Origin of the sequence: Succinatimonas hippei YIT 12066 (assembly GCF_000188195.1) — a bacterium.
GTDB classification, from domain to species: domain Bacteria; phylum Pseudomonadota; class Gammaproteobacteria; order Enterobacterales; family Succinivibrionaceae; genus Succinatimonas; species Succinatimonas hippei.
Genome location: NZ_GL830944.1, coordinates 1 through 49,129, shown reverse-complemented (window position 1 = coordinate 49,129; position 49,129 = coordinate 1). Strand labels below are relative to the sequence as shown.

Annotated in this window: 42 protein-coding genes and 3 tRNA genes; 27 read left to right on the top strand and 18 right to left on the bottom strand. The window is 42.6% G+C overall.

The genetic code is table 11. The features are described from left to right. Positions 1-86 precede the first annotated feature (86 nt). Together HMPREF9444_RS00610 and HMPREF9444_RS00605 are read right to left on the bottom strand one after the other, a co-directional pair. A tRNA-Leu gene (locus tag HMPREF9444_RS00610) sits at positions 87-171 on the bottom strand. A 16-nt stretch (positions 172-187) separates the two neighbouring features. Then, positions 188-264 (bottom strand) — tRNA-Arg (locus HMPREF9444_RS00605). 123 nt (positions 265-387) lie between these two features. Between HMPREF9444_RS00605 and HMPREF9444_RS00600 the strand changes: the two genes are divergently transcribed. From HMPREF9444_RS00600 to HMPREF9444_RS00590, 3 genes are read left to right on the top strand one after another with little or no spacing between them, the layout of a single operon-like run. After that, complete coding sequence (locus HMPREF9444_RS00600) at positions 388-1,119, top strand: tRNA threonylcarbamoyladenosine dehydratase (RefSeq protein WP_009142357.1); 732 nt, start codon at positions 388-390, stop codon at positions 1,117-1,119. Between the two features lie 2 nt (positions 1,120-1,121). Beyond that, the gene (locus HMPREF9444_RS10390; protein ID WP_009142356.1) at positions 1,122-3,053 is read left to right on the top strand and encodes a toprim domain-containing protein; all 1,932 of its coding nucleotides are present in this window, start codon (positions 1,122-1,124) and stop codon (positions 3,051-3,053) included. Between the two features lies 1 nt (position 3,054). Next, positions 3,055-5,070 (top strand): UvrD-helicase domain-containing protein, encoded by a 2,016-nt coding sequence (locus HMPREF9444_RS00590; RefSeq protein ID WP_009142355.1) that lies wholly within the window; start codon positions 3,055-3,057, stop codon positions 5,068-5,070. A gap of 264 nt (positions 5,071-5,334) precedes the next feature. On the opposite strand, the gene ilvC is transcribed toward HMPREF9444_RS00590, so the two are convergent. Then, positions 5,335-6,816, bottom strand: coding sequence for a ketol-acid reductoisomerase (gene ilvC, locus HMPREF9444_RS00585; RefSeq protein ID WP_009142354.1), 1,482 nt, complete (start codon positions 6,814-6,816; stop codon positions 5,335-5,337). 156 nt (positions 6,817-6,972) lie between these two features. Here ilvC and ilvY point away from each other — a divergent pair, with 156 nt between their 5' ends. From ilvY to dnaE, 5 genes are all read left to right on the top strand, one after another. Beyond that, entirely contained in the window at positions 6,973-7,902 is a 930-nt protein-coding gene (ilvY, locus tag HMPREF9444_RS00580) for an HTH-type transcriptional activator IlvY (protein ID WP_009142353.1), read from the top strand. A gap of 106 nt (positions 7,903-8,008) precedes the next feature. Beyond that, positions 8,009-8,773, top strand: a complete 765-nt coding sequence (locus HMPREF9444_RS00575) for an IclR family transcriptional regulator (protein ID WP_009142352.1) — start codon at positions 8,009-8,011, stop codon at positions 8,771-8,773. 135 nt (positions 8,774-8,908) lie between these two features. Further along, positions 8,909-9,820: a dihydrodipicolinate synthase family protein gene (locus HMPREF9444_RS00570; protein ID WP_009142351.1), complete on the top strand. Its 912-nt coding sequence runs from the start codon at positions 8,909-8,911 to the stop codon at positions 9,818-9,820. A 145-nt stretch (positions 9,821-9,965) separates the two neighbouring features. Next, positions 9,966-11,342, top strand: coding sequence for an MFS transporter (locus HMPREF9444_RS00565; protein WP_040908993.1), 1,377 nt, complete (start codon positions 9,966-9,968; stop codon positions 11,340-11,342). A 75-nt stretch (positions 11,343-11,417) separates the two neighbouring features. Next, positions 11,418-15,089 (top strand): DNA polymerase III subunit alpha, encoded by a 3,672-nt coding sequence (dnaE, locus tag HMPREF9444_RS00560; protein ID WP_040908992.1) that lies wholly within the window; start codon positions 11,418-11,420, stop codon positions 15,087-15,089. A 220-nt stretch (positions 15,090-15,309) separates the two neighbouring features. On the opposite strand, the gene HMPREF9444_RS10385 is transcribed toward dnaE, so the two are convergent. Next, positions 15,310-16,011, bottom strand: a complete 702-nt coding sequence (locus tag HMPREF9444_RS10385) for a 4'-phosphopantetheinyl transferase family protein (protein WP_009142348.1) — start codon at positions 16,009-16,011, stop codon at positions 15,310-15,312. 7 nt (positions 16,012-16,018) lie between these two features. After that, positions 16,019-16,432 carry a hypothetical protein gene (locus HMPREF9444_RS00550; RefSeq protein WP_040908991.1) on the bottom strand — a complete coding sequence of 138 codons (414 nt, stop codon included), beginning with the start codon at positions 16,430-16,432 and terminating at the stop codon, positions 16,019-16,021. 73 nt (positions 16,433-16,505) lie between these two features. Here HMPREF9444_RS00550 and lgt point away from each other — a divergent pair, with 73 nt between their 5' ends. The 5 genes from lgt (at position 16,506) to modA (ending at position 23,275) form a co-directional block, all read left to right on the top strand. Next, positions 16,506-17,282, top strand: a complete 777-nt coding sequence (gene lgt, locus HMPREF9444_RS00545; RefSeq protein ID WP_009142346.1) for a prolipoprotein diacylglyceryl transferase — start codon at positions 16,506-16,508, stop codon at positions 17,280-17,282. Between the two features lie 12 nt (positions 17,283-17,294). After that, complete coding sequence (gene glmU, locus HMPREF9444_RS00540) at positions 17,295-18,680, top strand: bifunctional UDP-N-acetylglucosamine diphosphorylase/glucosamine-1-phosphate N-acetyltransferase GlmU (protein WP_009142345.1); 1,386 nt, start codon at positions 17,295-17,297, stop codon at positions 18,678-18,680. Between the two features lie 18 nt (positions 18,681-18,698). Further along, on the top strand, positions 18,699-20,528 hold the full coding sequence (gene glmS, locus HMPREF9444_RS00535; protein WP_009142344.1) for a glutamine--fructose-6-phosphate transaminase (isomerizing): 1,830 nt from the start codon (positions 18,699-18,701) through the stop codon (positions 20,526-20,528). An 85-nt stretch (positions 20,529-20,613) separates the two neighbouring features. Beyond that, complete coding sequence (locus HMPREF9444_RS00530) at positions 20,614-22,458, top strand: glycoside-pentoside-hexuronide (GPH):cation symporter (protein ID WP_009142343.1); 1,845 nt, start codon at positions 20,614-20,616, stop codon at positions 22,456-22,458. Between the two features lie 7 nt (positions 22,459-22,465). Beyond that, on the top strand, positions 22,466-23,275 hold the full coding sequence (gene modA / locus HMPREF9444_RS00525) for a molybdate ABC transporter substrate-binding protein (RefSeq protein WP_187363635.1): 810 nt from the start codon (positions 22,466-22,468) through the stop codon (positions 23,273-23,275). A gap of 159 nt (positions 23,276-23,434) precedes the next feature. Here modA and HMPREF9444_RS10710 read toward each other — a convergent pair whose 3' ends face one another. Further along, on the bottom strand, positions 23,435-23,545 hold the full coding sequence (locus tag HMPREF9444_RS10710; RefSeq protein WP_407083897.1) for an IS3 family transposase: 111 nt from the start codon (positions 23,543-23,545) through the stop codon (positions 23,435-23,437). A gap of 84 nt (positions 23,546-23,629) precedes the next feature. Here HMPREF9444_RS10710 and HMPREF9444_RS10885 point away from each other — a divergent pair, with 84 nt between their 5' ends. Together HMPREF9444_RS10885 and HMPREF9444_RS11380 are read left to right on the top strand one after the other, a co-directional pair. Beyond that, positions 23,630-23,806, top strand: a complete 177-nt coding sequence (locus HMPREF9444_RS10885) for a helix-turn-helix domain-containing protein (protein WP_009142340.1) — start codon at positions 23,630-23,632, stop codon at positions 23,804-23,806. Continuing rightward, positions 23,757-23,930: a helix-turn-helix domain-containing transcriptional regulator gene (locus tag HMPREF9444_RS11380; protein ID WP_407083896.1), complete on the top strand. Its 174-nt coding sequence runs from the start codon at positions 23,757-23,759 to the stop codon at positions 23,928-23,930. Before HMPREF9444_RS10885 ends, HMPREF9444_RS11380 begins: the two co-directional genes overlap by 50 nt. A 226-nt stretch (positions 23,931-24,156) precedes the next feature. Here the strand turns inward: HMPREF9444_RS11380 and HMPREF9444_RS00515 are convergent, their stop codons facing one another. From HMPREF9444_RS00515 to HMPREF9444_RS00465, 11 genes are all read right to left on the bottom strand, one after another. Continuing rightward, positions 24,157-25,437, bottom strand: a complete 1,281-nt coding sequence (locus HMPREF9444_RS00515) for a TRAP transporter large permease (RefSeq protein ID WP_009142338.1) — start codon at positions 25,435-25,437, stop codon at positions 24,157-24,159. Between the two features lie 11 nt (positions 25,438-25,448). Further along, positions 25,449-25,958 carry a TRAP transporter small permease gene (locus HMPREF9444_RS00510; RefSeq protein WP_198002740.1) on the bottom strand — a complete coding sequence of 170 codons (510 nt, stop codon included), beginning with the start codon at positions 25,956-25,958 and terminating at the stop codon, positions 25,449-25,451. Between the two features lie 77 nt (positions 25,959-26,035). Next, entirely contained in the window at positions 26,036-27,031 is a 996-nt protein-coding gene (locus tag HMPREF9444_RS00505; RefSeq protein ID WP_050778963.1) for a TRAP transporter substrate-binding protein, read from the bottom strand. Positions 27,032-27,066: 35 nt separating this feature from the next. Next, a complete protein-coding gene (locus HMPREF9444_RS00500; protein WP_009142335.1) occupies positions 27,067-27,981 on the bottom strand; it encodes a transketolase family protein in 915 nt (304 codons plus the stop codon). 6 nt (positions 27,982-27,987) lie between these two features. Beyond that, entirely contained in the window at positions 27,988-28,797 is an 810-nt protein-coding gene (locus HMPREF9444_RS00495; protein ID WP_009142334.1) for a transketolase, read from the bottom strand. A 129-nt stretch (positions 28,798-28,926) separates the two neighbouring features. After that, positions 28,927-29,919, bottom strand: coding sequence for a LacI family DNA-binding transcriptional regulator (locus HMPREF9444_RS00490; protein WP_009142333.1), 993 nt, complete (start codon positions 29,917-29,919; stop codon positions 28,927-28,929). A gap of 141 nt (positions 29,920-30,060) precedes the next feature. After that, entirely contained in the window at positions 30,061-30,804 is a 744-nt protein-coding gene (locus HMPREF9444_RS00485; protein ID WP_009142332.1) for a class I SAM-dependent methyltransferase, read from the bottom strand. Beyond that, positions 30,805-31,626 carry a shikimate dehydrogenase gene (gene aroE / locus HMPREF9444_RS00480; RefSeq protein WP_009142331.1) on the bottom strand — a complete coding sequence of 274 codons (822 nt, stop codon included), beginning with the start codon at positions 31,624-31,626 and terminating at the stop codon, positions 30,805-30,807. It lies immediately after the preceding gene. Positions 31,627-31,638: 12 nt separating this feature from the next. Further along, positions 31,639-32,208, bottom strand: a complete 570-nt coding sequence (locus HMPREF9444_RS00475; RefSeq protein WP_009142330.1) for an L-threonylcarbamoyladenylate synthase — start codon at positions 32,206-32,208, stop codon at positions 31,639-31,641. After that, the gene (gene purE / locus HMPREF9444_RS00470; protein ID WP_040908990.1) at positions 32,209-32,709 is read right to left on the bottom strand and encodes a 5-(carboxyamino)imidazole ribonucleotide mutase; all 501 of its coding nucleotides are present in this window, start codon (positions 32,707-32,709) and stop codon (positions 32,209-32,211) included. Between the two features lie 359 nt (positions 32,710-33,068). After that, positions 33,069-33,662: a DNA topoisomerase family protein gene (locus tag HMPREF9444_RS00465; protein WP_009142327.1), complete on the bottom strand. Its 594-nt coding sequence runs from the start codon at positions 33,660-33,662 to the stop codon at positions 33,069-33,071. A 215-nt stretch (positions 33,663-33,877) separates the two neighbouring features. On the opposite strand from HMPREF9444_RS00465, the gene def reads away from it, so the two are divergent. From def to HMPREF9444_RS00440, 5 genes are read left to right on the top strand one after another with little or no spacing between them, the layout of a single operon-like run. Next, on the top strand, positions 33,878-34,405 hold the full coding sequence (gene def / locus HMPREF9444_RS00460; protein ID WP_009142326.1) for a peptide deformylase: 528 nt from the start codon (positions 33,878-33,880) through the stop codon (positions 34,403-34,405). Further along, positions 34,398-35,336: a methionyl-tRNA formyltransferase gene (fmt, locus tag HMPREF9444_RS00455; protein WP_009142325.1), complete on the top strand. Its 939-nt coding sequence runs from the start codon at positions 34,398-34,400 to the stop codon at positions 35,334-35,336. The genes def and fmt overlap by 8 nt, the downstream gene beginning before the upstream one ends. Continuing rightward, entirely contained in the window at positions 35,329-36,660 is a 1,332-nt protein-coding gene (rsmB, locus tag HMPREF9444_RS00450; protein ID WP_009142324.1) for a 16S rRNA (cytosine(967)-C(5))-methyltransferase RsmB, read from the top strand. The genes fmt and rsmB overlap by 8 nt, the downstream gene beginning before the upstream one ends. Further along, on the top strand, positions 36,657-38,042 hold the full coding sequence (trkA, locus tag HMPREF9444_RS00445) for a Trk system potassium transporter TrkA (RefSeq protein ID WP_009142323.1): 1,386 nt from the start codon (positions 36,657-36,659) through the stop codon (positions 38,040-38,042). Before rsmB ends, trkA begins: the two co-directional genes overlap by 4 nt. Next, positions 38,036-39,487: a TrkH family potassium uptake protein gene (locus HMPREF9444_RS00440; RefSeq protein ID WP_009142322.1), complete on the top strand. Its 1,452-nt coding sequence runs from the start codon at positions 38,036-38,038 to the stop codon at positions 39,485-39,487. The genes trkA and HMPREF9444_RS00440 overlap by 7 nt, the downstream gene beginning before the upstream one ends. A gap of 362 nt (positions 39,488-39,849) precedes the next feature. Here HMPREF9444_RS00440 and menA read toward each other — a convergent pair whose 3' ends face one another. Continuing rightward, positions 39,850-40,788: a 1,4-dihydroxy-2-naphthoate octaprenyltransferase gene (menA, locus tag HMPREF9444_RS00435; RefSeq protein ID WP_009142321.1), complete on the bottom strand. Its 939-nt coding sequence runs from the start codon at positions 40,786-40,788 to the stop codon at positions 39,850-39,852. Between the two features lie 160 nt (positions 40,789-40,948). Here menA and HMPREF9444_RS00430 point away from each other — a divergent pair, with 160 nt between their 5' ends. The 7 genes from HMPREF9444_RS00430 to HMPREF9444_RS00400 all read left to right on the top strand — a co-directional run bounded on the left by HMPREF9444_RS00430 (position 40,949) and on the right by HMPREF9444_RS00400 (position 48,925). Next, complete coding sequence (locus tag HMPREF9444_RS00430) at positions 40,949-42,949, top strand: exoribonuclease II (protein WP_009142320.1); 2,001 nt, start codon at positions 40,949-40,951, stop codon at positions 42,947-42,949. Positions 42,950-42,952: 3 nt separating this feature from the next. Next, entirely contained in the window at positions 42,953-44,149 is a 1,197-nt protein-coding gene (locus HMPREF9444_RS00425; RefSeq protein ID WP_009142319.1) for an MFS transporter, read from the top strand. A gap of 203 nt (positions 44,150-44,352) precedes the next feature. Beyond that, on the top strand, positions 44,353-45,426 hold the full coding sequence (gene recA / locus HMPREF9444_RS00420) for a recombinase RecA (RefSeq protein WP_232196206.1): 1,074 nt from the start codon (positions 44,353-44,355) through the stop codon (positions 45,424-45,426). Continuing rightward, entirely contained in the window at positions 45,426-45,914 is a 489-nt protein-coding gene (locus tag HMPREF9444_RS00415) for a regulatory protein RecX (RefSeq protein WP_009142317.1), read from the top strand. Before recA ends, HMPREF9444_RS00415 begins: the two co-directional genes overlap by 1 nt. A 44-nt stretch (positions 45,915-45,958) precedes the next feature. Continuing rightward, positions 45,959-48,583, top strand: coding sequence for an alanine--tRNA ligase (alaS, locus tag HMPREF9444_RS00410; protein WP_009142316.1), 2,625 nt, complete (start codon positions 45,959-45,961; stop codon positions 48,581-48,583). A gap of 2 nt (positions 48,584-48,585) precedes the next feature. Next, complete coding sequence (locus HMPREF9444_RS00405) at positions 48,586-48,792, top strand: carbon storage regulator (RefSeq protein ID WP_009142315.1); 207 nt, start codon at positions 48,586-48,588, stop codon at positions 48,790-48,792. Positions 48,793-48,831: 39 nt separating this feature from the next. After that, positions 48,832-48,925, top strand: a tRNA-Ser gene (locus tag HMPREF9444_RS00400). Positions 48,926-49,129: the final 204 nt, after the last annotated feature.

The window sequence follows — 49,129 nt, the reverse complement described above, 5'->3', positions numbered from 1 at the left end:
TAAAGATGATTTTACCTAGACTGTAAATTTAGGATTGAAAAAGTCTTAAGACGATTTTACCTAGACTGTAAATTTTGGGGTTAAGATGGTGCGAAAGGAGGGACTCGAACCCTCACGCCTTGCGGTACTAGCACCTGAAGCTAGCGCGTCTACCAATTTCGCCACTTTCGCATTAGAGAAGCATGACTGGCGATCCCGATGAGATTCGAACTCATGACCCTCGGCTTCGGAAACCGATACTCTATCCAACTGAGCTACGGGACCGTTCGATACATTCGGTAGTCAAGTGCGCACATTATATCAGGATATTTAGTTTTGTGAAGCTAAGTTTTCAAAAATCTTTTGTTAAAATGCTCACAATTAAATAGAACAACAAGGATACTCATTTTGCACGAATTATCTGTACGCTTTCGGGGGATCCGCGCCCTTTACGGTGAAGAAGGTTTTAAAAAATTACAAAATGCCCATGTCATGGTCATTGGATGCGGTGGGGTCGGTTCTTGGATTACGGAAGCTTTATGCCGTTCAGGAGTCGGAACCTTGACCTTGATAGATCCTGATACAGTGGAGATAGGAAACACTAACCGTCAATTGCATACAACAGATTTGACCATAAACCAGTATAAAGTCAGAGCATTAAAAAACAGACTAATTACTATTAATCCTGAGATTAAAATCCATACGCTTGAAATAACACTTACAAAAGAAAATATTCCGGAAATTTTAAAAGACTGTCCGCAATTTATCGCCGATGCCATTGACGATTTGCAAGCAAAAGCTTTTTTAGTTGACTATCTTTATAAAAAGAATAAAACTTTTATTGTCTCAGGCGGTGCAGGCGGACGAGTCGATCCCAGAAAATTAAAAATCGATGATATTGCAAACGCTCACGGAGATGCGTTAATCTCAAGACTTAGAACTGAATTAAGGCGACACTATAATTTTCCTAAAGGCGGAGAAAAAATGGGAATATTCTGCACATATTCATGTGAAGATCCCATTTATTCAGACAATGATGATGCTGACCTGCCTAAATTCGGTGCCGCAATGGCGGTAACTGCTTCTGCAGGGCTTTTGATGGCTTCTTGGCTTTTAAATAAAATAGTTAAACAGGCTTAAAAATGTTATACAACGATTTTGCCAAAACCAAAGAATATCTTAAAGCACAGCTTCCGGAATACCTGCGCAACAAAGGAATTAATATTAATGCTCCTTTTCATTGCTTAAACCCGAATCACCACGATATCCATCCCAGCATGAGCTATAACCACCAAAACCAAACCGTACATTGCTTTAGCTGCAATGCAACCTACGATATTTTCGGAATTATCGGCTTGGATTTTGGGCTCTCCGATTTTAAAGATCAATTCAACAAGGCCTGTGAACTATTCTTAAGTACCGGAGATAACGAGTTTATCGAAGCAAACGACGATTTTAGCGGACAAGAAAAACAAAATGATTTCAGACTTCAGGATAATAACAAAGAAGATCATCTTGATTTTGCTTCAGAGAAAAGCCCCGGACCGGTAAGCTTCGGTATTGCCGACAGTAATTTTCGTGACGATGGTGGCAAGGCAAATAATATTTCTTTTAATAACTTTTCCATCCTTAAAAAAGATGAAGAAGACCCTTTATTCCATAAATTTGATCCGCTAAACGAAGATTCTCAAAATCTTAATAATCTACCTCGCAGTCCTTTTCATCCGACCCAAGGAGCAGTTTTCGGCATAAGAAATGATTTTAACGATATAGGATCTGGAAGTAAAAATTCATTTAGTCAAAACGATAACCACTTTTCCGATTTTAGAGTGGAAATAAGACACAATTACAGCGAATATCTCAAACAATGCGCAAATAGGCGCTTACAAACCGACTATTTCAGGTTAAGAGGAATTTCAGAAACGGTAGCTGAGAAATTCCGTCTTGGCTTTGACAGCGACTTCACTGCAGGAATCGATCCTCGAACCGGAGATAAAATTGTTTGGCAAGCGGTAATCATTCCTTACAGCGAATCTGCCTATATGGCCAGAAATACTGATTCACGCAGTAAAGATCGCATAAGAAAACAGGGGTCTGCCGGAATTTTCAATCAAAATGCTCTGGATAAGCCAGGATTAATTTTTATTACCGAAGGCGAATTTGACGCTTTAAGCATCGAAACTTTAGGCTACAGTGCAGTAAGCTTAGGCGGAGTTTCAAATACCCGTAAACTTCTTGACTATATTCAAGAACATCCTGTCTATGAAAGAATGTTCTATATCGCACTTGATGACGACAAATCCGGCACAGAAGCAGCCGCCTCGCTGGCACAAGGTCTTGAATATCTGCATATTCCGTTTAAGCGGATTAATCTTGCTTTTCCGTATAAAGATCCGAATGAAGCACTATGTAAAGATAGAGAAACATTACTTACAAGACTTAACAATCTTGAAAGACTGTTATCTTTCTCTTTGCAAACCGTACCGCTGCAGCCTAAAACATACTCCCCTATATTATCTGCAGTTTCTTTGTACTCCCTGCAATTATCTCCATGTCTTTACTCTTTGTCAGGACGAAGCGTAATCTTAAAACGCCTTGTCGCTGAAATAATCAGTGCCAAAGTACAAACCGATATGCGCATCATTTATGTCGGGACCAAAGAACAATGGAATATGGTTTGTTCTTTGTTAAAACGCCGTGAGCATTATGATGACGGAGCGGTTTTTGCTCCATGGAACAGAGCCAAACTCCTTGAAATACAAAACACGGATAATCTGCCCCAAGCTATTGAAGAAGCTGTCGGCGCTTTATATCTTCAGGGAGAAAAAAACTTCTGTCCGATAATAGACTTAACCGGTTTAACTTCATCAGAACTAAGAAATTGCTTAATGAATCTTTCTTCACTAAGTGCAAAATTAAAAACACCGTTTATAAGTCTTTGCAATGAAAATGAAACACTTACAGCTGAGGCTTATGCACTGCAGAATATAGAAGTTTCAATGAATGATAAAAACGATCTTAGTTTCTTTACCTATGATCTTTTAGGACGAGATCAGAAATTCTCTATTTACTAATATGCGACTTAACGATGCTCAACAACAGGCCGTCACTTATATTGACGGGCCTTGTCTGGTTCTGGCCGGAGCGGGATCCGGAAAGACCAGAGTAATTACCGCCAAAATTGTTAACCTGATAACAGGTCATAAGCTTCCTGCAAAAACCGTCTGTGCCGTCACTTTCACTAATAAAGCAGCTGCAGAAATGCGAGAGCGTGTAGCTCAGGAGTTAGGACAGGACTGTGCAAAAGAGATTTGGATCTCTACCTTTCATTCCTTAGGTCTTGGCATCTTGCGCATTGAACATAATAAAGTCGGACTTAAGCGTAATTTCACTTTATTTGATGAGTCGGATCAATTTAAAATTGTGCGTGATCTTATTCGTGAAAAATATCCGTTAATGCTTGACGGTAAAGCAGAACGTGACTGCATTTTTGACGCTTTGCAGCAAATATCTTTATGGAAAGGAGAATTGAGAGCTCCTCAAGATATTACCCCAAAGACAACACTTTCTTCCCTTTATGAAGAATATCAGACTTACCTTAAAGCATGCAATGCCGCTGACTTTGATGATTTGATTTTTTTAACCACTAAACTTCTGAAAAGCGATCCGGAAACAGCCAGCAAATGGGAAAACTATTTTCGCTATGTTCTTGTCGATGAGTATCAAGATACCAACACTACTCAATATGAGCTGCTAAAAGTGTTGGTAAGCAAAAGACGCCGCTTCACCGTCGTAGGAGATGACGATCAGTCAATCTATTCATGGCGCGGAGCACGTCCTGAAAACATCAATATATTAGCGCATGATTTTCCTGATCTTAAAGTTATTAAACTTGAACAAAACTATCGTTCATCAGGAAGGATCCTGCATTGTGCAAACAAAATCATTGAAAACAACGAACACCTATTTAAAAAATCATTATTTTCAAACCTGGATGAAGGCAAAAAAATCGCCGTCATTGAAGTACAGGATGAAAACGCCGAAAGTGAGCGCGTCGCTTCCGAAATATTAAAGCACCGCTATTTATATCGTAAACCGTGGCGTGATTATGCCGTACTCTATCGCAGCAATACTCAATCACGCAGTATTGAAAAAGCGTTCCGCTCCGCCAGAATTCCGTGCGTTATAACCGGGGGAAACAGCTTTTTTGACATGATGGAAGTAAAAGATATCCTTGCCTGGTGCCGCTTACTGTCAAATGAAGGAGATAATGCTGCGTTACTTAGAATTATCAATATTCCCCGCCGCGGTATAGGAGCTGAAACTTTAAGTACTATAGCTTCTGTTGCCTCTGAGTATTCTGTAAATCTATACACCGCTTTACGTTCAAAGCAGCTTTACGCAAAACTTTCATCCGGTCAAAATAAATCTATTACTTCCTTTTTAGAGCTGTATAACAGTCTAAAAAATCTGCTGAAAGCTCATCAGGATTTACAGCTTGCACAAAAACTTATTGATATTATCGGCTACGAAGGCTATCTGAGAGGTACCGGAGCTAACGATAAAAGCGTAGAAGTCAAAATCAAAAATGTCCGTACTCTTATGAGTTGGATTGAAGATTTAGTAAAAGGGCGCCGCGGAGAGCCTCCTTTATTATTCTCACAAGCCGTAGATAAGCTTGGGCTTCGCGAAATGATGGATAAAAATGAAGACGGATCTGAAAATGACGCTGTCCAGCTTATGACTTTACATTCAGCCAAAGGTCTTGAATTTCCGTACGTATTTTTAATCGGCATGGAAGAAGGGATTCTGCCGCACCGCAACAGTCTTGATATGCCAAACGGCATTGAAGAAGAAAGACGTCTTGCTTACGTCGGTGTTACCCGCGCTAAAGTAGAACTTACCATTACCTATTGTCGCGAAAGAAAAAAGGGGCGTGAAGCAACTGCAAATGAACCTAGCCGTTTTATAGCCGAAATGCCGCAAGAAGATCTTGCCCGCGAATTCTTAGGTGCCCCTAAAAAAATTGATAAAGAAGAAAGCGCCATGATGCTTGATAGAGGTCTTGATATGTTAAAAGGTTTACTGTAACGAAACTACCCGTAAACATTACGTATACGTTAAAAATTTTGATTCAAATAATAAATATTGGAAATTCTAGATGGTTTACGAGGTTAGGTAAATTTATTAGGCAAATTAACCAAAACGGAAAACTTATATGTTTTTATCCGTATTTAAAGATAAATTTGAAAACTATACAGAAAAATAATTTTTTCAGAAGGCATATCCTAATTAAGATCTAAAAACCTCTCATTGAAGTGAGAGGTTTTTCTTTATTTATTTCTTTACAAAATATTAGTTATTGCCTACGGCAATTTCCTTCATGTCTGACATGTAGGCACGAAGCTTGCGTCCAACGATTTCAATCGGATGATTTCTGATCTTGTCATTGATACGTATAAGCTCAATGTTATCGACGGCATTATCCCCCTCAAGACCTTTGCCCATAACATCCAGATTAATCTTGGACATAAAGTCCTTTAAAAGAGGAATTGCAGCATTGGCAAAGAGGTAATCACCATACTCGGCGGTATCGGAAATAACCACATTCATCTCATAAAGACGACGGCGAGCAATCAAGTTGGCAATCAAAGGAAGCTCATGTAATGACTCGTAGTAAGCAGACTCAGGGTAAATGCCTGAATGAGTCATGGTTTCAAAGGACAACTCAATACCTGCCTTGACGAAAGCAACCAATAAAATGCACTTATCAAAGTATTCCTGCTCGGTGATCTTGGTGTCACACTGCGGAGCATTTTCAAAGCCGCACTTTGCAAAATTCTCACGCCAGGTCAAAAGTTTGACGTCACCGTTAGCCCAGTCTTCCATCAAGACGCGAGAGAACTCTCCGCTCTCAATATCATCCATGTGCTTTAAGTACAAATCTTTTAAGATGCACTTAAGTTCATCAGCAAGCTCACAAGCACGGATCTTTGCAGGATTTGACAAACGATCCATCATATTGGTGATGCCGCCTTGCTTTAAAGCCTCACAAACGGTTTCCCAACCGTACTGAATCAGTTTGCAGGCATAAGCTTTGTCCATACCGAGCTCAACCATACGGTCAAAGCAGAGAATTGATGCAGCCTGCAAAACACCGCACAAAATGGTCTGCTCACCCATAAGATCAGACTTAACTTCAGCAACGAAAGATGAACGCAAAACACCTGCGCGATCACCGCCTGTTGCGCTGGCCCAAGCTTTGGCAATTGCCCAACCTTCGCCGTTAGGATCGTTTTCAGGATGAACAGCAATCAAGGTCGGGACGCCGAAACCGCGGCGATACTCTTCACGTACTTCAGTACCGGGAGCTTTAGGTGCCATCATGACAACGGTAATGTCTTTACGGATCTGCTGTCCTACTTCAACGATATTAAAGCCATGGGAATAACCTAAAGCTGCACCCGGCTTCATAAGCGGCATAACAGACTCAACAACATTAGAGTGCTGTTTATCGGGGGTCAAGTTGATAACCAAATCGGCAGTCGGAATTAATTCTTCATAAGTTCCGACCTTAAAACCGTTTTCGGTAGCGCGCTTAAAAGAAGCACGCTTTTCAGCGATTGCTGCAGGACGGAGTGCATAGCTTACATCAAGGCCTGAATCACGCATATTGAGTCCCTGGTTTAAGCCCTGAGCACCGCAGCCGATAATTACGCACTTTTTGCCTTTAAGGAAATTGCAGCCGTCTGCAAATTCGCTTCTGTCCATTAATTCGCAGCAGCCGAGCTGTGCAAGTTTCTGTCTTAAATTTAAAGTATTAAAGTAATTTGCCATTTTCAATCTTCCACGATTTCTATATCTTTTAAAGGAATTCTTTTTGGCCGTTATCACAGCGTGAAAACATAATAACAGATATTTTAGAAAATGACACACAAAATGTTGTATATTGCAAAATATGCAACACACTTCTAATTTTTTGTATAAAAAACCATGATTGATTTAAAAGATGCAGCTTTTTTCCTGCGCTTGTGCGAAACGGAAAACGTTACGCGTGCCGCAGCCTTATCTTCAGTAAGCCCTTCGACACTAAGCCGCACTGTATCAAAGCTTGAAGAAGACTTAGGAACCACCTTATGCGTCAGGGACCAAAAAGGGATCTCCATTACTAAAGCCGGCAAGCGTTTTGCAGACTATGCAAGAAAGGCTATTGCCGACTTCAAAGCCCTAGAGGCAGAATTGAAACAGGAAAGCTCAACAATAGGCGGAAGCATCAAAATTTATTGCTCAGTTACTGCAAGCTATATTTTTATTCCGCGTCTTTTAAGCGAACTCAGGCTTTCTTATCCTAAACTTGAGCTGCGTCTTGAAACCGGCGATGCTGCCGAAGCTTTGGATCATTTACAAGATCCTGATACCGATTTCGTGATTTCCGCTCTTCCCGACAACATCCCGGATAACGTAAATTACGTACATCTAGTATCTTTTCCTCTGGTGTTAATCACCCCTAAAACTCCGGCCTACCGACCGCTTGATCTTAATAACGAAAACCCGAATTTAAGTAAAGTACCTTTTATTATGCCTGAAAAAGGACAGCTTAAAACCGAGGTCGACAGGTTCTTTAAAAAACAAAAAATTAAACCCATTACTTATGCGGAAATTGCAGGACATGAATCAATTGTAAGCATGACTGCTTTAGGCTTCGGGGTTTCTATTGTTCCTAAACTCGTACTTGACCTGTCACCGTTTAAAAATGACGTTAACATTTTAAAAACTTTACCCGACACCGGATTTAACGTGGCACTATGTTATTTAAAAGAAAAAGAACATAATCGCACTATAAGTGCGGTAAAAGAGCTTGCTCTGAAATTGTCTCCGACTTTCGCCCCTGATTTAACCAGCAGAAAGGTAGGTGAAAATTAAAGTCAAATACCAAAAGGCGCTTAACAGAATCAATTCACTCCTTTGATTCTCTTAGGTCAAGTGAGTAAGATATATTCTATAAGTGTCTTAAATCAGGTTGAAATATATGAGTACTACGACGGTTAAAACTGCCACTCCAGCTCTTGATAAAATCATGCTTATCATAGATTTTATCGCCCATAACGGTCCGCAGACGTTCAGTACCATCTACCAAAGTCTGGCTTTACCCAAAAGCTCGACCTCGACACTTTTAAACAGCATGCTTGCGCATAAGTTGCTGCGGCAGGATCATGATAAATTCGATCTTGGCCTTAGGCTTTATGAAATCGGCAGTTATGCCTTTGCCCATTTTGATATAAAGGAATTTGCCCTGCCGGTTCTAAAGAAGCTTAGAGATGATACGGATCTGACATGTCATCTTGGTATCCTTGAAGGAACCAATCCTGTCTACTTACTTAAAATAGAAAGTTCTTATCCCGTAATCATCAACAGTTGGATCGGAAAAAGACTCTCATTTAACAGTTCTGCTTTAGGAAAAATATTCTTATCTTTTTCTCCCGAGCAAAAAACCCGGGAACTGCTTGCCCTGCAGCAGCCTTTACCTAAATTTACTCCGAATACCATAACCGACGATAAGCTTTTGTTTGAACAGATAAAAGAAATAAAAGACCGCGGTTATGCCATAGACGATGAAGAAGATGCCAAAGGGATATTTTGTCTTGCTGCCCCGATATTAAATCGCAAAGGTGAATTGCTTGCAGCAATCAGCATGTCAGGCGTATTAGCGCAGTATGACAAAATGCCTATGGAAAAATTTGTCGAACGTCTTAAAGAAGCAGCCGCAGCTATTAGTCTTAAAGCATCAGACTAAAACCCAACACACAAATCAAATTCTGATTTAAAGCGTGATCGTCACGTAACTTTTTTTATCTTTTATTTGACTATTTCAATATATAGAATTATTGTTCCATATATTGAAATAAAATCTTACATAAGGGGAGTTACTATGGAACGCGCTTTTGAAGGCATCATTCCACCGATTTCTTCTTTCTTTACTCCTGATTTTAAAATCGATAAAGAAAGCTATAAAAAGCAAATCGACTTTTTAATTGAGAACGGAGTAAACGGCATATTCTTTTTGGGCACGGGCGGGGAGTTTTCACAAATGTCCGCCGCGGAAAGAAAGGAAGTTGCCGAATTTGTCGTGCCGTACGTCAACAAACGCGTAAAAGTACTTATCGGTGTCGGATCAACCAACATGCGTGAAGCTGTCGACCTTGCAGTTCATGCCAAAGAATACGGTGCCGACGGAGTAGTTGCAATTAACCCTTATTATTGGAAAGTAAGTCGCGAAAAGCTTTTAAACTATTTTTCACAAATAGCAAAAAATATCGCCCCTCTGCCGCTTATCTTATACAACTTCCCGGGACTTACCGGGCAAGATCTTGATCCTGAATTCGTTAAAGAAGTCGTAGTTAATAACCAAAACGTCGTCGGCATTAAAGAAACCATCGACAGCATCGGACATATCACATCCATGATTAATACTGTCTGTGCAGTTAAACCCGACTTTGCCGTCTTCAACGGTTTTGACAATCACTTCCTTACCAATCTTATGGCAGGCGGTGCCGGCATGATTTCGGCAAGCGGCAACTTTGCCCCTTATTACTCAGTTGCTACTTATAAATATTTTAAAGAAGGCGATATTGCAAATGCCTGTAAAACTTTCGCCACATTGATGAAAATGCCCGATCTGTACGCACTGGACAATCCTTTTGTCAATGTCGTCAAGGAGGCAACCAAACTCTGTGCTTTAAAAGACATCAGCACCGTAGTGCTGCCGCCGTCTTTACCTTTGCCGGAGGAAAAGAAGGAACTTTTAAAAGAAAAACTCTTAAACATCGGACTTATCAAATAAATTCTGCTTTTAAACATTAACTCCGGAATTAAAGAAACTTCCTTTCATCGGGGAGTTTCTTTTTTTTCAAAAATTGCCTTTAAATAATATGCACAATACATAAAAGAAAGGCATAATTGTCCCCCGACGAAATTCGGAGAAATAAATGCAGCAAAGACTTCTAATCTTAAGCGTATGCTTAATCCAATTTTTTTGTCCCTTTATGGGAAACTCGCTTAATATCGCCGTTCCCGCGCTCTCCTCTGAATATGCAACATCTCCTGAAAACATCACATGGGTAATGAACGTTTACATGATTGCGACGGCATCTTTTTTACTGCCGGCAACCGCTCTTGCCAATTTTTTCGGTTATCGAAATCTTTATTTTTCAGGCTGTCTTTTAGCTTCAGCTGCAACTCTTGCTGTCCCTTTAAGCCCGACTTTCAGCATTCTGTTATTTGCTCGAGTCATGCAAGGAATTTGTCTTTCGATGGTATTTTGCAGCTCAATGGCGCTGCTTGTTGACAAAATCGACAAAGAAAAACGCGCAACTGCTATTGGTTTTGCAGTCGGAGCCGTTTACGCCGGGCTTTCATTATCTCCGCTCATTGCAGGAGTGATTGCAGATTCTTTAGGCTGGCGATCAATTTTCTTCGTCACGGTTATAGGCTTATTTACCGCAGGCATACTGGTTAGAAAGGTTTTAAAAGATCTGCCTAACTCCCGTCATTTCAATTTACCTAAAATGAGCTTGTGTTTTTTAGGCATAGCTTTAATTTTACTGTCTTTTTCCATTGCGTCTTATCATATCCCCGCCTTAATTCTTGTCATTTGCGGAATTGCTTTTTTAAGTGCTTATCTCGTCTTTGAAAGCAGATCAAGACATCCGGTATTCCCGATTGGTCTTGTGATAGGAAATAAGACTTTAACATTAGCATTAGGAGCTTCTGCCTTTAACTATATGTCAAATTTCAGCATCAGCCTGCTGCTTGCTCTTCATATGCAATTTATCCTTGGTTTTTCCGCATCGCATACCGGAGTGTTCCTGGTGATTCAGCCTGCCATAATGATGGTTCTGTCATCTTGTGCCGGCAAAATCGCCAAATATATGAACGCGCATACCTCAGGAAGTATCGGAATGATACTCATTTTCTCGGCACTAGTGCTCCTGCACTTCCTTCATCCTGAAAGCTCTCTTTACCATATGATAATTTGCCAAATTATCGCTGGTATTGGTTTCGGCTTATTCTCTGCCCCTAACACAACCATAGTCATGAGCTCGGTAAAGCGAGAGCAGCTTGCTTTAGCTTCCGCGCTGCAGGCTATTACAAGAACCGTAGGGATGGCCTGCTGCATGGCAATTCTTACCACAATACTAAACAGCTATATTGACACTCCTCATGGAACTAAACTCTATACTCATGAACTAAGCAATGCAATTTCGTTTTCTTTCATGATTTCAGCATTAATTGCTATCATCGGCTGCGCTTTCTGTTTTGCCGGATTAATTTACATCAAAAAGAAAAATAATGTTGTAATATGACTATATTTTAAAGGCCTAAATATCACGCTTCTTTCTTAATAAAACGATAAAAAACATATAAATAAAAAGGATAGTATGCCTAACATCACTTATATTCCGCTTCATGTGCATTCAGACTACTCGATTATGGACGGTCTTGAAAGCGTCGGCGCTATAGTAAAGCGTGCCGCTGCGCTTAAAATCCCCGCTCTTGCCATCACCGATATATCCAACATCTGCGGTTTCATCAAATTTTATACCGCCTGCAAAAGTGCCGGAATCAAGCCCATCATGGGAGCTGATATTGAAGTCGAAGAAGAAGTAAAACCTGGAGAAAAGGCCACATCCTTTAAATTAACGCTCCTTGCCATGGATCGGGTAGGTCAGCAAAACCTTTATGATATTTTGTCAGACGCATGGCTGCGATCAGATGCCGGAGCTTTTAACGCAAAAACATCGCTTGCCGACTTAAAAAAATACAGTGAAGGCATCATAATTCTTGACGGATTTCGCGGTGATATCGCCGCCATGGCGCAAAGAAAAGATTCCAAAGCTATAAGAGCCAGACTTAAATTCTATTTAGAAAACTTTAACGATCGTTTCTGCTTTGAAATAACTCGCACTAACCGTATCGGAGAAAGCGAATTTGAAAACTTTGCTTTAAATTTATGCGTTGAGTACAACATTGCTCCTGTAGCCACCAACGATACCGTTTTTCTTTTCGGTGAAGACAACGTCGGAAAAGACGGATTTTCCGATTATCAGATCCATGACGTCCGCGTCTCGATTCAGGCAGGCTGTCAACGCGGCAATAAAGAAATGGCACGCAAATACTCAAAAGAACAGTATTTAAAAACACCCGAGCAAATGGAAGCGTTGTTTGCCGATATTCCTGAAGCTTTACAGAACACGAGAAACATTGCCGAGCGCTGCAACATTGAAATTGAGCTCGACCACCCCCGCCTGCCACGTTACCCGACAGGTGATTTATCCCCGGCCGAATATTTAAGGAAAAAGGCGGCTGAAGGCCTTGAAGAGCGCCTTGAATTTCTTTATCCGGATGAAAAAGAAAGGAATGAAAAGCGTCAGACTTATGTTGATCGCTTAAATACCGAGCTTGACGTTATCATCAATATGGACTTCCCAGGATACTTCCTCATCGTTATGGAATTTATCCAATGGTCTAAAGAGCACGGCGTACCGGTTGGGCCAGGTCGCGGCTCTGGCGGCGGATCGCTTGTTGCCTACTCGCTTAAAATCACCGATTTTGATCCTTTACGCTTTGACTTACTCTTTGAGCGATTCCTAAACCCAGAGCGTATCTCCATGCCAGACTTTGACGTCGACTTCTGCCAGAGAAACCGTGAAAAAACCCTTGAACACGTAAAAAATCGCTACGGCAATAACGCAGTATCCCAAATCGCCACTTTCGGTACCATGGCACCAAAAGCCGCCATTAAAGATGCCGGACGCGCCTTGGGCATGGGCTACGGCGCCGTTGATTTTGTGGCAAAACAGCTGCCGACGCAGCCCGGACTTACCTTTAAAGCCGCGATGGGCATCGGTAAAGACGGCAAACCCTGCGATCCTTTAGCCCCTGATTTTGTAAATCTTTACCAAAAAGCATTGCAGGATGACGATAGGCAACGCGTTGAGCTTATCCATATTGCCCTGCGCCTTGAAGGCGTTATCCGTAATATCGGCAAACACGCAGCAGGCGTAGTTATTTCCCCTACCCGAACTGCAGAATTCTCGCCTTTAATGCTTGATTCTGACGGTAACTCAATTACTCAATTTGACAAAAAAGACGTTGAGCATGCGGGTCTTGTAAAATTCGACTTCTTGGGGCTTACCACGCTTACCATTATTGACGATGCTCTTACTATGATTAATGCTCGCAAAGCAAAACATCATGAGCCTCCCGTAAATATACACGCCGTACCGTATGAAGATCCTGAATCATTTGCGGTACTGCAGCAGTGCGAAACCACAGCTGTCTTCCAGCTTGAATCTGCCGGTATGCGCAAACTTATAGGACAAATGCAGCCTGACCGTTTCGACGACTTAATCGCTCTTGTAGCGCTATATCGCCCAGGACCTATCAAAAGCGGCATGGTCGATCACTTCGTGCAGCGTAAACATGGCAAGGAAGAAGTTGCTTATCCTTCCCCTGACTTTCAGGATCTTGACCTAAAACCAATCCTTGACTCAACTTACGGAGTTATCGTTTATCAAGAGCAAGTAATGCAAATTGCACAGGTTCTTGCCGGATACTCATTAGGCGGTGCTGATATTCTGCGCCGTGCTATGGGTAAGAAGAATCCTGCCGAAATGGCCGGCCAGCGCAGCGTTTTTAAAGAAGGCGCTGGCAAAAAAGGCAAAGACACCGATATCGCGATGAAGATTTTCGATCAGGTGGAAAAGTTTGCCGAATACGGTTTTAACAAGTCCCATTCAGCAGCTTACGCACTAGTCGCTTGGTGGACATTATGGCTAAAAACTCACTATCCGGCCGAATTCCTTGCCGCTATGATGACTGCTGACCGTCAGAGAGTCGAAAAACTGGTGTCATATATTGCAGAGTGCAATCGCTTAAAAATCAAAGTTAACCCGCCTGATGTAACCGAGGGCCTATTTAACTTTACGGTAAATGACGCCGGAGAAATTATTTACGGTATCGGTGCAGTCAAAGGCATCGGTGAAGATGTTGTAGAGGATATCATTAAAGAAAGGGCTCAAAAACCGTTTAAGGACTTCTTTGACTTTGTTAAGCGCGTCGGTCCCAAGCACTTAAACCGCAGAACCTTTGAAGCCTTGGTTGCAAGCGGTGCCCTTGATAAATTAGGGCCATCCCGTGCGCAAATGATGGCTTCTATTCCAACCGCCATGAAATATGCCGTACAGGAGAGTTCCGATGCTGCATCTGGCCAGCTTGATCTCTTTGCAGCAATAAGTGAAACTACAGCGCCTACTTTTGTTGCATGCCGCCCTTGGTCGGAAAAATATCGCCTTTATCTGGAAAAGAACGTATTAGGCCTTTATCTTTCAGGACATCCTATAAATATTTATATTGATGAGTTAACACGCAACTATCGCAGCACGATAAGCACACTGCGTCCCGGCACCGCCCAACGACCTAACCCCGTTACCTTCTACGGCATCGTGATTTCAAGCACCGAGCGTACATCTAAAAATGACGGCAGCAAATTCTATATTCTGATCTTGGATGACGGAACCTCTCAGCTTGAATTTTCACTGTACGGATCCGTGGCTGAGCAATACGGGGCGATTTTATATGAAAGAGCCAAGCTGCAAAAACAAAAAGCAATGCAGGAAACCGATCCGTCCAAAACCATCCCGTCACCTTTGGTTTTAATCGTAAGCGGCATGCTGTCGCTTACAGAGGACAATATCACGCGCCTTAGAGTTAGGGAAATCAAAACTCTTGAAAGCATCAGGCGTAAAAACGCCAAAAACTTAACCTTGCGCTTAAGTGAAGATCAACTTTCCAAGAATTTTAATGAATTAAGCTCGGCGCTACTTAATAACGTAATTGCCGTACAAAATAACAGCATGATGAATACTGCCCAGCGCTATCCAATAGGCCAAACAGAAAGCGATGAATGTAAAGGTTGTTCCTTTAACTTAATGCTCGGAAACACTCTGCTGCGCTTTACCAATAGCGTCAACCGTTACGATCCTAGTGACGATCTTCTGGATTCACTCAGAGAAATTGCGGGAAACAATGCAGTAAGCATCAGTTACTGATTTAGCGTTTGTATTAAATTTTGCTATAAATGCAAATAAGGCCGCTGAGGCAAAATTTCATGAAACATAGAGAAATTCGTAGTCTTAGGAACTCCCGCTCTATAGAGAGCCGGGAGGAGAAATTTTTGACTGCTTAAAGACCTATCTGCCTGACAGTAGCTGCAATGTGAGAGATATCCGACAATATTTTCACTTCAAAGATTGTTTTAATTTGCTGTTTTCAGTTAATTTTGATTATGCGTTCTGTCTGTACGTTATTAAGCTTCTTTAAAGTAATTCCTTCAATCGTAAAAAACTCAATCTTGTCAAAAACTCTAGCAGTTAACGAAAAAAAAGCTTTTTCAAAGGTGCTTGGAAAAAGTGAGGCAATGTTATAAGAATGAACGCAAAGAGTGGGATTATCAGGAGCAGTTCCGCAATTTTGCTCAGGATCGATGCATAATTTAGATAATCCCACCAAACCAAGACCCGAATCTTTTAACAATGATTCCCTAACCGTCCACAACAATGTAAAAAACTCTCTTTGATCCTTTTCAGAAAGCTTGAAAATATAGTTTTTTTCAGGATCGGTTAAAACCTTTTTACATAATCCCTGAAAATTTTTACGATCTTTAACGCATTCGATATCAAACCCCATTTCGGTGCTGCCGAAGGCTGCTCCGATATAATTTCCCGAGTGCGAGAAATTAAAAAATAAAGAAAGGTCCGGATCAAAATAAGGCTTACCGTGAGAACCGAAAGACAGCGAGGGAACTTCATCCAAAGCATAAAACGACTTTAAAGCAAGCCGCAGCAACACGCGGCTTGCTAAAAAAGTCATTTTCTTTTTAGATTGAAAATCTCGAGCAACATCATGATCGCTTTGAGGTAAGGAATCGACTGACGCAAGAAGACTGTCTAAAGTAGAAATGATTACTTGCACTTTACGTCTATTCCTTGTTTTCTTTGCCTACATTAGCAAAAATAGCGGCATCGTCCGTAGTCTCTTTTTTTAAAGAGAGATTTTGATTTTCATGAGATTCCATATCTTTTTCTGCTGTTAATTTCTTTTTCCGCTTAAAAAACTTCACGAAGACGGCAAACATAACGACATAAAGAATAATGGAGAAAACTACGGCAAAAATCGAATTATGCTGAATAAACAAATCAGTCTCAAGCCCGAGGCTAATAAGAATATCGGTACTTTTTACCAAAAAAGCGATTCCTGCAGCAAAAAGCGCATCACCGATTAACATGCTTACAATGCCAAGACGCATATGCCGGGGAATAAAGCAGGTGATAATGCCTAAAACAAAAAGGCAGGCGCCTGAATAGAAAAAGAAGCTTTCGGCTGCTAATATCATAAAAAACATGCCTTTTTTTGCTATGATAACTTTTATAAGTATAGCATTTAAAACAGTTAATTAGGACAAATCGATGTTAGTCTGGAATGCCGATCCGATTGCTTTTTCCATAGGTCCCGTTGTGATCCGTTACTACGGATTATTTTTTGCATCGGGCTTTATTATCGGTTATTTCATCATGCAGTTTCTGTTCAAAAGAGCAGGGTATAAGACTGAAGATTTAGATAAGCTTTTAACTTTTCTTTTCATCGGCACGATAATCGGTGCACGTTTAGGTCACTGCCTTATTTATGAGCCGCAGTTTTACTTATCCCATCCTCTTGAGATTTTAAAAATCTGGCACGGCGGTCTTGCAAGTCACGGCGGAACTTTGGGAGTTCTTTTAGCCATATACCTTTTTACCAAGAGTTGCAATTACCGTTTTTTAACCATCGCCGACATGCTGTGCATTCCCGTTGCCCTCGTCAGCACTTTCATTCGACTCGGCAACTTCATGAACTCGGAAATTTTAGGCAAGTACACCGACAGCCCCTTAGGCATCGTATTTGCCCGCATCGGTGACACTATGCCGCGCTATCCTGCACAGCTTTTTGAAGCTTTTGCCTACTTTATAATCTTTATAATTCTGACTCTTGCATATTTTTATGTTAAAAAGCGCGGACCGGGTTTCATCCTCGGGTTTTTATTCATATTAATATTCTCTGCCCGCTTTATCATAGAGCCATTTAAAGTTGAGCAAGCGGATTACACCACCGGAATCGCCCTAAATGTCGGGCAGCTTCTAAGTATTCCGTTTATTATTTTAGGAATAATCCTTATTATCTATTCACGACACAAGCGTCTAAATTAAGAAGGTAACAACATGTCCCTTGAAATCGTTATTCTTTCAGCAGGCAAAGGCAAACGCATGCATTCCGACTTGCCTAAAGTTTTACATAAAGTTGCCGGCAAAAGCATGCTTAGGCATGTAATCGACACCTCTTTAACTTTAGATCCGCTTAAAATCCATGTTGTAGTAGGACATGGCGGAGAAATTGTAAGACAGTCTCTGACCTCCTTACCGAAAGAGATTTTCTCAAAAATAAACATAGTCGAGCAAAAAGAGCAATTAGGTACCGGGCATGCCGTTAATACCGCCATGCCTTATGTGCAAAAAGATTCAATGGTCATCGTTCTTTACGGAGATACGCCGCTTACGCCAACAAACGATCTCAAAGCTTTGCTTAACGCTTGTCCGAAAAACGGCATGAGTCTTCTTACCGCTATCGCCGATAATCCTTTCGGATACGGACGCATCATAAGAAACAGCGACGGGCAAATTGAAAAAATCGTTGAAGAAAAAGACGCAAATGCTCAAGAAAAACTCATAAATGAAGTAAATACCGGCATGATGGCAGCCCCTGCCGCTGTTTTTAATGAGTATTTGCCAAAACTTAATAACGAGAATACCCAAGGTGAATATTATCTTACCGATTTAGTCGCACTCCTTCGCCGTGACAGTAAAGAGGTAAATCCGGTAAAAGCTCCTGACTTTTCAGTATTATGCGGCGTTAACAATAAGATCCAGCTTAGCTTTATCGAAAGACTCTATCAGGAACGAGCAGCAAAATCCCTGCTTGAAGAGGGCGTCACTCTTGCCGACCCGAAACGTTTTGACTTACGCGGCACTTTAATTCACGGCAAAGACGTTTTCATCGACATAAATGTCATTATTGAAGGCAGCGTAACCCTGGGAAACAACGTCAGCATCGGTGCAGGCTGCGTGTTAAAAGACGTATCAATCGGCGATAACAGTATTATTTCCCCTTATACCGTAATAGAAAAATCAGAGCTCAAGCGTCACACAACCATAGGACCTTTTGCAAGACTGCGCCCGGGCAACGTACTTGAAGACGAAGTACACGTCGGCAATTTCGTAGAGGTAAAAAATTCTCATATAGGTTTTGGAACTAAAGCAGGTCATTTAAGCTATTTAGGTGACAGCGACATCGGGACCGACGTCAATATCGGTGCCGGAACAATCACCTGCAATTATGACGGAGCCAACAAGCACCGTACCACCATTGAGGATGATGTGTTCGTCGGATCCGACACCCAGCTTGTAGCACCGGTTACCGTGCGCAAAGGAGCCACAATCGGCGCCGGAACCACCGTAACTAAGGAAGTTCCCGAAAAAGCTTTGGTCATTACGCGCGTAAGACCTATTTACTTTAAAAATTACCAGCGTCCTGTCAAAAACAAGAAATAATACAAAAAGGAAAAAACCATGTGCGGAATTGTTGCAGCCATAGCTCAAAGAGATATCGTAGATATTTTGCTTGAAGGTCTATCCCGTCTTGAATACCGCGGATATGACTCGGCAGGGCTTTGCGTCATTCATGATAATGATTTCAAGCGTGTCCGCGTCACTGGCAAAGTATCGTCATTAAAAGAAGCTGTAGGCAAAGAGTCTTTTGCAGGAACCTTAGGCATAGCTCATACCAGATGGGCAACCCACGGCCGTCCTTCGGTTGAAAACGCCCATCCGCATATAAGCGGTAACTTTGCTCTGGTGCATAACGGCATTATTGAAAACTTTAAAGAAATTAAAGCCAAACTTGAAAAAGAAGGTTTTGAGTTTAAATCTCAAACCGACACCGAAGTCTTAGCTCATTTGATTTCTTATTACGCTAAAACCGAATCCGACACCAAAAAGGCATTGCGTCTTGCTTTAAACGATGTCGAAGGAACCTATGGCATTGCACTTATCAATAAGCAGGAGCCCGATACTTTATATACCGCCCGGAAAGGCTCTCCTATCGTTATCGGATTAGGCTTCGGTGAAAACTTCGTCGCTTCGGACGTATTAGCGTTGCTGCCGGTCACGCAGCGCTTTATCTATCTTGACGATGATGAAATCGCCGTTTTAAAGCGCAAAGAACTTAAGATTTACGATAAGGACTTAAATTCCGTCACAAAACCCGTCAAAGAAAGCGAGCTTGACGTCTACTCGGTATCAAAAGGCCCGTACCGCCACTTCATGCAAAAAGAAATTTTTGAACAGCCTCGAGCCGTTGCCGATACGTTTGAGCGCCGCATTGAAGAAGATAACGTCAGTTTCGAGGCATTCCTCGGTACCGATGAAGACAGCTTTAAAGATATCGACAACATTCAGATTGTCGCTTGCGGAACCTCATATCATGCAGGACTTGTCGGAAGATTCTTCCTTGAGAATCTCGCTAAAGTCCATACCGAAGTGGAAATCGCTTCAGAATTCCGTTACCGCAACAGCGTGACTTTGCAAAACTCTCTTTTAGTAACATTATCCCAATCAGGAGAAACCGCCGATACTCTTGCCGCTTTAAGAAAAGCCAAGAATTCAGGATATAAAGGTTCACTTGCTATCTGCAACGTTCCGGGATCCTCACTTGTAAGAGAATCCGACTACGTATTTTTGACAAGAGCCGGAGCAGAAATCGGCGTTGCCTCAACCAAGGCTTTTACTACTCAGCTTATTGCACTTATTCTTCTTGCTATCCGCATCGGACGCGTAAAAGGAACTTTAACTAAAGAGCAGGCTGCAGAAATCATTAAAGAGATTAAGAAGATCCCTGATGAAATCAGCAGCGCACTTAAGACTGCCGCAACCGTTGAGAAACTTGCCGAAGAATTTGCCGGCAAACATCACTGCCTCTTCTTGGGCCGCGGAGAAATGTACCCTATAGCTCTTGAAGGCGCGTTAAAGCTTAAAGAAATAAGCTACATCCACGCAGAAGGCTATGCTGCAGGCGAATTAAAGCACGGACCGATTGCTCTTATCGACGCTTCAATGCCGGTTGTCGTAGTTGCTCCTGACAACGAGCTTATCGGCAAACTTAAGTCAAACATTGAAGAGGTAAAAGCCCGCGGCGGTATTTTATATATCTTCACGTCAGATAAAACTGCCATCAAAGAAGACGCTACCACCCGCGTCATCAAACTTAAAGTGTCAGGACAATATCTGCAAAGCGTGATTTACACCATACCGCTCCAACTGCTTGCGTACCATGTAGCACTAATTAACGGTACGGACGTTGATCAACCTCGCAATTTAGCGAAGTCCGTCACAGTTGAGTGATGAAAAAACTAAAAAAGCGCAGGTTCTTTCCTATTCTACGGTAGAATTATGCGCTTTTTCATAAATTTAACGTTAATAAGGTGTAATGAAAGAATCCCATATATCTTTAAGCGAAAAAATCACTTTCAGTTTAGGTGCCATGAGCAAAGACATCATTTATTGGTTCATAGGCGCTTATTTGATGCTGTACCTTACCGATTTTTACGGTATGTCGGCAGCATTTATCGGTTTTATTTTATTAATAGGCAAAATTGCCAACGCATTTCTCGATCCTTTTTTAGGATATGCGATAGATAACACCACTACACGCTTTAGTAAATTCAAGCCTTGGATCATCGTCGGCAGTCTGTTAACGGCAGTGACTGTCACATGTCTGTTTTATAAACCTAATCTTCAAGGATCCGATCTTGCTTTATACGGACTTGGCTTTTATTTTCTTACCATCATCGCCTATTCGCTGATGGACATCCCGTTTTGGTCGTTAATTCCTAATTTCGGTACGGTAGGTAAAGATCGCCTGATCATGACCGCGATCCCCCGCGCCATGACAGTAGTCGGCGGACAATTCATCCTTATTTTCGGACTGTTTTTAATCAGGAAACTTACGTTTAATTCACAGCATGACTTATCTGAAGGCTTTTTCATGCTGGCTGCAGGCTGTGCATTATTTTTCTTAATAACCCAGCTTGTAATGTGCTTTACCCTTAAAACGCGCCGCCAAAAATTTAAATACGCTAAATTCTCAATAAGTAAAGCCTTTGAACTTATAAGCAAAAACGATCAACTGCTTGCCACTATCTCTATTATGGTTTTGCAGCAAATCGCTATCGGTATCGTTAATAGTTCTCTTATTTTCTACTTCCTTCAAGAACATGTAATTACCGCCAAGCACTTCACTATCATTATGTCAGGCGGAGCGGTCATTCAATTTTTAACTTACATTCTGCTGCCTAAAATAATCGGCCTCATTTCCCGCAAAGCCGCATTTTATATATCCGGCATATTGATGCTATGCGGCTTTATTTCCATGATCTTCCTGTCGCTCACAACCGGAAACCCCATAATCCTCTGCATAAGTTTCTGCTTTGCCAACTGCGGCATGGCTCTTATGATTGGACTTACGACTTCCATGCTTGCCGACTGCGTGGATTACGGTGAATTTAAAAACGGCATTCGATCTGAGGCCTTAATTTTTTCACTGCAAACGTTCTCCGCCAAATTAGGTACCGGCATTGCCCTTTTCATGTCAGGTCTTTCGATATCTGCCGCAGCTTATATTCCCCGTGAAATAACTTTCGTTCATCAGGAATTCAGTTTCCGGCTTGCTCTTGTCATAGTCTGTCTGCTTATTTTGCTTTCTCTGTGGATCTACAGCCGCTACTACAAGCTAAACGGCATTCTATTTAAATCCATGTTGTCTACCCTTGAGAAGCTCAGGACGTCAGACGGGATGATTCACGATACTCAAAAGCTTATCCGTTATGCAATTGACGAAAGTAATGTGCTGCTAAAACTTAAGGGAGAAACCTTAGAGGAAGTTTTAAGTCCGCTTGTCTCATGTCTTGCCCGCAGCGGCATTATTTCTTCTATTTCAGAATTCAGATCCGAGCTTAATAGAAGACTAAAAGTCACGCCTTGCGGCATTGCTGAAGGAATTGCGATTCCCCACGCCCGCGGTGAATGCGTGAAACGACCTGCGATCGCCATTGCCGTTTTGGAAAAACCTCTTGATTTAGGATCTTTTGACGGTAAAAAATGTGATCTTATCTTCTTAATCGCCAGTCCTGATGACGGACAAACACATTTAAATCTCTTAGGCCGTTTGTCTTTGGTTTTAAACGAGCAAGGGTTTGCCGATTCGCTTCGCCACGCCGGAACCGCACGCGAAGTGGTTACGCGAATTGCCCGTTATGCTCAACATTTTGATTAATTATTTTATGTTGTTTAAAAAATTTATTGCCTTAGCTGCCATAGTATCTGTATCTTTTTGCACTCAAGCTGCAGAACAAAAGCTGCAGGTTTGTGCTACCACGCAAATGTACAGCGCTCTTGAAGCTCTTACTCCCAAAATTCCGGTTGAATTTGATGCTCATTACACTACCGCATCTAATATCTATACCGGAATTATCAATAACAAGTTAAAGTGCGATGTCATAATCAGTCCTGATGAAAGACTACCGATAAGTCTTATTCGTTTAAATAAGACCTCTCCTGCCTCATTTATTCCTTTTACCCGTGCTAAACTTATTTTGTGGTCCGCTAATCCGCGCTTATTTAACGGTAATATCTCTGCAATCTATACTAAAAAACTAAAGTCCCTGGCAATTCCTGATCCGAGACTTACTCCAGTCGGCTTTGCGGCAAAGCAAATCGTCGCTAACAAAGGATTTCCGACAGACTATCTTAAAGACAAGATCTTCTACCCCGAACACGAATACCAGGTCCACTCCATGGTTGCAAACCAAAATGTGGAAGCAGGATTTATCACACTACCCTTAATAAGCTCCAAAACCAAAATGGTAAACGGATCATACTGGATAGTCCCGCGCGAATATTATCCTGATATTTTCTACTACACTTTAATTATCGATGAATCGACAAAACGCAATGACGCTTTAGCCTTTACCCGCTTTTTAAGAGAAAATGATGAAGCGCAAACCTTGCTCGAAGCTTTCGGTTTCGGATCGTTAAATCCTACGGAAACGGGACAGATTGATTTACGTTTGCCGGGCTGGCAAAGCAAATAAAAAGTAAATTGACAACCGCTTAAATGTTAAAAACAGACATCATATTTCTTTGAGCCTTAACTATCATGTAGGGCTCATCTTTATATCAAAATTTCTTGGTATATTTAATATTTTGCTAAACCTACAAAGGGGGTGCGGACAAAAAGTTGGACATGATTTTCAGTTCATAATACCTAAAGATTGCCGATATTGCACCGGACTTTTATATCCCAAACTTGCCTTGATTCTATGCTCGTTATACCAATGAAGGTATTTATCAAGACTTAAGATAAAATCTTTTATTCCGGTTTTTGTCCAGGATTTTGTCCGCATCCCCTATTCTTAATGCAGAGAAAATAGCAAAGGAGTACTTAAATGGCGGAGACATTTAAAGAATTTGATTTAAATAATTTTGTAACTTCTGATGATGAATTAGTTTTTTTATTGAACGACGCTTTAGCATCAAATGATGCCGGTTATTTATTAGATGTTTTAGGAGTCTATGCCAAACGTAAAGGATTATCTGATGTGTCTAAAAAAAAGTACTGTTGATAGGGCTTATTTATATAAGGCTCTAAGCCACAAAGGCAATCCCGGCATTAAAACTCTTATGCAGATTTTAAATGCATTAGGTATCAGATTTACAGCATCTCTTGCCTCTGCGCCAAATACTTAACCTGTATAACTAAAGCCTACCGATATATAGGATGGTGATTTAAAACATCGCTTCGTTTTCGTTGTAAAAAACAATTGCTGTGAAATTATCCAATCTAAAGAGCACTATTAACATTAGGAGCTTTTTTATCAGATAAAAACCGTAGTGCAATCCAACAAAAAACCGACCCTACATTTACGCAAGATCGGTTTTAAATTTTCTTAACTATCTATTAATTAACTATCTATTACTTCATCAAATTCGGCAGGAACATAGTGATCTGCGGAATGAAAGTAATCAAAGTCAAAGTACCGATAATCAGGAAGATAAACGGAACGATGCCTTTTAACACGACTTCAAGCTTCGTATTGGAAATACGAGCCGCCACGAAGAGCGCCATGCCCAAAGGCGGAGTAATAAAGCCGATGGCAAGGTTTGCAACCATGATAAGACCGAAGTGAACCGGATCTAGACCTAAAGAAACGGCAACCGGTAAAAGGATCGGAGCCAAAATCAAAATTGCAGGGGTCTGATCCATGAAGCATCCGACGATAAGCAGCATGATGTTAATCAAAATTAACAAGACAATCTTGCTGTCGGTGATCTCAAGCAATGTTTGAGTTACAAGCTGCGGAACCTGCTCTACAGTTAAAATCTTGGAAAAACCGGTCGCGCATGCCAAAATCACCATAACGGTACCGGTCGTGCAGCATGAAGTGGCAATTGCTTTAAATAAACCTTTTGCATCAAGCTCGCGGTGAATGAAGGCACCGCAAATAAATGCATACAAAGCGGCGATTGCGGCAGCTTCGGTCGGGGTGAAAATACCGGCGTAAATACCGCCCAAAATGATGATCGGGTTAATTAAAGCCCATTTGGCTTCCCATACAGCATCCCACGCTTTTTTACCGGAGAACGGCTCACTGTGTCCCTTATATCCTTTTACTTTGCAGTAAATATAAGAGTAAAGCATCAAAGCGCCGCCGATTAATAAACCGGGAAGGAATCCGCCCATAAACAAAGAGGTAACGGAAGTTCCGGTAGAAACACCGTAAAGCACCATCGGAATTGACGGCGGAATAATTACGCCGATAGTTCCGGCTGTCGCGACCAAGGCCAAAACGAAAGAGCGCTTATAACCAAGCTCGATCATGGTAGGAATAACCATGGATCCTACGGCAGCCACGGTTGCAGGACCGGAGCCTGAAACTGCGGCAAAGAACATGCAGACTAAAACGGTAACGATTGCAAGACCGCCGGTGATGCGTCCGAAAAAGACGTTACAGACATTTAAAATTCTGCGGGATACGCCGCCGGCGCCCATCAAGTCGCCAGCCAAAATAAACAAAGGAACAGCCAGAATCGGGAAAGAATCGCAGCTAATTACCATCTGCTGAGAAAGAGCATTAAGGCTTAATGTCTCTCCGGTAAGTAAAGCCGCAAGAGTGGACAAGCCGATTGCAAGACCGACCGGCATATTTAAGATCAAAAAGATCGCAAGAGAAACTAAAAGAACTGTTGATGCCATCTTGCTACTCCCTACTGCTCAATCTCGGCATTAGGATCACCTTCGCCGTCTTTTAAATGCTTAATATGGTAAATAATTCCCTGAATCAGGCGAATGGATGCCAATCCGAAGCCTACAATCGGAGCTAAATACACAATCCACATAGGAATACGCATTGCAGGTGACAACTGTCCAATCATAAGCTGAGTCTGAACCATGCCCCAACCTAAATAAATTACGGCTATAGCAAAAACCAATGAAAGAACGTCACCTAAGATAACTATGTACGGACGAAGAATTTTAGGGAACAAAAATAAAAAGGCATCAATCTTAATATGACGCATGACTTTGGCACCATAGCTGATGCCGATAAAAACAAGCCACACGAACATATAACGTGCAAGTTCTTCTGACCAGCCTAAAGATGAATGGAAAATATAGCGCATGATAACCTGGAAGCTGAGTACGATACCGATAGCCGACATCAGGATCACGCAAATCCACATCTCTAATTTATTATTTAAAAAATCTAATATTTTCATCATAAAACCGCAGAATTTAGGGAACAGACTGAGGCTAAGTTAAAGCCTCCACGAACGTGGAGGCTTAAATAGAGGGATTAGTAGTCTTTATTCAAGACGCGGTCAACGTACTCAGGAGTATCCATCATGCTCTTGACCAAGTCATAAACACCGCCCTCTTTGGCTTTGTCAATCCACTGCTGGCGCTCAGCATCGGTAAGAGTAATGATTTCGCAGCCTGCGTCCTTGAACTTCTTCTCGGAAAGAGCGTCAAGTTCAATAGAACGCTCGCGCTGAACTTTAATGAAGGTTTCTACACCGTCGTTCATGGCCTTCTTCTGAGCATCGGACAAAGACTCCCAGCGTGCTTTATTCATAAGCAGGATCTGCGGGCTGTACTGATGACCGGTCAATGAAATATAGTGCTGAACTTCATAAAGCTTGTTGGCATCGATAATGGCAAGAGGGTTCTCCTGAGCATCGATAGTGCCCTGCTGCAAAGCCGGCAATACTTCAGCAAAGGCCATCGGGGTAGGATTTGCACCCCAGGCTTTCCACTGAGCCATCTGAATTTCAGATTCCTGTACACGAACCTTAGCACCTGCGACGTCAGCAGGAACCTTTACTGCAACTTTATTGTTGGTATAGTGACGGAAGCCGTTGCCTACCATGGTGAAATAATGAAGATTGCGGCTTTCTACTTTACCGTTAATGGTCTTGCCTATATCGCTGTTAAAGCAGCGGATTGCATCTTCAGCGGTAGCAAACAGGAACGGAGCGTCCCACAAATAAACGTCAGGAATAAATGAAGTTAAAGTTGAAGGCTGTGCCAAAACGATATCGATATCACCCATAATGGTGGACTCGATAGCAACACGATCATCACCTAACATATTGTCAGGGAAATGTTTGATTTGAATGGTACCGCCAGATTCTTTCTGTACCACGTCAATCATTGCTACAGCTGCGTCTTTTGCCGCCTGGTTGGTAGCGTTGGCAAAACGCATATTAATGACGTCATCTGCATAAGAGGCTGCGGCATTAGCCATTAAAGCGGCAGCTAAAGCTGCACCCAACATAGTTTTAACTTTCATGTTCATCTCCTTACTTTGGTAAAACCTGTCCTAAATTAAAGATTTGATTTAACAATAGCGGCAATTGATGCACCATCCAAACCGTAAAGTTTGAATAGTTCTGAAGAAGGCCCAGAGCGTCCGAAACTCTCCATGCCCATGGTTACGACTTTGCACGGCTTGTTACGGCATACGCACTCACAAACTGCACTGCCTAATCCGCCAACTTTCTGATGATCTTCAACCGTCACGATTAATCCGCATTCAGCAGCTTCCTTAACGGCATTTTCATCTAAAGGCTTAATAGAGTACATATCGTATACGCTTACCTTAATACCTTCTTTTTCAAGAATATCTGCTGCCTCAAGGGCGCTTTGCACTCTGTCGCCAGCCGCTAAAATCGCAGCTTTATTTCCTTTACGCAGACAATGCGATCCGCCGATTGTAAATTTAGTTCCAGCGTCATAAATTTCCTCTACCTTGTCACGGCCTACACGCATATAGCAAGGACCGACATGGTCAGCCATTGCAAAAACAAGAGCACGAGTGGCATAAGCGTCAGCCGGAGCCAAAACAACGGTCCCCGGGATTGTACGCATCAAAGCAATATCCTCAAGTGCCTGATGGGTGGCGCCATCTGCGCCGCATTCGATGCCGGCATGAGTTCCTACCACTTTGACATTAAGATGCGGATAACAAATACTGTTGCGAAATTGCTCGCCGGCACGCAGGCTTGCAAAAACGGCAAAAGTGCTGACAAAAGGGATAAGCCCGACAGTAGAAAGACCTGCCGCCACAGTCATCATATTCTGCTCGGCAATACCGCAGTCGATAAAAGCCTCAGGATGCTCTTTCTTGAAGACAGCACTGTAAGTGGCTGCAGCCAAATCAGCGTCAAGGGAGACGATATTGGGCTTTGATTTGTACAGCTCTACCAAAGCCTCACCGAATGCTTGTCGATTTGCTTTCATTTCTTATTAAACTCCCAACTCTGCCAATGCCTTGTCTAAATCTTCTCTGCTCGGTGCCTTACCGTGCCAACCTACCTGATTTTCCATGAAACTTACGCCTTTACCCTTTACGGTATTGGCAAGGATAAGAGTAGGTTTACCTTTTACTTCACGAGCAAGAGCAAGAGATTGCCTTACCTCATTAAGATTATTGCCGTCAATTTCAATTGTATTTAAACCAAAAGCATCAAAACGCGCTTTCAGATTGGCAAGATCCATAACCTCACTGTTAGGACCATCAATTTGCAAGCCGTTGTGATCAACGATTACGGTCAAGTTATCAAGCTTATAGTGGGCGGCAAACATCAAGGCTTCCCAGACCTGTCCCTCGTCAAGTTCTCCGTCACCCAATATGGCATAGACATGAAAATCTTCTTTTTTAAGCTTAGCGCCCATCGCAATACCGCAGGCTGCGGAAATGCCCTGACCTAAAGATCCGGTTGACATATCAACGCCGGGAGTTCCTTTCATATCGGGATGTCCCTGCAGGAAACTGTCTGTATGACGAAGCGACAGCAACTGCTCTTTGGTGATAAAGCCCTTAAGGCATAAAGCCGCGTACAAAATCGGACAGGCATGACCTTTACTTAAAACAACGCGATCACGCTTAGGATCTTTAGGATCTTTTTCATTAATATTTGCAGCCTCAAAATATAAAGCCGCCATAATTTCGCCTAAAGACAAAGAGCCGCCCGGATGTCCTGATCCGCCGGCAAATATAGCTTCCAATGCCAAGCCGCGTAATTTAGCGGCAATTTGCTGTAAATCAGCTTGCATACATACTCCGACATGAAAAACAATTACTGGACTATATAATTTGAGTATATTTGCGCAAACGTTTGACTACAGTGACAACTATCACAAATTGCGGACTTTTTTCAGAATAGATCCGCAATCAGCTATTCTTTAAAGAAAATTTTCCCCACACGAAGAACGCACGGTAAGCTTAGGCGCCAAAACAATCTTAAGCGGCTCTGAATGAGATTTGATCTCTTGAAGTAATAACTCTGCAGCTTTTCTGCCAAGCAACACTTTGCGCTGATGAACCGTAGTTAAAGGAACTTCTATCATACTGCCGATTTCCAGATCGTCATAACCTGCTACTTTCAGATCATGAGGTATATTAATACCGTGATCCTGACAATACTTAATCACGCCCAAAGCAACGGTATCATTAATGGCAAACAGAGAATCTATTTTTTTGCTTATAAGCATTTTTGCTTTTTTATAACCGTTTTCAAATGTCGCATCGGTATAAACGACATTGTCTTTATTAAACTCAATTGAATTTTCTTCAAGCACTCGTTTCAGTGCGTTCAAGCGATCAACCGTAGTTTGGGACTGCGCCTCCCCTAAAATGCAGCCGATGTTTCTGCTTCCGCACTTTATCATATGCCTAAACAGCATCAATGCGCCTTGATAATTGTCATTAACAACACTTGAAAACGCCGGGCCTATTTCCACATCTGCCGCAACGACTTTAATTCCGCTGTTTAGCAACGGAAAAAGATCTTCTTCTTTTGCCGTAACCGAAATTACCACTACCCCGTCAACCCTTTGACGCTGCAGCATTTTAATATTTTCTTTTTCTTCATGGCGATCGCGAGAAGAATTGCACAAAAGAACGCTGTAGCCAAGCGGTCTTAAATAATCACAAACGCCTTTAGCAATCGCAGCATAATATGGTGAAGTTATATCCGGCAGAATCAATCCTATCTGCCTGCTTTCCTTGGTAGCAAGCCAGCGGGCTTTTTCATTTGATTCATATCCGAGATCAACGCTCGTTTTGATGATCTTATCCCGTAATGCTTCAGATACGCCGTCTTTACCGTTTAACGCACGCGAAACGGTTGAAGGAGTAACCCCGCACTCTTTGGCGATATCAACAATACTAACCAAAATTTTTTACCGCAAATTGACGCAAAAAAATACACTTTTACCAGAACAACATTTTTAGTATACAAAAATTTTAATATTATTTGCGCAAAAAATTTTTTATATTTGAGTGAAAGTTGCTAAAACTTACTCAAAAAGAAATAGTCAGTGCATATAAATATCAAATCGGCAAGCACCGCCCTCTACCGAACCGATAGGCTTAATACCTTGAAAAACGATTGGTGCTGCCGTTTGCGGCCGCTTTAAAATAACTTTATGTCTTGCCATATTGATAAGAGCTAAGAGAGTACTTTCAATATCTTCATCAGCGCCGATAAGCGCTTTAAAAATCCGCATTTCTTTTTTTACTAAGGCACTTTTTTTGCGCTCGGGGAACATAGGATCGTAGTAAATAACATCAGGAATAATTTCCCCTTTATAATTGCGCGCCTCACCGCATGGCATCAAAGCAGGGATACCGTTTGGCAAAGATTTTAAGTAAGAAGAATTTTGTGCCCTGTTTAAAGCATCGCTTAACAGCAGCCAAATAAGCGGATTGCGTTCGAACATGCAAACATGGCATCCTGAGCACTGCAAAATAAAAGAGTCTCTGCCCATCCCCGCCGTTGCATCAAAAACGATCGGATGATTAAGACCGGACGTTACCGCCTTAGCCACATTTTCTTTATGTTTACCGCCGTGATTTATGCGATAGATAAGTTTATCGGATAAAAAATCAAAGCATAAAGGCTTTAGTTTAGGCTCAGAGTCCAAAGACAGAAAAACTTTATCGGCAATATGCAAAGTGACGTTCTCTGTAACTTGAAAGTTTTTTATCTCTTCAAGCTGCTTTTCAAGATCGTCACTTAAAACGATATGTGAATCAGGATAACGTTTAACCGTCAACATTTAACGCGAGCTCAAAACAGAACGCATATAGGTTATAGTTGCCTCAACGTCAGGGCAAACGCCGCGCCAAATTTCATAGCTTGCGGCAGCCTGCATAATCAGCATGCCAAGGCCGTCAAAAGCCGAGCTCACACCAAGACTTTGAGCCTTTTGCGTAAACACGGTCGAACCTTCTTTTGTGTAAGCAAGATCGTAAACAAACTCCGCTTTTTTGATAAAAGAATCGTCAAGAGGCGGCAGCTCCTTAAACAGACTTGAAGAGCTGGCATTAATAATTATCGAAAAATCACCGCAAAGCGAATCAAAACCTTTAGCTTCTACTTTATCGGAATTGACTTTCTGTGCTAAAGATAAAGCTTTGCTTGCCGTACGGTTTACCACCGTAATCTTTGCGGCTTCAGACTTAACTAAAGGATATAAAATTCCCTGTGCTGCTCCGCCTGCTCCGATTAACAGGACATCGGCCCCTTCAAGCTTTACTTGTAGTCTTTTAAGATCGGAAATAAAACCGACGCCGTCAGTGTTATCGCCTAAAACTCCGTCACTAGTGAATTTAACTGTATTAACGGCGCCTGCAGTTTTCGCTGCATCAGACAATTTATCAACGAAATTAAACGCATCGATTTTACAAGGAGCCGTAACATTAAATCCCTTACCGCCCGATGCTTTAAACGCTTCTGCCGCTTTAACAAAACCGCCGTCTTCTACCAAAACTCTGCCGTATTCAATATCTTCATTTAAAGTATTGGCAAAAAAGGTATGAATCAAGGGAGAAAGAGAGTGAGCAATCGGGTTGCCGAAAACTGCGTACTTATCTGACATAAAAAATCACCGTCATACCCCGCCTTTACGCAATAATTTTCCGGTTATCGCATCATGAATAGAGCTGGGACCTTTCAGACCCTGACAGGGTAAATCAAGAATATAATCAACTTTACCGCCGAAAACGGCATTAAGATCGGAAAGAGTCATAAGCGGAGGCTGCCCCGAAATATTAGCGCTGCTTGAAATTAAAGGGCCGCCGCTTAACTCACATAATCTTTGCAATGTCGAAAACGCGGTAAAGCGCAAAGCAATATTATCCCTGCCTCCGGTTACAAGCGATGACACGCTTTTTGCCGCAGGCACGATAAAAGTATGAGGACCGGGCCACATACTAAGCATAAAATCAATATTTCCGGAGCTGAGCTTTGAAAAGTCAATAAGGCTTTGCGCCATTTCAAAAGATGATACCGCGACGATAAGACCTTTTGCGCTTGAACGTTCTTTAACCTTTATTACTCTTTCAACCGCCCTATCATTTGAAGCAAGACAGCTTACTCCGTAAAGACCTTCGGTCGGGGCAATCACCACCCCGCCTTGTTTTAAAATCTCTGCTGCCTTTACGATCTTAGGATCGTCCACTTAAAGTTTTTCCTGCAATGCCGCGTCTTTAGCCATAACTTCCCGGGCTGCCTTTTCACGATCGGCTTTAACCAAAGCATCAAGCTCAGGATCGGTCAAAGCTAAAATCTGAGCTGCAAGATATGCGGCATTTTTAGCACCGGCTTTGCCTACTGCAACAGTAGCAACAGGGATTCCGCCAGGCATCATTACGGTTGAATATAAAGCATCAACCCCCTTTAAAGGACCGCCGTCAACCGGAATGCCTATAACAGGACGCGTAGTACGGGCAGCAACGGCTCCGGCTAAATGTGCGGCGAGACCTGCGGCACAAATATAAACGCCGCATCCGCGCTTTTCACTGTCCTGTACAAAAGAAGAAACAACATCAGGAGTACGATGGGCTGAAGCCACGCGAATTTCTACTTTAATGTTAAAGCTCTTTAAGATATCGATAGTATTCTGGACTAAAGGCAAATCAGAATCAGAACCCATCAAAATAGCTACGAAATGTTTTGACATCATTAACTCCATGAGAAGCTGCAATAAAAACGGGAGAATAATTTTAACATCTTATTCTAAAAACTTGAGCTATTGATTTTACTTAAGCAAGGCTCCCTGCTTGAATTCCTTGTGAGGAATGATTCTTTAACCTAATATACACTATAAGCTATTAAAATAGGCTCACGGAAAAATGATTGATTTAACTAAGCTGCCGCTTGCCGTAACTTCATTTGACGACTTTATTAGCCGGATAGATTGTCTCACAAGAGTTCAGAAGCAAGAACCCGCCGAAACCTGCAACAAGAGCAGTACTGTTGTTTAACAGTAGGTTCTTTATCCTTTAGGACGGTGAGAGCGTTAAATGCTGCAATAACAGATTAAACTACTTTTTCCTCAACAAAAAACTCATATTTTCGAGATCTGCGGGAAGAGCAAACCGGGTTGCCGCACTTTAAAACAATTCTTCCGTCTTTAATCTTTTTCTTAAACTTAAGCGGAAAACCGCAATGTATGCAGACGCTTTCAACAGGCTCTCCCGGCACGGAAAAACCGCACTCAGGATAATTTGAGCAACCGAAAAATCTTCTCCCGGTTTTACTGCTTCTTTCAATCAATTTGCCTTTTTTACAAACCGGACAAGTAATAAGCGTTTTTTCCGCTTCCGAATAAATAAAATTACAGTTTTCGTAATCAGAACAACCTATATACATTCCGTAACGGCCTTTTTTTACTTCCAAAGGTGATCCGCACTGAGGGCATGGAGCATCAAGTCTTAACAAAGTCATTACCGAATGCTTAAAATGCGAATACTGTACGAACTTACAGGAAGGGAAGTCTGAACAGCCTAAAAACTCACCATGAGAAGATTGGCGCAAAACTAAAGGCGATCCGCATTTAGGGCAAGGATCACCTACATCTAAACCGTCATCTGCTTTACATTGATCTTCAAGTTCTTTTTGCTTATCTTGCATTTTTTGACCTCAAAAAAGAGGTGCAATTGTAACTGAAAATCAAAAAAATACCTAATTTTCAACATGATCTGTTGAATGTAAGTTTTTTTAATTTGCCTGCCATGTAAAACAGCCTAAAAATGCGTAAAAATCTACTCCGTGGTAAAATTCTGCTTACGTATGTTTGCTTTAAATATTATTTAGCGAATTTAAAGATGCCGCTTTAAGGAGAAAAAATGGCCATCCGTGAAATAGTCACTTTTCCCGATGAAAGATTAAGACAAATTTGTGCTCCGGTAACGGAATTTGACGCAGCCTTAAAAGAACTTACCGACGATATGTTTGAAACCATGTATGACGATGAAGGCATCGGACTTGCCGCTCCGCAAATCGGTATCGAAAAGCGCATCGTCGTTATTGATATCCCGGAAGAAGACGGGAAACAGGGAAAGAATAAACTCGTGCTTATAAATCCCAAAATCACCGCCAAAGAAGGAGAAGTGGCCTCAGAAGAAGGATGCCTTTCAGTACCTGAATACCGTGCCGAAATAAAGCGGTATGAAAAGATCACTTTAGAATGTCAGGATCTTAACGGTCAAAAACAAATCTATGAGGCTGACGGTCTTCTTGCTATCTGCATGCAGCACGAACTTGACCACTTGGACGGAAAACTTTTCATTGATTACCTGTCAAGATTGAAAAGAGATCGTCTTCTGACCAAATACCGTAAGCTTAAAAAGGAGCAAGCCCGCGCTCATGAGTAAGATTATTTTTGCCGGAACTCCTGATTTTGCGGCAGTTCACCTTAAGGCACTAATTGATGCCGGAATAATTCCCTGCGCAGTTTACACTCAGCCCGACCGTCCTGCAGGGCGCGGACATAAGCTTACGCCGAGCCCGGTAAAAGAGCTTGCTCTTTTACACAATATTGAAGTCTTGACCCCTGAAAACTTTAAAAACAAAGAAGACGTAGATAAATTTTTAAGTTTTAATGCCGACCTGGCTATTGTCGTTGCTTACGGCGTGATTTTGCCCGATAGTATCGTTCACGGGCCGAAGCTTGGCTGCATCAATGTACACGGATCTCTTCTGCCTGCTTATCGCGGTGCCGCTCCGATTCAAAGAGCTCTTCTAGACGGCAACGATCGTACCGGCGTTACCATCATGAAGATCGTAAAAGAACTTGATGCAGGAGACATGCTTATCAAGGCTGAAATCCCGATTAGCGCTGACGACACGTCAGGATCACTTTTTGACAAACTGGCATCTTTAGGCGCCAAAACATTGGTAGATAATCTTCCTGACATTCTGGCAGAAAAAATAACGGCTAAAAAGCAGGATCCTTCTTTAGCAACTTATGCAAAAAAAATAACTAAAGAAGAAGCACGACTTAATTTTAACGACAGTGCCGAAAACTGCAATCTTAAGATCCGCGGACTTAATCCGTGGCCGATTGCCAACGCATCAATAGACAACATCGTGTTTAAAATTTTTAAAGCTAAAGTTTTAAACGACAACCAGGGTAAGGAACCCGGAACCATAATCTCTGTCGACAAAAAAGGGATTTCAGTTGCCTGCGCCGAGGGCGCCGTTTGTCTTGAAATCATACAGGCTCCAGGAAAAGGCCGCGTCAACGCTGCAGATTTTGCCCGCTCAAGAAGCGATATTTTTTCAGTAGGTAAGAAGTTTGAGTAAATTTTACAAACCGCGCAATAACGGTAAACAAGCCGTCATAGGTCAGGGGTCGCAAAGTCGAGCCGCCGCCGCAAAAATTCTTGCGGGCGTTGAAACCGGACTATCGCTTAGCGATTTGATGCCGCGTTTTACCGCCGAGCTTGATTTGCGCGATCGTGCTTTAGTAAGCGAAATAGTTCACGGAACTTTAAGACACAGAAGGCTTTTGAATCTAAGCCTGCATCCGCTTTTAGATCACAAGCTAAGTTCCAAATACCGTGAAGTAAATACTTTACTTTTAAGTGCTATTTATCAGATAGTTTTCATGCGTACTCCTCCGCATGCCGTTGTCGCGTCGACAGTCGGCGCTTGTGCTTTGTGCAAGTGCCAATCTTTTACCGGCATGGTAAATGCGGTATTAAGACGTTTTTTACGTGAAGGAGCCCACTTACAGCACAGTACCGAAGAGGCTATAGAATTTTCTTTTCCGGATTGGCTTTATAACAAAATTAAAAACGCCTATGGCGACAAAACCAAGGCCATTCTTAAAGCTTCCAACGAGCATGCACCGATGTGGCTGCGCGTTGAGAATTCAAAAATCGGAACTGATGATTATTTAGTTTTGCTTGAAAAGTGCGATATCTTTGCTGTAAGAACACCGTTTTGCAGTAGTGCCTTGCAGCTTGAAGAGCCGGTAATCACGGAAAAACTTCCGTTATTCAAGCGCGGACGGGTAAGCGTTCAGGATTTAGCTGCCCAGCTTGCAGCACCGCTTCTTGATCTAAAGCCGCAGATGCGGGTGCTTGACACCTGTTCGGCTCCCGGCGGTAAAAGCGCGCACATCCTTGATTTGGAGCCTACTGTAGAATTAACCGCTCTTGATAGCGATGAAAAACGGCTTGCAAGTGCAAAAGAAAACCTTGCGCGCCTGCAGCGCAATGCTGTTTTCAAGATGCTTGATGCTCAAGATCTATCCTCGCTTGAAGGTGAGTTTGACCGTATTCTCGTCGACGCTCCATGCTCAGGAACCGGAGTCATAAGACGTCACCCTGACATAAAATGGTTAAGACGTGAAGGAGATATCGCTAATTTAACCGCGATTCAAGCTAAAATTTTAGACAGTGCTTTTTCCAAACTTAAAAAAGGCGGTATTTTGCTTTATACCACTTGCTCGATTTTACCTGAGGAAAACTCCGAACAAATTGAAGCCTTTTTATCGCGCCATGCCGATGCCAAATTGTTGCCGTTTAATATTTTCGGTCAGTCTGGCGGCACTTTTCAACACTTGCCGGGAGATGATGACGCGGACGGATTTTTCTATGCAAGGATGATTAAAAACTCATGAGAATCATCATTATCGGGGCAACAACTGCGGGTATCGGACTTGCCGAATATCTGGTCGGAAGCGGACATGCCGTAACATTAATTGATACGCCGTCAGAAGAATTATCGCAAATCGGCAATCGCCTGGACTTAAGAGTCGTCCAGGGAATGCCTTCGCGTCCTTCCGTGCTGCGCAGCGCCGGAGCAGAAAATACCGAATTGCTTGTTGCTACCTCCAATATTGATGAAATTAATATGGCCGCCTGTTCTATTGCGGGCGCCTTATTTCAAATCCCGCGTAAAATCGCCCGCATCAGGACACCTGATTACCTGACTGAAGCTGATGAGATTTTCGGACCGCACGCAATTCCTATCGACCACATTATTGCACCTGAACATCTTATCGCCGACTTCATCATGGATCTAATCGATTTGCCGGGAGCTTTATCGGTTTCAAACTATTGTGCAGGACGGCTTGTTATCGCTGCTGCCAAATGTTCAAGAGGCGGAAAACTTCTGGGACAAAAGGTTTCAAAACTTGAGGATTTCGGGGCAAAAGTCAGTGTTTTAGCACTTTACCGCAATGAACAACCGGTAAAAGATTTTCTCAATGCCGAATTATGCGAAAGCGATGAAATTTATTTTTGCTGCGAAAAGTCCCGCTCTCTTAGCGTATTAGGCGGTATTCTTCCTATCGATCAATGCGTAAAAACCATAACCATTGCGGGCGGATCGCATATTTCAGACGAGCTTGCGCGCAGGCTTTCCCGCCGCTTTAGAGTAAAACTAATCGAATCGGATCCGCAAAGAGCCAAACGCGTAGCCGACAGTCTTCAAGATACTGAAGTTGAAATTTTCTGTTCCAACCCGAGCGACATCAACTTTATTCTGGAAGAACATATTTACGATTCAGATTATTTTATTGCCGCGACCAATGATGATGAAACCAACATTATTTCATCATTTATGATAAAACGGACCAATCACGCCAAAACTTTCACCATCATCCGCAACGAAAGCTATTTAACTTTAGCTTCATCTCGCGAAATTGACACCATTGTGTCCCCTAAAGATGCGACGATTTCCGAACTTTTATCCAATATCCGCCAAGACGGTTTGGAAAAAACTTATCTGTTCCGCCACGGTTTGGCAGAAGGCGTTGAACTTGCAATCCGCGGCTCACGCCTAAGCTCAAGAGTCATCGGTAAAAAAATCGACGACATCAATTTGCCCAAAGGAGTAACCTTAGGTCTTATCACCCGCGGCAATAAAGTATTGAAAATTGATAAAGATCTGCGTTTTGAGGACGGCGATCATCTTATCGCCTTCCTTACCGATCATAAGCAGCTGCGCCATTTAACCAAGCTGTTCAGACCTCGTTCATTCTGGATCCCGTCATGGTAGTAAATATCCGCATCATCGCTAAAATGTTAAGCCCGGCCGTTACCGGATTCGGGGTAATTGCTCTTATTCCTGCCATATATGCGTTAATTTCAGGGACACCCGGAGCCTTCAGCTTTATTTCCGTTACCATCTTAGCCGTAGCTATCGGAAACATCCTTAGAATTATCGGCAAAAACTCACCTAACCTCATAGCTCTAAGAGAGTTGTTTTTATTTACTTTTCTCTTATGGAGCATTTTAGCGCTCATCGCATCTCTTCCTTTTTTTATTCAGCTTGAGGACATTGACTTTTTAGCGGGTCTTTTTGAGTCAGTTTCATCTCTATCAACCACCGGTGCTACCGTTATAAATAATCTTGATGTGCGTCCGCCTTCTATATTGCTATGGCGATCAATACTGCAGTATTTAGGAGGAATAGGATTCGTAGTAATCGGCATTGCGGTACTGCCGACTCTTGCCTTGGGCGGTATGAATCTGTTTAAAACCGAATCAATTGACGGAAGAACAAAGCTGACTCCGCACATAAAAACCATGGCTTTTGCTTTATTGATGTTCTATATCGTGCTGCTCATACTGTGTACCGGATGCTACATCTTCTTCGGTCTTGATATTTTCCTGGCAATTAACGCCGCCATGTGCACGGTAGCAACCGGTGGAATGATGCCGATTGACGCATCAATGAACGGTCTTCCCGCCGGTGTTCATTACAGTGCTATTGTCTTTATGTTCATCTGCTCCTGTCCGTTTCTTATAATCCTCGCTTCTTTTACCGAAAGCCGATCATTATTTTTTAAAGACGAGCAGATAAGAGGTCTGTTTCTCATTATCGTATTTTTCTCTGCTGCGGTAATTTTATCTTTGATTTTCTATAACGGATATGATGTCGAACGAGCGATACGCATCGGTCTTTTTAACGTAACGTCAATTATTTCCAGTACCGGATTTTCTCTTGAAGATTTCTCTAAATGGAACTCTTTTGCCAGTGTTATCTTCCTTAGTATTTTTGCTATAGGCGGTTGCTCCGGATCAACATCCGGCGGCATAAAAATTTTCCGTATTCAGGTCTGCTACCGTATGCTCAAATGCAATATGTTAAGAAGCCTGCACCCGCACGGCGTGATCTTTCCAAGATTCAACGGTACTGAAATCAACTCCATGACCTCGTTTTCAGTAGTAAGTTTTCTTGTTGCATATATTCTCGTCACTTTCTGTTCCACACTGGCCGCTACCTTAATGGGACTTCCTATCACCGATGCTTTTACCGCAACTCTCACCTGCCTTTCAAACATCGGTCCGACCATGGGTGACGTAGTACTGCCTAATTCCGCCAACTTCGCATCCGTATCAGGCCCGCTGCATCTGCTGTTCTCTATCGACATGCTGCTTGGCCGTCTTGAGATCATTCCGGTGCTTTTATGCTTTACCCGTTTCTTCTGGCGCAAATAATCACAAGAGAAATTTCTTATTTATCTAAAAGGATCAGCGGCTAATACCCCGTTTTTTAGGACGGAAATCTTCGCAAGGAAAAGCTCAGTTTTTAATCCGGCGTTTTCTGCCGGTTAATATATTTTCGGATCCGGGATATGGGAGCACACCGCATGAGGAAGTAAAAAAGATAGCAAACGGAATGCAATTTCCCGCAGTTTAGATCTAACAGTCGGCTTATTACGCTTACGAATGAGCTCGGCAGCAGAAACATACCGAAGCTTACAGCGGTAGCCGTATTGTTGTTTAGCGGTAGGCTCTTCGACCTTTAGACTGGGGAATAATGTCAATTAGGTGACAACCGACAGTCATCACCTAACTAATTAAATGTACAGAACAAAATCCACGCAAATCACTATTATCCAAGCTACATTATGGCAAAAACAGCCGATAAGCGTATGCTTTAGTTCTTTAGCCACAAGAAGCGGATCTTTAACGTGATTTATTGCGCGAAATGCCGATAAAAACAAAGGAATAAGCCCGACAAGCAAAATTGCGCACTCCCATGCCCGATGCGACAAACAGCAGGCTGTAAGAGAAAAAATCACAGTAATGATAAACAGGAAAGCGTGATAAAAACCGGCCATTTTCCGGCCCAAGCGAACGGCTATCGTCTTCTTGCCGTTAAGAAAATCCTCATCAATATCACGCATATTGGCAACATGTAAAACCATTACGGAAGATGCGCCTACGCTTATGCATAATAAAATCGTATCAGGATATACGGCCACGCCCAAATCGCTGGCGTTGCTTAACATGATCTGCGGACCTACAACGGCAAGAATGCCGAAGAAAATAAATACCGACAGATCACCAAGACCTTTATATCCGTATGCCATACCTACGGTATACAAAAGAGCGGCAACAATAGATACGGCGCCTAAAAACAGGAACCAGGCAAGAGCGTTTATATTGTTGAAAAAAGACATCCCGACTGCTACGGCACCGACAATAACGGCAAGCAGAATCGCAACTCCAATCCCTTTTCTTAATTGCGTAAGCGACAGTCCTCCCGACATTACCGCACGAATCGGTCCGACTCGCGCCGCACCGTCTGCCCCCTTGCAGGCATCTCCGTAGTCGTTGGCAAGATTAGAGACAATCTGCAGCAATACTCCGGTGAGAATAATCAAAAGCATCAGGACAATCGTATAAAAAGAGATCTCCCCGTAATACAAACCTAAAAAGCACCCGACCGCGCAATTGCTTGCCGCAAGCAGTAAAGTTTTCGGTCTAATTTCATTAACCCACAAATCAAACATAAAACAAGCTCTTTATCGGAAAGGGAAAAACTAATGTAAACAAATCGTTGTGTATTTTAACCGAGAAGCGAAGAAAAAGAGTAAAAGCCTAAGGTATAATCTAAGCGCTTTTTGAATCATGTGAAAATTTGAATAGAAAAATAAAATATTCGGAGCTTTTATGTTATTTGACGATCCCGCTTTGCGTCAGTTAAAACAAAAATTCAATCAGGAAAAAATTCGTAAAGAAGGTACGGTAAGAGCAACTGATCGCGGTTTCGGCTTCCTTGAGGCCTCAGATAAAGAATCTTATTTCATAACCCCCAACAATATGCGCAGCATCATGCACGGCGATCGCATAAGCGCCGTAATTGAAAGCGATGACAAGGGCAAACAGCAGGCCGTTCCTGAAAAATTAGTTGTTCCTGTTTTATCCCGTTTCGTCGGCAGAGTTAGACTTAATAAAAACAAAATTCAGGTTATTCCCGATCTCCCTAACGTATCTTTGCCCGTTTTTACGGTTGATAAACGTCAAGATCAGAGCATAGCTTTAAAAAACGGCGATTGGGTTATCTGCAACTTAGTAAAACATGCTTTAAAGGACGGCAATTTTAAAGCCGAGCTTATAGAGCGCATTACTGACGCAAAAGATCCGAAAGTTCCTTGGACTGTTGTATTGCGCGGGCTTGATTTGCCGCTTGAGCCGCCGTCGTTCCATGAGTTTACCAACCACGAAGCGGATCTTTTACGTGAAGATATGTCCGCAATTCCTTTTGTCACTATCGACAGTGCCAAAACTAAAGATATGGACGACGCTTTATATATAGAAAAAAACAGTGACAACTCATTTAAGCTTTATGTAGCCATTGCCGATCCTACAGCTTATATAGGAGAGGATTCACCCTTAAACAAAAGCGCCGCTTCCCGTGCTTTTTCCATTTACCTGCCGGGACGCGATATTCCGATGCTGCCTCGCGAATTGTCAGATGATCTTTGCTCATTGAAAGAAAATGAGGAACGCCAGGCTCTGGTCGGTATTATTCCTATTTTATCCGACGGTACCGTTGATTCTCTTAATACCGAATTTAAGCTCGCCCGCATCAAATCTCACGGCAAATTGGTTTATAACTACGTATCCGATTTTCTGGAAAAAGGCGCAAGCGATAATTTTGTTCCGACTGATGAAATCAAGGATATCCTTAATAAATTAGTCGAATTTGCCAAATTACGCGACAACTACCGCTCAACTCATGCCGCTTCTTTTAAAAACCGTCCCGATTATGACTTTGTTTTAACAGAAGACGGGGCTCTTGATCATATTGAAGTAAATTACCGCCGCATTGCCAATCAAATTGTTGAAGAAGCGATGATTAGCGCCAATATCGCTGCCGGTGATATTCTGGCGGCCAAATTCAATGCCGGCGTTTTTAACAGTCATAAAGGTTTTGACTTAAGTGCCGCAAATGAGATCTTGTCCTTACTTGAAAGTGAAGGCTTTAAAGGTGCTGATGCGGAAAATCTTAAAGATATGCAAGAATTCAGCGCCATTCGGCGTTATGCAAACGCAATGGATTCAGGTTACCTTGATGCCAGGATCCGTAAATTGCAGGATTATTCCCAAATAAGTATTACACCAGCTCCGCATTTTGCTTTAGGAGTGAACAATTACGCCACCTGGACATCACCTATCCGCAAGTACGGCGATATGGTCAACCATCGCTTGCTTAAGGCGCTGATTTTGCACTCTGATCATCCGACGCTGCCTGATGATGCAACGCTTCAGACAATGAATCAGGCCCGCCGCATCAATCGTATGGCAGAGCGCGACGTTAAAGATTGGCTGTATGTCGATTATCTTGAAGGAGATATCGCTAAAAAAACCGAATTTACCGGAGAAATTTTTGACATTGTCCGCGGAGGTTTGCGCGTCTCGCTTAAAGAAAACGGCGCCATGATTTTTATTCCTGCTTCCTTAATTGCCGACAACAAAAACGATGTCGATTTTGACGGACAAAACGGCATTATTTTTGTAGGCGGCAAACCTACCTGGCGTCTTAGCGATGAAATAAAAGTCAGAATTCTTTCCGTCAATAAAGAAACCCGCTCTATTGTCGGAGCTCCTACCGTAGGTCTCCCGGGTGTCGTTCTGCCTAATCCAGATGATCAGAGAAATAAACGCTAAAACATGAATTATCAAAACCATTCTTATAAAGAGAACCTCCTTATCATGGGAGGTCATCTGGCAGACGATCTTTGCCAAGGTTCACTGCCTGCCATTTTGGCTTTTATGTATCAGGAAGGTAAATTATCCTCATATGCCGACGTTGCCTTTCTTATTATGGCAACTACCATCGTAAACGCGATAGCTCAGCCGCTTACGGGTTATCTTTCCGATAAAAAACCGCGTCCGTACCTTATGTGCCTGGGCATGCTCATCGCAGCATTGGGCGTTGCCTTTATAGGCTTTATTGATAATTACTTGCTATTATGCGCCGCAGTAGCGGTAAACGGTATCGGCGTCGCCACCTTCCATCCGTCCGCCGGTAAACTTGCCAACATTTTTGCCGGTAAAAAAGTCGGACGAGGAATGAGTATTTTTTCAGTAGGAGGAAATATCGGTTACGCAATCGGCCCTTTGTACTTTACTGCCGGATATATGCTGTTCGGCCTTAAAGCTACGATTTTGATTTTAATCCCGGCTTTAATCATGGCTTTTATCTTCATTAGGCGCAATCGTAAATATCTTATTTACTCAAAGAGAACCGAAGCAAGAACGAGACGCCGCCTGAATGACGCAGCCGTCAAAGACAATTATTTCGGCACTTTCCTTTTAGTCCTGCTGGTCTTTGCCCGTTCTGCCGCTATGTTCAGCTTAACGACATTTTTACCTTTGTATTTCATGCACGAACTTGGTCAAAAAGAAGAAGTATCAACTCTTGCCAACACCATTGTTGCAGGAGCCGGTGCAATTGCAACTTTAATCGGAGGCCCGATGGCTGATCGCTTCGGCTTTACTCAATGGGTACGCTTTACTTCAGTAGTATGCGTTCCTTTTGGAGTATTGTTTATTTTGACCCATAATCCGCTGTTGTCAGTTGCCGCTTTAATTCCGCTTGCACTCTTTTATTATGCGGCCATGTCCCCGATTGTTGTTATCGGACAAAAAATGCTGCCCCAGCACGTCGGTATGGCGACCGGCATTACGATAGGTCTCGGCATCAGCTTCGGCGGAATCATCGCCCCGGTTCTTGGAAATCTGGGAGACAAATTCGGACTTGATGCTACGATGCTTGCGGTAGTGTGCTTAACCGGACTTTCCGCACTGTTATCTTTCGTCGTGCCGATTGTTAATAGACCGGTTAAAGAAAAAATTACAGCGTAAAATTTTTCTTTTTTAAGAAAAATTGAGCTTTATCGTCAAATAAGCGTATAATTATTATACGCTTATATAAAATATTTATTAACAAACATTACAACAATACGGAGATCTTTATGGCAGAACGCGCCAAAGCTAAAAAAGAGGACGGAGCCAACAGTTTAGTCGCAAATCTCACTACTGATGCCAAACGTCAAAAAGCCCTTGAAATGGCTATGGAACAAATCGAGAAGCAATTCGGAAAAGGTGCCATCATGCGCCTTGGCCAAAGTGAAATCGACGACATTGAAGCTATTTCAACCGGCTCCTTATCCTTGGATATCGCTTTAGGCATCGGTGGTCTGCCGATGGGACGAATCATCGAGATTTACGGTCCGGAATCCTCAGGAAAAACCACTTTAACCTTAGAACTTATCGCCCAAGCTCAAAAGAAAGGAAAAATCTGTGCTTTTATCGACGCAGAGCACGCTCTTGACCCCGTCTATGCCAAAAAACTCGGAGTACAGGTTGAAAACGTCTTTATTTCCCAACCCGATACCGGTGAGCAGGCTCTTGAAATCTGCGAAACTCTCGTAAGATCGGGAGGAATCGATCTTGTAGTCATCGACTCGGTCGCCGCGCTGGTACCTAAAGCCGAAATTGAAGGAGACATGGGAGATAACCACGTCGGACTGCAGGCCCGTCTTATGTCGCAAGCCTTGCGCAAGCTCACCGGCATTATCAAGCAGGCAAACTGCATGGTCGTGTTCATTAACCAGCTGCGTATGAAGATTGGCGTGATGTTCGGCAATCCTGAAACCACCACCGGCGGTAACGCACTTAAATATTATGCCTCCGTCCGCCTGGATATCCGCAAAGGATCTCCGATAAAAGACAAAGAAGAAGTCATCGGTAACGAAACCAAAGTTAAAGTAGTTAAAAACAAAGTCGCACCTCCGTTTAAACAGGCAAACTTCCAAATTCTCTTTAATTACGGTATTGCCAAAAACGGTGAGCTCATCGATTTGGGCGTTCAGGCCCGTATTGTCGAGAAAACCGGTGCCTGGTTCAGCTACAACGGCAATAAAATCGGTCAAGGTAAAGTCAATGCTATGCGCTTTTTAGATGAGCATCCTGAAGTTGCCGATGAAATTGAAGCTAAGATCCGTGAATACTTTAAGAACGTTAACGATTACTCGGCCACGGCAGATCTCGGAGCTGCGGAAGCAGAAAAATCTCCTGTCGATTCATTGCCCGACATTGATGACTCCGATCTCATCACCGAAATACCTGATGATCTTTAATGTTTAACAAAAAAATTGCAAAAAGTGAAGACGCAGCTCTGGCGCTAAACGCTGCGCTGCGTCTTTTAACCCGCCGTGAATATTCTCTTTACGAATTAAAAGTAAAACTTTTACCCCGTTTTACGCATGATGCCGTAAACACTGCCCTGACAAAATGCATCAATGAAGGATGGCAGAGCGAAAAACGCTGTGCTCAGATGCTGCTGCGTCATTGCGTCTTTTCGTATTACGGCCCGCTGAAGCTAAGCCTCCTTGCCAGGCAAAAGCACATCGACCTTTGTTATATAGAACATGCAGTAGAAGATGAAGAAACGGACTGGGTGCAAACTGCTCTTGCAGCTTTACAAAAAAAATATTCAGCAGACGATCTTAGAGATCCCGAAAAAAAACAGAAAGCTCTGAGTTTTTTATACAGACGCGGTTTTACGCCGAACCAATGCATCGGAGCTTTAAAACTCTTTGGATCCGTACCGTCTGACAATGTATAATTGACGATTAATTCTTAATTTAGAAAGTCTTGGAATTATTTAATATGTACATGACTACCGATGAGATACGTTCTACGTACCTCGAATTCTTCCGTAAAAACGGTCATGAGGTAGTGCGATCAAGCTCTCTTGTACCGTATAACGATCCGACATTACTTTTTACCAATGCCGGCATGAACCAGTTCAAGGACATCTACTTAGGCAAGGAGACCCGTCCTTATCTGCGCGCCACCACTGCTCAAAAATGCGTACGCGCAGGCGGAAAGCAGAATGACTTAGATAACGTCGGTTATACTGCCCGCCACCATACATTTTTTGAGATGTTAGGTAACTTCAGCTTCGGCGATTATTTCAAAAAAGAGGCTATTTATTACGCATGGACTCTTTTGACCGAAGGCTTTAAATTGCCTAAAGAATCTTTAACCGTAACCGTCTATGCCGACGACAACGAAGCTTATGACATTTGGAAAAACGTTATCGGACTTCCTGCAGAAAAAATCATCCGCATCGGCGACAACAAGGGCGGAGCATTCAACTCAGACAATTTCTGGCAGATGGGTGATACCGGTCCGTGCGGTCCGTGCTCTGAAATTTTCTACGATCACGGTCCCGGCGTTTGGGGAGGACCTCCGGGATCTCCTGAGGAAGACGGTGATCGTTTCATCGAAATTTGGAACATCGTGTTCATGCAGTACAACCGTAAGGCCGACGGTACTTTTGAGAAATTAAAGAAACCGATGATCGACAATGGTCTTGGTCTCGAACGTATTGCCGCAGTTTTACAAGGTGTACATTCAAATTACGATATCGATTTGTTCCGTACCCTTATTGCCAAAACGGCTGAAATCTTAAATGTCAGCGATTTATCCGAAAAATCACTGCGCGTTATTTCAGATCATATCCGTTCCTGCTCATTCCTCATTGCCGACGGTGTCTTACCGTCAAATGAAGGCCGCGGCTACGTATTGCGCCGTATCATCCGCCGCGCAGTGCGTCACGGACGCCTTATGGGAGCAAAAGACGTTTTCTTCTATAAGCTTGTCGGCACTTTGTGCGAATTAATGGGTAAAGCCTACCCTGAACTTATCGAACAGCGTCAGCTCATCGAAAAAACTTTAAAGAAAGAAGAAGAGCAGTTCCTCAATACTTTAGACAGAGGCCTTGCCATGCTTGACTCCGAACTTGACAAGTTGGGAGCAAATAGAACTATTCCGGGCGAAGTGGTATTTAAACTTTATGATACCTACGGCTTCCCTGCCGATCTTACTCAAGACGTAGTTCGCGATCGCGGCTACATCGTTGATATGGACGGCTTTGAAAAGGAAATGACCAAGCAGCGTGAACGCGCCAAGTCAGCTTCAACTTTCGGTATCGACTATAACAAAGAGCTTAAGTTAAGCGACATCTCTATCTTTGACGGATATAATCATTTAAGCTGTGAAGGCAAGATTGTCTCTATGTTCAAAGGTTCCGAACCTATTGAATCCGCCTCAACTGATGAGGAAGTCATTATCGTTTTGGATAAGACTACTTTCTATGGAGAGATGGGCGGACAGATCGGTGACACCGGAACTTTAAGATGCGGACATAATCTCTTTATAGTCGAAAACACCAAACACGTCGGCAAAGCTATCATTCATGTAGGCCGTGTCGAGTTAGGACAGTTCTCGGTAGGTCAGACCGTAACTGCAGAAGTAGATGCGCAGCGCCGCAAGGACATTGCATCCCACCATAGCGCCACGCACTTACTGCATGCTGCATTACGTAAAGTATTAGGTGATCATGTCTTCCAAAAAGGTTCATCCGTAGGACCTGATCGTCTGCGCTTTGACTTCTCGCACCCGCATCCTTTATCCCTTGATGAAAGACAAGCGGTTAGCGCTTTAGTAAATAAGGCTATCCGCGAAAACTATCCGGTTACCACCGAAGTTATGGATTTAAATAAAGCCAAACTCTCAGGAGCCATGGCATTATTTGATGAAAAATACGAAGGTGAAGTCCGCGTTGTTTCAATGGGCGAAGTATCCAAAGAATTGTGCGGCGGTACCCACGTTGCACGTACCGGAGATCTCGGATACTTTATCATCATCAGTGACGAAAGTATTGCATCAGGTATTCGCCGTATCGAAGCTTTAACCGGCGAAGCTGCAATTGAATATCAGCAGCACTTGGCTCGTATGCTTGCCTACACCAGCACTATGCTGCAAACCGATAACTTCTCCGTTCTTGAGAAAGTAAAAGGTCTTATCAACAACACCAAATCCCTTGAGCATGAAAATATGCTGCTTAAGGAGAAGATCGTGCATATGGATGCCAAAGCTTTAGCTTATGATGCAGTTGAGATCAACGGCATCAAGATAGTTATAGCTAAAGTTGACTCTTACAATGCCCGTGAACTGCGTCTTGCTGTTGATGAGCTTAAAAACCATCTCAAGAGCTGCGCTATAGTTTTAGGTACTGTTGAAGGCGAAAAAGTAAGCCTGATTGCCGCTCTATCCAAAGACTTGACCTCTAAAGTTAAAGCAGGAGAGCTTGTTAACGTTGCGGCAAGCTGCGTTAACGGTAAAGGCGGCGGGCGTCCCGATATGGCTCAGGCCGGTGGCACCAAGCCTGAAGGTCTTGATGAAGCCCTCGAGAAAGCTCGCACTTTCCTTACGGAGAAACTTTAATCATGCTAGTTATATCCCGTAAAGAAGGAGAAAAAATCCGTATCGGACGGGATATAACCATTTCTATTTTAGATATTAAAAACGGCAGAGTCAGCATAGGTATATCCGCTCCTGCCGCTGTCCCTATAGAAAGAATGGCTGATGAGAAAAACCGTAAAGAAAAAGCTGTTTTAGTCGAGTCCGTTAAAGATAAGACAAAAAGTTCTTGACTTTAAGCTTTTAAGATTGCATACTACAGCACCAGCTGCGGAGAGATGACCGAGAGGCTGAAGGTACTCCCCTGCTAAGGGAGCATATGACTAAAAAGTCGTATCGAGGGTTCGAATCCCTTTCTCTCCGCCACGCAGCAATTTCACATCGTCTAATCCCATCTAATACTCAAATTATTTCAATCAACTATCTGTAAATTTTATCTAACACCATCTCATTTTATCTAATACAATCTTGACTTTTTTGATGGTCAGGATGATAGTCATAAATAGAATTTTAATTTAATGATAGACAAAATGCCCAAAATAGCCAAAACTCTTACCGATTTACAGGTTA

Bases quoted from the DNA above. Each gene is read 5' to 3' on its own strand.
- dnaE (WP_040908992.1), top strand. From the start codon at position 11,418: ATGCCTAACATCACTTATATTCCGCTTCATGTGCATTCAGACTACTCG.
- HMPREF9444_RS00570 (WP_009142351.1), top strand. From the start codon at position 8,909: ATGGAACGCGCTTTTGAAGGCATCATTCCACCGATTTCTTCTTTCTTT.
- HMPREF9444_RS00440 (WP_009142322.1), top strand. From the start codon at position 38,036: ATGGTAGTAAATATCCGCATCATCGCTAAAATGTTAAGCCCGGCCGTT.
- HMPREF9444_RS00495 (WP_009142334.1), bottom strand. From the start codon at position 28,797: ATGCAAGCTGATTTACAGCAAATTGCCGCTAAATTACGCGGCTTGGCA.
- glmU (WP_009142345.1), top strand. From the start codon at position 17,295: ATGTCCCTTGAAATCGTTATTCTTTCAGCAGGCAAAGGCAAACGCATG.
- HMPREF9444_RS00430 (WP_009142320.1), top strand. From the start codon at position 40,949: ATGTTATTTGACGATCCCGCTTTGCGTCAGTTAAAACAAAAATTCAAT.
- HMPREF9444_RS00565 (WP_040908993.1), top strand. From the start codon at position 9,966: ATGCAGCAAAGACTTCTAATCTTAAGCGTATGCTTAATCCAATTTTTT.
- HMPREF9444_RS00530 (WP_009142343.1), top strand. From the start codon at position 20,614: ATGAAAGAATCCCATATATCTTTAAGCGAAAAAATCACTTTCAGTTTA.
- HMPREF9444_RS00425 (WP_009142319.1), top strand. From the start codon at position 42,953: ATGAATTATCAAAACCATTCTTATAAAGAGAACCTCCTTATCATGGGA.
- glmS (WP_009142344.1), top strand. From the start codon at position 18,699: ATGTGCGGAATTGTTGCAGCCATAGCTCAAAGAGATATCGTAGATATT.
- HMPREF9444_RS00465 (WP_009142327.1), bottom strand. From the start codon at position 33,662: ATGCAAGATAAGCAAAAAGAACTTGAAGATCAATGTAAAGCAGATGAC.
- fmt (WP_009142325.1), top strand. From the start codon at position 34,398: ATGAGTAAGATTATTTTTGCCGGAACTCCTGATTTTGCGGCAGTTCAC.
- ilvY (WP_009142353.1), top strand. From the start codon at position 6,973: ATGATTGATTTAAAAGATGCAGCTTTTTTCCTGCGCTTGTGCGAAACG.
- HMPREF9444_RS00550 (WP_040908991.1), bottom strand. From the start codon at position 16,432: ATGATATTAGCAGCCGAAAGCTTCTTTTTCTATTCAGGCGCCTGCCTT.
- trkA (WP_009142323.1), top strand. From the start codon at position 36,657: ATGAGAATCATCATTATCGGGGCAACAACTGCGGGTATCGGACTTGCC.
- lgt (WP_009142346.1), top strand. From the start codon at position 16,506: ATGTTAGTCTGGAATGCCGATCCGATTGCTTTTTCCATAGGTCCCGTT.
- HMPREF9444_RS00505 (WP_050778963.1), bottom strand. From the start codon at position 27,031: ATGAAAGTTAAAACTATGTTGGGTGCAGCTTTAGCTGCCGCTTTAATG.
- HMPREF9444_RS00415 (WP_009142317.1), top strand. From the start codon at position 45,426: ATGTTTAACAAAAAAATTGCAAAAAGTGAAGACGCAGCTCTGGCGCTA.
- purE (WP_040908990.1), bottom strand. From the start codon at position 32,709: ATGTCAAAACATTTCGTAGCTATTTTGATGGGTTCTGATTCTGATTTG.
- aroE (WP_009142331.1), bottom strand. From the start codon at position 31,626: ATGTCAGATAAGTACGCAGTTTTCGGCAACCCGATTGCTCACTCTCTT.
- HMPREF9444_RS00510 (WP_198002740.1), bottom strand. From the start codon at position 25,958: ATGAAAATATTAGATTTTTTAAATAATAAATTAGAGATGTGGATTTGC.
- HMPREF9444_RS11380 (WP_407083896.1), top strand. From the start codon at position 23,757: ATGCCAAACGTAAAGGATTATCTGATGTGTCTAAAAAAAAGTACTGTT.
- HMPREF9444_RS00590 (WP_009142355.1), top strand. From the start codon at position 3,055: ATGCGACTTAACGATGCTCAACAACAGGCCGTCACTTATATTGACGGG.
- modA (WP_187363635.1), top strand. From the start codon at position 22,466: ATGTTGTTTAAAAAATTTATTGCCTTAGCTGCCATAGTATCTGTATCT.
- HMPREF9444_RS00485 (WP_009142332.1), bottom strand. From the start codon at position 30,804: ATGTTGACGGTTAAACGTTATCCTGATTCACATATCGTTTTAAGTGAC.
- menA (WP_009142321.1), bottom strand. From the start codon at position 40,788: ATGTTTGATTTGTGGGTTAATGAAATTAGACCGAAAACTTTACTGCTT.
- HMPREF9444_RS00500 (WP_009142335.1), bottom strand. From the start codon at position 27,981: ATGAAAGCAAATCGACAAGCATTCGGTGAGGCTTTGGTAGAGCTGTAC.
- HMPREF9444_RS00515 (WP_009142338.1), bottom strand. From the start codon at position 25,437: ATGGCATCAACAGTTCTTTTAGTTTCTCTTGCGATCTTTTTGATCTTA.
- HMPREF9444_RS00405 (WP_009142315.1), top strand. From the start codon at position 48,586: ATGCTAGTTATATCCCGTAAAGAAGGAGAAAAAATCCGTATCGGACGG.
- ilvC (WP_009142354.1), bottom strand. From the start codon at position 6,816: ATGGCAAATTACTTTAATACTTTAAATTTAAGACAGAAACTTGCACAG.
- HMPREF9444_RS00575 (WP_009142352.1), top strand. From the start codon at position 8,009: ATGAGTACTACGACGGTTAAAACTGCCACTCCAGCTCTTGATAAAATC.
- alaS (WP_009142316.1), top strand. From the start codon at position 45,959: ATGTACATGACTACCGATGAGATACGTTCTACGTACCTCGAATTCTTC.
- recA (WP_232196206.1), top strand. From the start codon at position 44,353: ATGGCTATGGAACAAATCGAGAAGCAATTCGGAAAAGGTGCCATCATG.
- def (WP_009142326.1), top strand. From the start codon at position 33,878: ATGGCCATCCGTGAAATAGTCACTTTTCCCGATGAAAGATTAAGACAA.
- HMPREF9444_RS10390 (WP_009142356.1), top strand. From the start codon at position 1,122: ATGTTATACAACGATTTTGCCAAAACCAAAGAATATCTTAAAGCACAG.
- HMPREF9444_RS10885 (WP_009142340.1), top strand. From the start codon at position 23,630: ATGGCGGAGACATTTAAAGAATTTGATTTAAATAATTTTGTAACTTCT.